49 protein-coding genes and 1 riboswitch (1 of these 50 cut by a window edge) are annotated in these 57,112 nt (G+C 72.8%); of the genes, 15 read left to right on the top strand and 34 right to left on the bottom strand.

The annotated features are described in order from the left end of the window. Nucleotides 1-174: 174 nt before the first annotated feature. The 6 genes from ACF08F_RS21275 to ACF08F_RS21250 form a co-directional block, all read right to left on the bottom strand. Complete coding sequence (locus ACF08F_RS21275) at nucleotides 175-849, bottom strand: hypothetical protein (RefSeq protein ID WP_392300076.1); 675 nt, start codon at nucleotides 847-849, stop codon at nucleotides 175-177. Beyond that, nucleotides 846-2,036, bottom strand: coding sequence for a hypothetical protein (locus ACF08F_RS21270; RefSeq protein WP_392300075.1), 1,191 nt, complete (start codon nucleotides 2,034-2,036; stop codon nucleotides 846-848). The genes ACF08F_RS21275 and ACF08F_RS21270 overlap by 4 nt, the downstream gene beginning before the upstream one ends. A 62-nt stretch (nucleotides 2,037-2,098) precedes the next feature. Further along, the gene (locus ACF08F_RS21265) at nucleotides 2,099-2,821 is read right to left on the bottom strand and encodes an ATP-binding cassette domain-containing protein (RefSeq protein ID WP_392300074.1); all 723 of its coding nucleotides are present in this window, start codon (nucleotides 2,819-2,821) and stop codon (nucleotides 2,099-2,101) included. 86 nt (nucleotides 2,822-2,907) lie between these two features. Further along, nucleotides 2,908-3,330: a hypothetical protein gene (locus tag ACF08F_RS21260; RefSeq protein WP_392300073.1), complete on the bottom strand. Its 423-nt coding sequence runs from the start codon at nucleotides 3,328-3,330 to the stop codon at nucleotides 2,908-2,910. Nucleotides 3,331-3,985: 655 nt separating this feature from the next. After that, nucleotides 3,986-4,120, bottom strand: coding sequence for a hypothetical protein (locus tag ACF08F_RS21255; protein ID WP_392300072.1), 135 nt, complete (start codon nucleotides 4,118-4,120; stop codon nucleotides 3,986-3,988). Nucleotides 4,121-4,626: 506 nt separating this feature from the next. Next, nucleotides 4,627-6,030 (bottom strand): peptidase C39 family protein, encoded by a 1,404-nt coding sequence (locus ACF08F_RS21250; protein ID WP_392300071.1) that lies wholly within the window; start codon nucleotides 6,028-6,030, stop codon nucleotides 4,627-4,629. A 182-nt stretch (nucleotides 6,031-6,212) separates the two neighbouring features. On the opposite strand from ACF08F_RS21250, the gene ACF08F_RS21245 reads away from it, so the two are divergent. Beyond that, complete coding sequence (locus tag ACF08F_RS21245) at nucleotides 6,213-6,842, top strand: uridine kinase (RefSeq protein WP_392300070.1); 630 nt, start codon at nucleotides 6,213-6,215, stop codon at nucleotides 6,840-6,842. Between the two features lie 309 nt (nucleotides 6,843-7,151). Next, nucleotides 7,152-9,071, top strand: a complete 1,920-nt coding sequence (locus ACF08F_RS21240) for an AAA family ATPase (RefSeq protein ID WP_392300069.1) — start codon at nucleotides 7,152-7,154, stop codon at nucleotides 9,069-9,071. A gap of 75 nt (nucleotides 9,072-9,146) precedes the next feature. Here the strand turns inward: ACF08F_RS21240 and ACF08F_RS21235 are convergent, their stop codons facing one another. From ACF08F_RS21235 to ribD, 10 genes are all read right to left on the bottom strand, one after another. Beyond that, on the bottom strand, nucleotides 9,147-10,181 hold the full coding sequence (locus tag ACF08F_RS21235) for a hemolysin family protein (RefSeq protein WP_392300068.1): 1,035 nt from the start codon (nucleotides 10,179-10,181) through the stop codon (nucleotides 9,147-9,149). Continuing rightward, the gene (locus ACF08F_RS21230) at nucleotides 10,178-11,623 is read right to left on the bottom strand and encodes a hemolysin family protein (RefSeq protein WP_392300067.1); all 1,446 of its coding nucleotides are present in this window, start codon (nucleotides 11,621-11,623) and stop codon (nucleotides 10,178-10,180) included. Before ACF08F_RS21230 ends, ACF08F_RS21235 begins: the two co-directional genes overlap by 4 nt. Nucleotides 11,624-11,886: 263 nt before the next feature. Further along, nucleotides 11,887-12,339 (bottom strand): PH domain-containing protein, encoded by a 453-nt coding sequence (locus ACF08F_RS21225; protein ID WP_392300066.1) that lies wholly within the window; start codon nucleotides 12,337-12,339, stop codon nucleotides 11,887-11,889. Nucleotides 12,340-12,380: 41 nt separating this feature from the next. Further along, nucleotides 12,381-13,229 (bottom strand): ATP phosphoribosyltransferase, encoded by an 849-nt coding sequence (hisG, locus tag ACF08F_RS21220; RefSeq protein WP_189804354.1) that lies wholly within the window; start codon nucleotides 13,227-13,229, stop codon nucleotides 12,381-12,383. 51 nt (nucleotides 13,230-13,280) lie between these two features. After that, complete coding sequence (locus tag ACF08F_RS21215) at nucleotides 13,281-13,562, bottom strand: phosphoribosyl-ATP diphosphatase (RefSeq protein WP_392300065.1); 282 nt, start codon at nucleotides 13,560-13,562, stop codon at nucleotides 13,281-13,283. A gap of 35 nt (nucleotides 13,563-13,597) precedes the next feature. Beyond that, entirely contained in the window at nucleotides 13,598-14,083 is a 486-nt protein-coding gene (ribH, locus tag ACF08F_RS21210; RefSeq protein ID WP_053643767.1) for a 6,7-dimethyl-8-ribityllumazine synthase, read from the bottom strand. Nucleotides 14,084-14,117: 34 nt separating this feature from the next. Beyond that, on the bottom strand, nucleotides 14,118-15,395 hold the full coding sequence (locus tag ACF08F_RS21205) for a bifunctional 3,4-dihydroxy-2-butanone-4-phosphate synthase/GTP cyclohydrolase II (protein WP_392300064.1): 1,278 nt from the start codon (nucleotides 15,393-15,395) through the stop codon (nucleotides 14,118-14,120). Beyond that, a complete protein-coding gene (locus tag ACF08F_RS21200) occupies nucleotides 15,392-15,970 on the bottom strand; it encodes a nicotinamide riboside transporter PnuC (RefSeq protein ID WP_392300128.1) in 579 nt (192 codons plus the stop codon). The genes ACF08F_RS21205 and ACF08F_RS21200 overlap by 4 nt, the downstream gene beginning before the upstream one ends. A gap of 56 nt (nucleotides 15,971-16,026) precedes the next feature. Then, entirely contained in the window at nucleotides 16,027-16,635 is a 609-nt protein-coding gene (locus tag ACF08F_RS21195) for a riboflavin synthase (protein WP_392300063.1), read from the bottom strand. Between the two features lie 2 nt (nucleotides 16,636-16,637). Then, a complete protein-coding gene (gene ribD, locus ACF08F_RS21190; protein ID WP_392300062.1) occupies nucleotides 16,638-17,711 on the bottom strand; it encodes a bifunctional diaminohydroxyphosphoribosylaminopyrimidine deaminase/5-amino-6-(5-phosphoribosylamino)uracil reductase RibD in 1,074 nt (357 codons plus the stop codon). A gap of 173 nt (nucleotides 17,712-17,884) precedes the next feature. After that, nucleotides 17,885-18,014, bottom strand: a riboswitch (FMN riboswitch). A 274-nt stretch (nucleotides 18,015-18,288) separates the two neighbouring features. Here ribD and ACF08F_RS21185 point away from each other — a divergent pair. Both ACF08F_RS21185 and ACF08F_RS21180 read left to right on the top strand, forming a co-directional pair. After that, nucleotides 18,289-20,670 (top strand): chitinase C-terminal domain-containing protein, encoded by a 2,382-nt coding sequence (locus tag ACF08F_RS21185; RefSeq protein ID WP_392300061.1) that lies wholly within the window; start codon nucleotides 18,289-18,291, stop codon nucleotides 20,668-20,670. A 220-nt stretch (nucleotides 20,671-20,890) separates the two neighbouring features. Next, entirely contained in the window at nucleotides 20,891-21,643 is a 753-nt protein-coding gene (locus ACF08F_RS21180; RefSeq protein WP_392300060.1) for an SDR family oxidoreductase, read from the top strand. 83 nt (nucleotides 21,644-21,726) lie between these two features. Here the strand turns inward: ACF08F_RS21180 and ACF08F_RS21175 are convergent, their stop codons facing one another. Continuing rightward, nucleotides 21,727-22,869 carry an ROK family transcriptional regulator gene (locus ACF08F_RS21175; RefSeq protein ID WP_392300059.1) on the bottom strand — a complete coding sequence of 381 codons (1,143 nt, stop codon included), beginning with the start codon at nucleotides 22,867-22,869 and terminating at the stop codon, nucleotides 21,727-21,729. Nucleotides 22,870-22,975: 106 nt separating this feature from the next. Here ACF08F_RS21175 and ACF08F_RS21170 point away from each other — a divergent pair, with 106 nt between their 5' ends. Continuing rightward, nucleotides 22,976-24,199 carry an MFS transporter gene (locus ACF08F_RS21170; RefSeq protein WP_392300058.1) on the top strand — a complete coding sequence of 408 codons (1,224 nt, stop codon included), beginning with the start codon at nucleotides 22,976-22,978 and terminating at the stop codon, nucleotides 24,197-24,199. A 64-nt stretch (nucleotides 24,200-24,263) separates the two neighbouring features. On the opposite strand, the gene ACF08F_RS21165 is transcribed toward ACF08F_RS21170, so the two are convergent. From ACF08F_RS21165 to ACF08F_RS21135, 7 genes are all read right to left on the bottom strand, one after another. Beyond that, complete coding sequence (locus ACF08F_RS21165; RefSeq protein ID WP_392300057.1) at nucleotides 24,264-25,574, bottom strand: MFS transporter; 1,311 nt, start codon at nucleotides 25,572-25,574, stop codon at nucleotides 24,264-24,266. Then, nucleotides 25,571-26,848, bottom strand: coding sequence for an ATP-grasp domain-containing protein (locus ACF08F_RS21160; RefSeq protein WP_392300056.1), 1,278 nt, complete (start codon nucleotides 26,846-26,848; stop codon nucleotides 25,571-25,573). The genes ACF08F_RS21165 and ACF08F_RS21160 overlap by 4 nt, the downstream gene beginning before the upstream one ends. Continuing rightward, a complete protein-coding gene (locus tag ACF08F_RS21155; protein WP_392300055.1) occupies nucleotides 26,848-28,233 on the bottom strand; it encodes a hypothetical protein in 1,386 nt (461 codons plus the stop codon). Before ACF08F_RS21155 ends, ACF08F_RS21160 begins: the two co-directional genes overlap by 1 nt. A gap of 57 nt (nucleotides 28,234-28,290) precedes the next feature. Beyond that, entirely contained in the window at nucleotides 28,291-29,496 is a 1,206-nt protein-coding gene (locus ACF08F_RS21150) for an AMP-binding protein (RefSeq protein ID WP_392300054.1), read from the bottom strand. Further along, a complete protein-coding gene (locus ACF08F_RS21145) occupies nucleotides 29,493-30,896 on the bottom strand; it encodes an amidase family protein (protein WP_392300053.1) in 1,404 nt (467 codons plus the stop codon). The genes ACF08F_RS21150 and ACF08F_RS21145 overlap by 4 nt, the downstream gene beginning before the upstream one ends. A 189-nt stretch (nucleotides 30,897-31,085) precedes the next feature. Beyond that, complete coding sequence (locus tag ACF08F_RS21140) at nucleotides 31,086-32,039, bottom strand: RimK family alpha-L-glutamate ligase (protein ID WP_392300052.1); 954 nt, start codon at nucleotides 32,037-32,039, stop codon at nucleotides 31,086-31,088. Between the two features lie 8 nt (nucleotides 32,040-32,047). Beyond that, entirely contained in the window at nucleotides 32,048-32,773 is a 726-nt protein-coding gene (locus tag ACF08F_RS21135) for an SDR family NAD(P)-dependent oxidoreductase (protein WP_392300051.1), read from the bottom strand. 221 nt (nucleotides 32,774-32,994) lie between these two features. On the opposite strand from ACF08F_RS21135, the gene ACF08F_RS21130 reads away from it, so the two are divergent. From ACF08F_RS21130 to ACF08F_RS21105, 6 genes are read left to right on the top strand one after another with little or no spacing between them, the layout of a single operon-like run. Beyond that, nucleotides 32,995-34,293 carry a phenylacetate--CoA ligase family protein gene (locus ACF08F_RS21130; RefSeq protein ID WP_392300050.1) on the top strand — a complete coding sequence of 433 codons (1,299 nt, stop codon included), beginning with the start codon at nucleotides 32,995-32,997 and terminating at the stop codon, nucleotides 34,291-34,293. Further along, nucleotides 34,290-36,053 carry a prenyltransferase/squalene oxidase repeat-containing protein gene (locus tag ACF08F_RS21125; protein ID WP_392300049.1) on the top strand — a complete coding sequence of 588 codons (1,764 nt, stop codon included), beginning with the start codon at nucleotides 34,290-34,292 and terminating at the stop codon, nucleotides 36,051-36,053. The genes ACF08F_RS21130 and ACF08F_RS21125 overlap by 4 nt, the downstream gene beginning before the upstream one ends. Before the next feature lie 50 nt (nucleotides 36,054-36,103). Then, entirely contained in the window at nucleotides 36,104-36,535 is a 432-nt protein-coding gene (locus tag ACF08F_RS21120; RefSeq protein WP_392300048.1) for a hypothetical protein, read from the top strand. Continuing rightward, entirely contained in the window at nucleotides 36,532-36,825 is a 294-nt protein-coding gene (locus ACF08F_RS21115; protein WP_392300047.1) for an acyl carrier protein, read from the top strand. The genes ACF08F_RS21120 and ACF08F_RS21115 overlap by 4 nt, the downstream gene beginning before the upstream one ends. Before the next feature lie 29 nt (nucleotides 36,826-36,854). Next, nucleotides 36,855-37,856, top strand: a complete 1,002-nt coding sequence (locus ACF08F_RS21110; protein ID WP_392300046.1) for an AMP-binding protein — start codon at nucleotides 36,855-36,857, stop codon at nucleotides 37,854-37,856. After that, nucleotides 37,853-39,319, top strand: a complete 1,467-nt coding sequence (locus ACF08F_RS21105) for an aromatic amino acid ammonia-lyase (protein ID WP_392300045.1) — start codon at nucleotides 37,853-37,855, stop codon at nucleotides 39,317-39,319. The genes ACF08F_RS21110 and ACF08F_RS21105 overlap by 4 nt, the downstream gene beginning before the upstream one ends. Here the strand turns inward: ACF08F_RS21105 and ACF08F_RS21100 are convergent. From ACF08F_RS21100 to ACF08F_RS21090, 3 genes are all read right to left on the bottom strand, one after another. Then, complete coding sequence (locus ACF08F_RS21100; protein ID WP_392300044.1) at nucleotides 39,224-41,575, bottom strand: BTAD domain-containing putative transcriptional regulator; 2,352 nt, start codon at nucleotides 41,573-41,575, stop codon at nucleotides 39,224-39,226. The genes ACF08F_RS21105 and ACF08F_RS21100 overlap by 96 nt on opposite strands. 79 nt (nucleotides 41,576-41,654) lie before the next feature. After that, nucleotides 41,655-45,020 (bottom strand): S8 family serine peptidase, encoded by a 3,366-nt coding sequence (locus ACF08F_RS21095; protein ID WP_392300043.1) that lies wholly within the window; start codon nucleotides 45,018-45,020, stop codon nucleotides 41,655-41,657. A gap of 263 nt (nucleotides 45,021-45,283) precedes the next feature. Further along, complete coding sequence (locus ACF08F_RS21090; protein WP_392300042.1) at nucleotides 45,284-45,607, bottom strand: hypothetical protein; 324 nt, start codon at nucleotides 45,605-45,607, stop codon at nucleotides 45,284-45,286. 135 nt (nucleotides 45,608-45,742) lie between these two features. Here ACF08F_RS21090 and ACF08F_RS21085 point away from each other — a divergent pair, with 135 nt between their 5' ends. Together ACF08F_RS21085 and ACF08F_RS21080 are read left to right on the top strand one after the other, a co-directional pair. Further along, nucleotides 45,743-46,801 (top strand): LuxR C-terminal-related transcriptional regulator, encoded by a 1,059-nt coding sequence (locus ACF08F_RS21085; protein WP_392300041.1) that lies wholly within the window; start codon nucleotides 45,743-45,745, stop codon nucleotides 46,799-46,801. A gap of 196 nt (nucleotides 46,802-46,997) precedes the next feature. After that, complete coding sequence (locus tag ACF08F_RS21080) at nucleotides 46,998-47,798, top strand: DUF5995 family protein (protein WP_392300040.1); 801 nt, start codon at nucleotides 46,998-47,000, stop codon at nucleotides 47,796-47,798. 126 nt (nucleotides 47,799-47,924) lie between these two features. Here the strand turns inward: ACF08F_RS21080 and ACF08F_RS21075 are convergent, their stop codons facing one another. Further along, the gene (locus ACF08F_RS21075) at nucleotides 47,925-49,622 is read right to left on the bottom strand and encodes a flavin monoamine oxidase family protein (RefSeq protein WP_392300039.1); all 1,698 of its coding nucleotides are present in this window, start codon (nucleotides 49,620-49,622) and stop codon (nucleotides 47,925-47,927) included. 59 nt (nucleotides 49,623-49,681) lie between these two features. Then, a complete protein-coding gene (locus ACF08F_RS21070) occupies nucleotides 49,682-50,488 on the bottom strand; it encodes a carbon-nitrogen hydrolase family protein (RefSeq protein ID WP_392300038.1) in 807 nt (268 codons plus the stop codon). Between the two features lie 332 nt (nucleotides 50,489-50,820). Here ACF08F_RS21070 and ACF08F_RS21065 point away from each other — a divergent pair, with 332 nt between their 5' ends. Then, a complete protein-coding gene (locus tag ACF08F_RS21065) occupies nucleotides 50,821-51,387 on the top strand; it encodes a Repetin (protein ID WP_392300037.1) in 567 nt (188 codons plus the stop codon). Between the two features lie 82 nt (nucleotides 51,388-51,469). Here the strand turns inward: ACF08F_RS21065 and ACF08F_RS21060 are convergent, their stop codons facing one another. Together ACF08F_RS21060 and ACF08F_RS21055 are read right to left on the bottom strand one after the other, a co-directional pair. Then, nucleotides 51,470-51,925 carry an Lrp/AsnC family transcriptional regulator gene (locus tag ACF08F_RS21060; RefSeq protein WP_015032260.1) on the bottom strand — a complete coding sequence of 152 codons (456 nt, stop codon included), beginning with the start codon at nucleotides 51,923-51,925 and terminating at the stop codon, nucleotides 51,470-51,472. A 10-nt stretch (nucleotides 51,926-51,935) separates the two neighbouring features. After that, complete coding sequence (locus tag ACF08F_RS21055; protein WP_392300036.1) at nucleotides 51,936-53,423, bottom strand: amino acid permease; 1,488 nt, start codon at nucleotides 53,421-53,423, stop codon at nucleotides 51,936-51,938. Nucleotides 53,424-53,799: 376 nt separating this feature from the next. Here ACF08F_RS21055 and ACF08F_RS21050 point away from each other — a divergent pair, with 376 nt between their 5' ends. Then, nucleotides 53,800-54,813: a GDSL-type esterase/lipase family protein gene (locus tag ACF08F_RS21050; protein WP_392300035.1), complete on the top strand. Its 1,014-nt coding sequence runs from the start codon at nucleotides 53,800-53,802 to the stop codon at nucleotides 54,811-54,813. Here the strand turns inward: ACF08F_RS21050 and ACF08F_RS21045 are convergent. From ACF08F_RS21045 to ACF08F_RS21035, 3 genes are all read right to left on the bottom strand, one after another. Next, a complete protein-coding gene (locus ACF08F_RS21045) occupies nucleotides 54,785-55,294 on the bottom strand; it encodes a GNAT family N-acetyltransferase (protein WP_392300034.1) in 510 nt (169 codons plus the stop codon). The two genes, ACF08F_RS21050 and ACF08F_RS21045, sit on opposite strands and share 29 nt — an antisense overlap. Before the next feature lie 92 nt (nucleotides 55,295-55,386). Beyond that, a complete protein-coding gene (locus ACF08F_RS21040) occupies nucleotides 55,387-56,829 on the bottom strand; it encodes a GuaB1 family IMP dehydrogenase-related protein (RefSeq protein ID WP_392300033.1) in 1,443 nt (480 codons plus the stop codon). 105 nt (nucleotides 56,830-56,934) lie between these two features. Next, on the bottom strand, nucleotides 56,935-57,112 hold the 3' portion of the coding sequence (locus tag ACF08F_RS21035) for a barstar family protein (RefSeq protein WP_392300032.1). The gene runs 155 nt beyond the window's last position; 178 of the gene's 333 nt are visible here — the last part of the coding sequence; the start codon falls outside the window, past its right edge; the stop codon is at nucleotides 56,935-56,937.

Below are 57,112 nucleotides of genomic sequence, written 5' to 3'. Positions count from 1 at the left end.
CGCGATTCAGGTCGCCTCGCTCTCCAGGTCAACCGTTGCGCCGTGCTCGGTTCCTTTTGAACGCTACGAACCCTTGGCTGAGGATGAAGCCGACCAGACTCACCAGGATGAATCCTGCGACGAGCCACATGACAAGTTCCATGGTGCCTCCTGTTGGGGCTGTGATCCGTTAGGTCACGGCTTCGAGCGGACGAGCAGGTCCGCCTGTCGTTCGGGGGCGGCGGTGAACGGGTGCTTCCCAAGGTGGAGTCTTCGCGCAGGAGCAAGGGCGTAGATACAGGCCGCTGCTGTGAATGCTCCGATCACTGAGGCCCACTGGCCGGATGTGACCTCCTTTTCCATGATGACCGCCCACCAGTAGTACCGGGGCTCGGACGGCGGGTAGCCGAACAACATGCTTGCCAGGGTGAGGCCGACCGGCGGAAGCCAGGCAACGGAGATATACCCCAGGGCGGAGGTCGCCACCGCCAACGAGGCATGTACCAGGGTGTTGCGGAGCCCTGCCTGCCAGGGGACGGCAGGGCCGATCAGCTGGCCCAGGTTCGCTGCCGCGGCCGCGGCCATGGTGAGAACCGTCATCCAGCCAAGCCGGGTGCCGATGAGCCGGAGAGGCTCGGGAAGAGGGATCCGGGCGGTGTTGTCGGTGCCTACCGCGACGGCCACGCCGGCGATCGTGGGAACCAGCAGGAGCAGTGAGACGGGTGTCTCGAAGACCATGAAGCCCAGGCTGTCGAGCATGGCCTTGGCGCCCATGAGTGACAGGGCGGCGCTGACCGCCAGGAGCACGAGGGCCGGTTTGACGGAGTGGACGCCGATCCATGCCCGGGCGGTGTGAAGGGCAGGTCTCACGCGCCCTCCAGGTTGCAGCGGTCGTAGTCGGCGAAGATGGTGCGTACCTGCTCGGGGCTGAGGATCTTGATCTGCTGGGGGTAGTCCTCCTCGTTGACCTTGAGACCGGCGAGGCTGAGCAGTGTCGCGTGCAGGGACATTTCGCGCTGCCAGTACGCCTCGCCGGGCGGTGCTCCGGTGTAGAGCTGTTCGCAGTGCAGGGGGCGCACGAGTTCGACGGCGATGTCGGCGATGTCGATCGTCCCGGTGGCGTAGGCGTCGGCTTGGATGTCCAGGCCGAGGGTGCCCTTGCCGTTCACGCGGTACGTGCGGCTGATCTCCTCGACGCGGTCGGGCACGAAGGAGGGGTATCCCTTGGCCTTGGCCGCGCCCGAGAGGGTTTGGATGTGGCCCACCAGTTGTGCCTCGAAGCGTTCGTGTTCCGGGTAGAGGCAGATGGTCGGCTGTGCACCGGTGCAGCGGGTCGGAGCCTTCGGGCTCGCGGTGAGGCGGTCGGAGGGAAAGGCGTACGGGCCTGCGGCGACGACGGCAGCGGCCGCCAGCGTGAGAGACAGGCCGGCCGCGGTGGGGATACGGACGCCGGAGCGCATGCGGATGGGCAGGATGAGCAGCAGAATGCCGGTTCCTGCGAAGACGGCCACCTGGGCAAGCAGGTAGCCGGGGTCGTATTCGTAGCCGAGCCGGGAGACTGTGGCGCCCCCGAGAGCGAGGGGTTCGAAGACGTCCTTTCCGCCTTCACCGAGCAGGTAGATCAAAGTAAAGGATCCGAGGGCGGCGCCGGCTCCGGCGATGAGCGGGCTGGCGAAACGGCCGATTGCCGATCCAATGGCCACGTACCAGCCAATGGCCAGGATCTGCACGAGGATCGCGGTGAGGATGAGGAGCCACGAGGTGCTGCTGGAGAATCCTCCGAGGGCGAGGCCAGCCAGGATGGCGAGCAGATGGACGGCGGCGACGGGGCCGGCGCACCACGCCGCTGCGCGGAGGTAGGGGCGGTGCGGTCGGCTGACGCCCACGACAAGGTGGATGTTGCCGGGCCTGGTCAGCCGTGAGGCGTCCACGGCCGCTGCTCCGGCGATCAGCGGGCCGATGATGAACAGCGAGATGGCGAACCAGTCCACCGTCCAGAGAGTCTCGCCGCGCCACGGCATGCCACGCTGCAAGAAGTTGAGCACCTCCAGCACCATCGCCGGCAGCACGACCCAGGGACCGATGAGGGTGCGGACCGCGTACCTGAGGGAGTGGACGTTCACTCTGCTTCTCCCATCAGGGTGGCGAGGGCGCGCTCGAGGTCGGTGTCACCGGGCGCGTCGGGCTGGGCGCGTTCCTCCAGGGCGGGGACGTCTCCGTCGAAGACGACACTGCCTGCGCTGAGAACGATGACCCGGTCGGCCAGACCGCGGATGTCCTCCACCAGGTGGGTTGAGACGATGACGATGCGCCCGAGCGCGGCCTTGGCAACCGTTTCACGCAAGGCAATACGCTGACGGGGGTCGAGTCCTACCGTCGGTTCGTCCAGCAGAATCAGCGCGGGATCGTGAATCAAGGCCTGCGCGATGCCCAGCCGACGGGCCATGCCGCCGGAGAGTGTCCTGGCCTTGACGGTGCGGCGGTCCGTCAGGTTGGTGAGGGCGAGGGCCTCGCACACGGCTGCGGCCCGCTTCGCGGCGGGCACCTTGTGGACCCAGGCCACGTAGTGCAGGAACTCCTCACAGGTGGCGCCGCGTGGCAGTTCCGGATCCTGCGGCAGGTACCCGATCGACGCCCTGCCGGGTCCGCCGCCTTCGAGGGCGAGGGTTCCGGAGGTGGGCTTCTCCAGGCCGGCGGCGAGCCTGAAAAACGTTGACTTGCCTGCCCCGTTGGGGCCCACGAGGCAGGTGACACCGCTGCTGATCTCCAAGGACACCGGCCCGAGCCGGAAGCTTCCCCCGTGGTCCTTGGTGACGTCGTGGCAGCGCAGAAGATGGTCCACTGATGTAGCTCTCTTGGTCAGGGAGGCCGCGTTCCGGGTTGCCGACGCTGCAGCGTCGGCAACCCGGAACACTGACTCAGGCTCGATCAGTAGTTGTCCGCACCTGCGGCGTAGGACCAGCCGGTCTCCGGGTCGTCACGCCACGGGATGTCGAGAAACGCCTTCACCCGGCCCCGGGCGTAGTCCGCGTCGCCCGAAACGCCAGTCGATGCCGGGTTGTACTTGTAGGAGCTGCTGCTGTGGTGGTCCGACTCGTCGCTGGCGTGCGACCAGTACTGCTGGGTGCACGACAGGAACTTGCTGTACGTCGTGCAGTACCCGGCGTTCACCTGGGTGTTCAGCTCGACGTACACCTTGTGGTTGTCCGCGTTCGACAGCTTCGTGTACGCGGCGGCAAGCGAGCGGGTTCCGTTGGAGCTGTTGTACAGCTTCCAGGTGCCGTACGCCTTGCCAGTGCTGCCGTAGCCGTTCACGACGAGCGGATTGGCCGCGGCATTCCAGGTCCGCACGTTGTTCAACCCGTAGGCGGCACTGGGCACCGCCCCGACCGCCGCGATGGCGACCGCGGCAGCAGCGATTGCGCGCCTTGCCCCCAGGGACCGAAGCCCCGACTTCACGTTCACTACTTCCCCCAACGCTTGATGGTGGGCACCGCAAGATTCGAACATACTTGCGGCTGGTAAGTGACGCACTGAACGCTAGCGCTGACGAGGTGTAGCCGACAGAAGAAACTGCGCGTTCTGAGCAAGGCTTGAGCTTGCAGTGAATTCGGCATCCCGAATGGCCCCAACTGCCCTGATTCCATTTATGGTTGAACCCGACAACATCCAGATTGTGGACACCCTGAAGCGCTGTTCACTGCACGCAGTCGCGCTCCTCCATCAGACGGCATGAGGGCTTGCCCACGCCGCAGACAGGAGGCTTCCCCGAGCAGGTATGAGGGCGCGAGAGCCAGCTGCGAGCATTCTGTCCCCCGCGCCTCACGTGATCAGCGAAGGGCGCAAGGCCGCCGCCGCGCACGGCACCGGCAACATCACTGGGCGTGCGGCGACGCCGCCAACCTCACCGGCATGGGCCTGCCCCCGCTCCACTTGTGCACGATGGGCAAGTACCGCTCTCGGGTGATCCGGGGAACCCTGTGGGCCCCATTCGATTTTCCGGGTTCTACCGGTGGATGGCCGCGGCGGCCGTCCGGGCCGCACGGAAGGCCGTCGACGAGGACCTGGGGGCGAGGATCGAGGAGATGGTGAACCACCAGCGGGTCGCCCGGCTGATGCGCGCGCGAGGGCCGGCCGACATCTGCGGCGACTCAACGGGCCCTCACCGCCCGCACCGGACCCGGCCGCTTCCGCCCGTGAGCGCGCGACCCACTAGGGCGTGTTGCGAAAGTCCCGCCTGCCCGACGGCGCCTCCCCTCGACCCACTCCTGGATGTGCTTCCCACCGCCCGGGACACCGGTTTCCGTTTCATTGTCGCAAGCCGCTCCGGTGGCGCGGGCCACATCCAGTTCGAGGCTGTGACGCGACGGATGACCGAACTCGGCGCCCAAGGCGTGATCCTCTCCGGAGACGCGGTTGAGGGGTCGCTGATAGGCGTGAAGCCGCGCCCCCTCCCACCAGGCCGAGGGACCCTCGTCAGCCGGAAGGGCGGCGCCTGGCTCGCCCAGCTTGGCTGGCTAACCGAGACGCAATCGGAAGCCGCGCCACAACCCCAGGCCCACACCTGCGGTGTGGGCCTGGGGTTGTGGGCATACCAGTTGGGCATGAGTGGACCACGGTGGCCCACGGCCGTGGGGCCGCACATGCTCACAGGAGGCCGAGCGACCGCAGTGCGCGGTGCTGACTTGGTGCTGACTTGACCGGCCAGTAGAGGTAGCAGACCCCTCCCGTACCGCTTCTGACCTTGCCGTTTGCGTCATAACGCTTGGTCCGCAGCCAGATGTTCTCCCACTCCCGGCGGCGGTAGATCCGGCGGACGGCCTCGTTGGTCGGGGAGGCGGGGTCGTTGGCGATGATGTCGCCGTCGGGGGTGAAGCCGATGACCGTCATGAGGTGGCCCGAGGTGCCGTACCCGGCTCCGGTCAGTTCCTCCGCGCGGAAGGACTGGGACGTTATGGCCGGGATGCCCGCCCGGACCAGGGATTCGAGTTCCGTGAGCGAGCGCAGCCGGGTGACCACCGCGTTCATGGCGGGGTACGTGGCCGCGTAGGCGGCGTTGAAGGGCCAGTTGCCGCAGCCCTCGTACTGGTGGTCGTAGGTGAAGCGGGCCGCGTGGCAGACCTGGGGGTCGGCGAAGGCCGGGTCGACCCAGGCCAGCTGCTCGGCGGAGGGGCGGCGCCCCCAGTACTCGACGATCATCTGGGAGGAGGTCGGGCTGCACCAGGCCTCGCCGCCGTTGTCGTACTCGGGGTACTGCCCGACATGGGTGTTCTGCGAGTAGCGCGGCACGGGCAGCTCGTGGGCGGGGCCGGGCTCGGAGGCCGGGACGGTGAAGCGGTCCGGGAGGTCCGAGGCCATCGCGCCCAGCCGCCACACCGTGGGGGTGAGGCCGCTGCCCGGGGTGCGGTACAGCGTCAGGCGGAGGCGGTAGGAGCACAGCCGGAGGCCGCTCGTCGTGTCGTCGATCGCGAGGGTGTCGGTCCAGACGGAGCTCTTGCCGTCGGTCTGGTCGTCGACCGAGGTGCGCCGGATGTCGCCGTCGCCGGACGCCCAGCGCCCCAGCACGTACCAGGGCGTGGTGCCGCCGTCGGAGTACGTGCCGGAGAGCTCGACCTGGAGCCAGGTGCCGGGCGGCGTGTGGGCGTTCCAGGAGGCGATGACCTCGGTGGCCGGCACGGTCGGGGTGTGGGTCGGCGAGGTCCAGCTCGCGTACTCCCAGGCCGAGGTCCGGCCCGTGTGCGGGTCGGCGTACTCGGTGCGGCCCGCGGGGGTGGCGAGGACCAGGCCGGGGCGGAGGCCGGCGACCGCCCTCGTCCCGGCCGCACTGCCGCACCTCCAGTCCGTGTAGGAGGACCAGAAGCGGTTGTCGACCAGGCCGCGCGCCGGTGGGTGTCCCCGGCCGGCGCGGTCGGCGGGCTCGCCCGGGGCGAGGTCGGGGGCGGCGCCGTCCGGGGCGGTCGCGGAGGCGGGGGCGGCGGTGGCCGCGGCCGTTCCCGCGGCGGCCGCGAGCGCCGCGGCGAGGACGGTTCTGCGCGGGGTGGAGCTGGGCATGGGCGGTGACCCCCAGTCGAGGACGGTGGGCGTACGGACCTGCTGCGCGGGCCCACTATCCCGGCTCGCCCACGGCCTCCGCCAGCACTTCGCCCCGCGTCGCCGCACCAATATTGGTCTCGACCACTGATGGTGGCACCTCCCTGACCTGCGAGGGTCCCGCACTCCCCTACCCTGGCCCCATGAACGACGTCGACCGCGCGGCGCGCGCCCTGCTCCGGCTCCCGCCCTCCTGCGGACCGGTCCGGCTGGTCGCGGTCGACGGCCACGCGGGCTCCGGGAAGTCCACCCTCGCGAGCCGTCTCGCCGCTTCCCTCGGCGACGCCCCCGTCCTCCACCTCGACGACCTCGCCACCCACGAGGAGCTCTTCGAGTGGACCGGCCGGCTGCGGGAGCAGGTCCTGGAGCCGCTCTCGCGGGGCGAGACGGCTCTCTACCGGCCGTACGACTGGACGCGCCGGGCCTTCGCCGGGCCCCGCGCGCTCCCGCCGGCCCCGGTCGTCCTCGTCGAGGGTGTCGGCGCGGGCCGGTCGGCGGTGCGGCCGTTCCTGGCGTGGCTGCTGTGGATGGAGCGGGGGCCCGAGGAGTCCTGGATCCGGGGGCGGCACCGGGACGGTCCGGACCAGGCCGCGTTCTGGGACGGCTGGACTGTGGCGGAGACTCGCCACCTCGCCGTGGACCCCTCCCGGCCCTTCGCCGACACCCTGGTACGCGAGCGACGAGAGGGGTACGACTGGCTTCCCGGGCCCTCTGCGACAGCGGGCCAGGACCAGATCATCACGTACCGTGACGGCTTTCTGTCCGTGAATTGAGGGTCCGGAAGTCCGCTTCCGCAACTGCTTCGAGACCGCTTGACCCCGGGGGCTTAGAGGTCTTACGTTCTCAATGTGCGGCTTTTCGGAGCCGCCGCAGACGCGAAGCCCCCGGTTGTTCCCCCGTGATCGGGGGCTTCGTTCTGCCCGGATCACCCCCTCGGAAACCCCCGCGCGCCCCTCGGCGCTCACCCAGGGTCACTGCTTCCGGATCATGCGCTTCTCCTTAATCACGTACCCCCTACGCAGGTACGATGCCCCCAGGTGCGGTCAAATCCCGTCCATGCGAAGACGGTTGTGGGGGACCCGATGGACATCGGCACGCAGGGCTCGCTTGCCCCCGCCGAGCTCGCCTGGCTGCGCGGAGTCGACGCCTACACGATGGGCGCCTATCCGCAGGCGGAGGACGAGTTCCGGACGGCGGTACGGATCGATCCCGGGATGGCGGACGCCTGGCTCGGGCTGCACGCGCTCCGGGTCGACACCACGACCGCGCTGCTGCGCATGTACCGCAACCGAGAACGGTTCGGCGAGCAGCGCACCCGCCACCGCCGCACGCTCAACTCCTGGTACTGGCTGGGCTGGTGGGTCCAGCCCGTCCTGGAGAGCCCGCGCGATCTGCTGCTCGCCCACGCCTCCCACTGGCTCGACGGCCGCCACGTGCCGGAGCTCGACCGGGCGCTCGCCGGGCTCCCCCCGGTCGACACCGACCCGCAGGTCCGCTTCCTGCACGCCTGCCGGGCCTATCTCGTCAAGGACTGGGACCAGCTCGTCCGCCACACGGAGACGCTCGTCGACGACCCGCTGCTCGGCATCGAGGCGGGCCTCTTCGGCGGCATGGCCCGGGTCCGGCTGGAGATGTACGGGCAGGCCGAGCCCCTGCTCTCGGCCTCGCTGATGCGCTGCCGCAGCGAGCAGCCGCAGCGCAAGGAGCTCCGCTACTGGCTCGCCCGGGCCCACGAGGGCACCGGGCGGAGTGCCGCCGCCCTGCCCCTCTACCGGGCCGTGCACCGGATCGACCCGACGTTCATGGACACGGCCGCCCGACTCGCGGCCATCGCCGAGTACGACGGCTTCGAGGGGTACGACGGCATGGACGACCCGTCCGGGCTCGCGACGGTCGCCCTCGGGACCGTCGGCGGCGGTCTCGGCCAGGAGACGGTGGACACCGCGCCCGGCCCGGATCCCGAGGCCGGGGCGCTGGGCGACGGACTGCGGCTCGCGCCCGAACCCGTACCGCCGGTGGCTCCCGTCACCCCGCCCGAGACCGTACGGCAGAAGGCATCGCTGCCCGGGCAGTCCGGGCCGCCGCGCTTCCCCGCCGGGCCCACCGACCCGGTCCTGCTCGCGGAGGCGCTCGCCGAGCTGGAGTGCATGGTCGGGCTCGACCCGGTGAAGCGGCAGGTGAAGGCGCTCTCCGCGCAGCTGGAGATGGCGCGGCTGCGCGCCGACCAGGGGCTCCCGGTCCAGCCGCCCAAGCGCCACTTCGTCTTCTCGGGCCCGTCCGGCACCGGGAAGACCACGGTCGCCCGGATCCTGGGCCGGGTCTTCTACGCCCTCGGTCTGCTCGGCGGCGACCACCTGGTGGAGGCCCAGCGGGCCGACCTCGTCGGCGAGTTCCTCGGCCAGACGGCGGTGAAGGCCAACGAGCTCATCGACTCGGCGCTCGGCGGGGTGCTCTTCGTCGACGAGGCGTACGCGCTGTCCAACACGGGCTACAGCAAGGGCGACGCGTACGGCGACGAGGCCCTCCAGGTCCTGCTCAAGCGGGCCGAGGACAACCGCGACCATCTGGTGGTCATCCTGGCCGGCTATCCCGAGGGCATGGACCGGCTGCTCAGCACCAACCCCGGCCTGTCCTCCCGCTTCACCACGCGGGTCGACTTCCCCTCGTACCGGCCGCTCGAACTCACCGCGATCGGCGAGGTCCTGGCGGCGGCCAACGGCGACGGCTGGGACGACGAGGCCCGGGAGGAGCTCCGCTCGATCAGCGGGCACGTCGTCGAGCAGGGCTGGATCGACGAGCTGGGCAACGGCCGCTTCCTGCGGACCCTGTACGAGAAGTCCTGCGCCTACCGGGACCTGCGGCTCTCCGGCTACCCGGGCACGCCGACCCGGGACGACCTCGCGACCCTCCGGCTCGCCGACCTGATGCAGGCCTACGGCGAGGTCCTGTCGGGCCGCGGTCCGATCGACCGCGGCCCGCAGCAGGAGCCCCCGGGGTACTAGGGCGTGTTGCGAAAGTCCCGCCTGCCGCCGCAGGGCCCGCCCTCCGGGCGGACGACGGGAGTTCGACGACAGGACCTACCCCACCGGCAGCCGGTGGGCCGGGTCGCGGACCTCGCCCACCAGCATCTCCAGGACGTCCTCCAGGGCGACCAGGCCGAGGACCCGGCCCGAGCCGTCCGCGACCTGCGCCAGATGGGTGGCGGCGCGGCGCATCACGGTGAGGGCGTCGTCGAGCGGCAGCTCGGCACGGAGCGTCGCCATCGGCCGCCACAGCTGGTGCGGTACGGCCCGCTCCCGGTCCTCCAGGTCGAGGACGTCCTTCACGTGCACGAAGCCCATGAAGGTGCCGCGCGCCTCGGCGCGGACCGGGAAGCGCGAGTAGCCGGTCCGTACGGTCAGCTCCTCGATCTCGCGCGGGGTGACGGACGGCGGCACCGTCACCAGCGAGCCGGGGGCGATGAGGACGTCCGTCACCGGGCGGTTGCCCAGTTCGAGCGCGTCCTCCAGGCGCTCCTGCTCGGCCGGGTCGAGCAGCCCGGCCTGTCCGGCGTCCTCCACGAGCCGGCCGAGCTGCGTCCGGGTGAAGACCGCCTCCACCTCGTCCTTCGGCTCGACCTTGAACGCCCGCAGGACGAGCCGGGCGCAGGCGCCCAGCGCGACCGTCACCGGCCGGCAGAGCCGGGCGAAGCCGACCAGGGCCGGGGCGAGCCAGAGCGCGGTCCGCTCGGGCGCGGCCATCGCCAGGTTCTTCGGGACCATCTCGCCGATGACGAGGTGGAGGAAGACGACCGCGGCGAGGGCGATGACGTAGCCGAGCGGGTGGATCAGCCCCTCGGGGACCCCGACCGTGTGGAAGACCGGTTCGAGGAGCCGGGCCACGGTCGGCTCGGCGACGGCGCCGAGGGTCAGCGAGCAGACGGTGATGCCGAACTGCGCGGCCGCCATCATCTGCGGCAGGTTCTCCAGACCGTGCAGGACCTTTTGGGCGCGGGCGCCGGGGAGGGGCTCGATCTGGCTGCGGCGGACGGAGACGAGCGCGAACTCGGCTCCGACGAAGAAGCCGTTCGCCAGCACCAGGACGAGGGCGAACAGCAGTTGGAGGGTGCTCATCGGGCCCCCTCCGCGACGAGCGGGGCGACGGCCTCCGCCGGGACCGGTGCGGCGTACGGCTCCGGGGCGGGGGCCGGGGCCGCCGGGCGGCCGGCCGGCTCCCGGTCCGTACCGGCGGCGTGGTCCGGGTCCTGGGCGGTCCGCACGAGCCGGACGCGTCCGGCCCGGTAGCGGTCGACCTGGCGCACCGAGAGCCGCCAGCCGGGGAGCTCGGCGCGGTCGCCGGGGGCGGGGATGCGGCCGAGGAGGTCGGCGACGAGCCCGGCCACGGTCTCGTACGGCCCGTCGGGCACGTCGAGGCCTATCCGGCGCAGTGTGTGGACCCGGCAGGAGCCGTCGGCCTCCCAGACGGGGCGGCCGTCCTCGGCGGGCGCGGCGGCCAGTTCGGGGCTGCCGTCGGCGAAGGTGTCGTGCTCGTCGCGCACCTCGCCGACGAGCTCCTCGACGATGTCCTCCAGGGTGACGACGCCGGCCGTACCGCCGTATTCGTCGACGACCACGGCGATCGGCTGCTCCCGGCGCAGCCGCTCCAGGAGGGCCTGGGCGGGCAGCGTCTCGGGGACGAGGAGCGGCGGGACCGCGATCCGGCCGACGGGGGTGCGCAGCCGGGCGTGCGGGGCGACGGCGAGCGCGTCCTTGAGGTGGACCATGCCGACGACCTCGTCGATCCGGTCGCGGTAGACGGGGAAGCGCGAGAGGCCGGTGGCCCGGGTGAGGTTGAGGACGTCGGCGGCGGTGGCGTCCCACTGGAGGGCGCTCACCTTCACGCGCGGGGTCATGACCTGGCCGGTCGTGAGGCCGCCGAGGGAGAGGGTGCGGACGAAGAGGTCGGCGGTGTCCTGTTCGAGGGCGCCGGCCTGGGCGGAGTGCCGGGCGAGGGAGACGAGCTCGCCGGGGGTCCGGACGGAGTCCAGCTCCTCGGTGGGCTCGACGCCCATGAGCCGGACGAGCCGGTTGGCGACGTGGTTGAGCAGGGCGATCACCGGCCGGAAGAGGGCGGAGAAGCGGCGCTGCGGGGTGGCGACGAAGCGGGCCACCTGGAGCGGCCGGGAGACCGCCCAGTTCTTCGGGACGAGTTCGCCGACCACCATCTGGACGGCGGAGGCGAGCAGCATCCCGATCACCACCGCGACCCCGGGGACGGCCCCTTCGGGCAGTCCGGTCGCGGTGAGCGGCCCGCTCAGCAGCCCGGCGAGCGCGGGCTGCGCGAGCATGCCGACGACGAGCGAGGTGAGCGTGATGCCGAGCTGGGTGCCGGAGAGCTGGAAGGACAGCTCGCGCAGGGCGGTGACGACGGTGCGGGCGCGCCGGTCGCCGGCTGCCGCGGCGCGCTCGGCCTCGGCGCGCTCGACGGTCACGAGTCCGAACTCGGCGGCCACGAAGAAGCCGTTGGCGAGGATCAGGAGAAAGGCCGCGGCGAGCAGCAGAAGGGAGATGATCATGCCGCCGCCTCCTGGGAGGGGGCGGCGCAGGTACTACCGGACGATCCGTCCATTGCTGGAGGGAGTCACTCCTCGGGTCGAAGGGTGGCCCCGCGGGCCGCGAAGACGGCCCTGCACACGCGAGGCGGTGGTGCCGCTCGGCACCACCGCCTCCAGAGTAGTCACGCGAACGCCCCGTGGGGCAGGGGGCCCGACCCGGATGGGGGACGGATCCGGGTTCTCCCGACCGGGGTCCGTGCGCCGGGAAGCCCCCGGATCAGGTCTCAGACCCGCTCCGCGACCGTCCCCTTGCTGTCCGCCAGGGCCCGCAGCGCGCGGGCGTCCCGGATCGCCGCTTCCTGGGCGATGCCGGGCTGGATGCCCAGCGCGGGCAGGCTGGTGCCGTCGCTCAGGTCGAGGAAGACCCAGGCGTCGCCGGGGCGGAGGTTGACCTTGACGATCTCCGCCCAGGCGAGCCGCCGGGTCCGGGTGATGTTGACGACCGTGACGCCCTCCTCGTCCGCGACCACCTTGGGGCGGCTCAGCAGGGCGAGCACCCCGGAGAGCAGCGCCGCGGTGAAGACGAAGCTGGCGCGCTCCCCCGGGCCCAGCCGCTCCAGCATCAGCGCCACGACGGTGACGACGACGAACATCGCGACGCTGAGGGTCAGCAGGACCGCCCGGGTGCGCCCCGGACGGAAGGTGACCGGAAGGGCGGGCAGCGGTGCTTCGGACATCGGGGTTCCCTCCGTGCCTCGGGGGTCGTACCGGCCGGCCGTCAGAGGCGGCAGGCGTGGATGGCGGTGGTGAGGATGGCGCGCGCGCCGATCTCGTACAGGTCGTCCATGATCCGCTGCGCCTCCTTGGCGGGGACCATCGCGCGGACGGCGACCCAGCCCTCGTTGTGCAGCGGGGAGACGGTCGGCGACTCGAGGCCCGGGGTGAGGGCGACGGCCTGCTCCAGGTGCTCGGCGCGGCAGTCGTAGTCCATCATCACGTACGAGCGGGCGACCAGGACGCCCTGGAGGCGCCGCAGGAACTGCTGCACCTGCGGGTGGTCGTCCGTGGCGCCGTGGCGGCGGACGACGACGGCCTCGGAGGTGAGGATCGGCTCGCCGATGACCTCCAGGCCCGCGTTGCGCAGGCTGGTGCCGGTCTCCACGACGTCCGCGATGACCTGGGCGACGCCGAGCTGGATCGCGGTCTCGACCGCGCCGTCCAGGTGGACGACGGAGGCGTCGATGCCCTGGTCGGCGAGGTGCTTGGCGACGATGCCCTCGTAGGAGGTCGCGATGGTCATGCCACCGAAGTCCTCCGGGCCGTTCGCCGTGCCCGGCCGGGTGGCGTAGCGGAAGGTGGAGCGGCCGAAGTTCAGCGCGAGGATCTCCTCGGCGCTGGCCCCGGAGTCCAGGAGCAGGTCACGGCCGGTGATGCCGATGTCCAGCTTCCCGGAGGCGACGTAGATCGCGATGTCCTTCGGCCGCAGGTAGAAGAACTCGACCTCGTTGTCGGGGTCGATGACGACGAGTTCCTTGGACTCTTTGCGCTGCCGGTAGCCCGCCTCATGGAGCATTGCCGACGCAGGTCCGGAGAGGGAACCCTTGTTGGGAACGGCGATGCGCAGCATGAGGTGAGCTTCCTTTGCCTGGGAGTGTTCGGAACGGTGGGACGGTTGTGCTCAGAGGTGGGCGTAGACGTCGTCGAGCGAGATCCCGCGGGCGACCATCATCACCTGGACGTGGTACAGCAGCTGCGAGATCTCCTCGGCGGCCGCTTCCTTGCCCTCGTACTCGGCGGCCATCCAGACCTCGGCGGCCTCCTCGACGACCTTCTTGCCGATGGCATGGACGCCCTTGCCCACCAGCTCCGCGGTGCGGGAGGTGGCCGGGTCGCCGGTCTCGGCCTTGAGCTTGAGCTCGGCGAAGAGCTCTTCGAAGGTTTTGGAGGTTTCGTTCGCCATGATGGTCCTAAGAGTACGGGGTGGGGGCGTGCTACCTAGCGCCAGGGTTCGCTGACCGTGCGCAGCGTGGTGGCGGTGGCGACGGCGGCGGTGACCGCTTCGTGGCCCTTGTCCTCGGAGGAGCCTTCGAGGCCGGCCCGGTCGAGGGCCTGCTCTTCGTTGTCGACGGTGAGGACGCCGAATCCGACGGGTACGCCGGTGTCGATCGAGACCTGGGTGAGGCCGTGGGTCACGCCCTGGCACACGTACTCGAAGTGCGGGGTTCCGCCGCGGATGACGACTCCGAGCGCGACGATGGCATCGTAGCCGCGACCGGCGAGGACCTTCGCCACGACCGGGAGCTCGAAGCTGCCGGGGACGCGCAGGAGGGTCGGCTCGTCGATGCCGAGCTCGCCGAGGGCGCGCAGGGCTCCGTCGACCAGGCCGTCCATGATCTTCTCGTGCCACTGGGCCGCGATGACCGCGACCCGCAGGTCGCCGCAGTTCTTCACGCTGAGGACGGGTGCGCCCTTGCCGCTCATGTTTCTCCTTGCAGGTCGTTACGTACGTACGTGACTACTGGTTGCCGCAGGTGGAGGCCGTGGAGCCGTCCAGCCAGGGCAGGTCGTGGCCCATCCGGTCCCGCTTGGTGCGCAGGTAGCGGAGGTTGTGCTCGCCGGCCGTGACGGGCATCGGCTCGCGGCCCTCGACGGTGAGACCGTGCCGGGTGAGGGCGTCGATCTTGTCGGGGTTGTTGGTCATCAGGCGCAGGCTCCGGACGCCGAGGTCGGCGAGGATCTGCGCGCCGGCCGCGTAGTCGCGGGCGTCGGCGGGCAGGCCGAGCTCCAGGTTGGCGTCGAGGGTGTCGCGGCCCTGCTCCTGGAGCTCGTACGCGCGGAGCTTGGAGAGCAGGCCGATGCCGCGGCCCTCGTGGCCGCGGAGGTAGACGACGACGCCGCGGCCCGCCTCGGTGATGCGGTCCATGGAGGCCTGGAGCTGGGGGCCGCAGTCGCAGCGCAGCGAGTGGAAGATGTCGCCGGTCAGGCACTCGGAGTGGACCCGGACGAGGAGGTCCTCGCCGTCGCCGATCTCCCCGTGCACGAGGGCGACGTGCTCGACGCCGTCGACGGTGGAGCGGTAGCCGTACGCGGTGAAGTCGCCGTGCGCGGTGGGGAGCTGGACCTCGGCCTCGCGGCGGACGGTCGGCTCGGCGGAGCGCCGGTAGGCGATCAGGTCCTCGATGGAGATGATCGTGAGGCCGTGCTTGCGGGCGAAGGGCACCAGCTCGGGCAGGCGCAGCATGACGCCGTCCTCGCCGGCGATCTCGACGATCGCGCCGGCCGGGCGGAGGCCAGCGAGGCGGGCGAGGTCGACGGCGGCCTCGGTGTGGCCGTTGCGGACGAGGACGCCGCCGGCCTTGGCGCGCAGCGGGAAGATGTGGCCGGGGCGGACGAAGTCGGACGGCTCGTGGCTGCCGCTCGCCAGCATCCGCAGGGTGGTGGCGCGGTCGGCGGCGGAGATGCCGGTGGTGACTCCGTACGCGGGGGAGGCGTCGACGGAGACGGTGAAGGCGGTCCGCATGGACTCGGTGTTGTGCTCGACCATCTGCGGGAGCTGGAGGCGCTCCAGCTCCTCGTCCTCCATGGGCGCGCAGATCAGGCCGCGGCACTCGCTCATCATGAAGGCGACGATCTCGGGGGTCGCCTTCTCGGCGGCGATGACGAGGTCGCCCTCGTTCTCGCGGTCCTCGTCGTCGACGACGACGACGGGGCGTCCGGCGGCGATGTCGCGGATGGCCTGCTCGACGGGGTCGAGGGCGAGGTCGGTGGCGTCCCAGAGGGGATTCGTGCTCATGCGTGGGCTCCTTCCAGGACGGTGGTGCCGCGGGAGCGCAGCCACCAGTCGCGCATGCCCCAGATGACGAGGACGAAGTAGATGACGTAGACCAGGCCGGAGAAGGCGAGGCCGCTGTTGAACGCGAGGGGGACGCCGACGAGGTCGACGAGGAGCCAGGCGAACCAGAACTCGACCAGGCCGCGGGCCTGGGCGATCATCGCGACGAGCGTGCCGACGAAGATGTACGCGTCGGCCCACGGGCTCCAGGAGAGCGACGGGTAGAGGGTGAAGAGGCCGCCGACGGCGAGGGTGCCGAGGACCGCGCCGGCGAGGAGCAGGCCGCGCTCCTTCCAGGTGGCGAAGCGGACGGCGATGGAGCCGTCCTGGGCCTGCTGCCGGCCCCGGTTCCACTGCCACCAGCCCCAGGCTGCGACGCCGATGACCAGGAGCTGCTTGCCGACGCCGCCGGAGAGGTGGGCGGAGGCGTAGGCGCCGACGAGGATCACGCCGGAGAGCAGCTGGGCGGGCCAGGTGAGTATGGAGCGCCGCCAGCCGAGGGCGAGGGCGATCAGACCGATCGTGTTGCCGATCATGTCGGACCACACGATGCGCTGGTCGAGGACGGTGAACGCCTCGGAGTTGAGCCAGTTCACTTGCCGTTCTCCTGGGCGTCGGTGCCGAGCAGCCGCTCGACGTACTTGGCGATGACGTCGACCTCGAGGTTGACCGGGTCGCCGCTCTGCTTGATGCCGAGCGTGGTCAGGGCGAGGGTGGTGGGGATGAGGCTGATGGTGAACCAGTCGTCGGCGACCTCGACGACGGTGAGGCTGACGCCGTCGACCGTGATCGAGCCCTTCTCGACGACGTAGCGGGAGAGGTGGGCGGGCAGGCCGACCTTGACGATCTCCCAGTGCTCGGACGGGGTCCGGTCGAGGACGGTGCCGGTGCCGTCGACGTGGCCCTGGACGATGTGGCCGCCGAGGCGGCCGCCGACGGCCATGGGCCGCTCCAGGTTCACGCGGGAACCCGCTTCGAGGGCGCCGAGGCTGGACCGCTTGAGGGTCTCGGCCATGACGTCGGCGGTGAACTCGCCGTCGCCGTGCTCGACGACCGTGAGACAGACACCGTTGACGGCGATGGAGTCGCCGTGCTGGGCGCCTTCCGTGACCAGGGGGCCGCGCAGTCGGAAGCGGGAGGCGTCCTCCAGCTGCTCGACGGCGACGACCTCGCCCAGTTCTTCGACGATTCCGGTGAACACGGTCAGCGCTCCTTGGGGGTGGCGGTGATGCGGATGTCGGGGCCGATGCGCACGGTCTCGGTGACGTCGAGCCGCAACGCTTCGGTGATGGTGGTGATTCCGGCGTCGGCGAGGGCCTGCGGGCCCGCGCCGAGGAGGACCGGGGCGAGGTAGCCGACGACCTGGTCGACGGCACCCTCGGCGACGAAGGCGCCCGCGAGGGTGGGGCCGCCTTCGAGGAGGACGGAGCGGACGCCGCGCTCGTGCAGGGCGTCGAGGAGGGCGGGTACGGACAGGCCGCGCCCGGCCCTGGGGAGGCGTACGACGTCGGGGAGGCCGGTCGCAGCGTCCTCGGCGATCGCGATCAGGGTGGGGGCCGCGTCGTCGAGGACCCGGGCGCCGGGCTTCACGGCGGTCCCCTCGGTGTCGACGACGACCCGCAGGGGCTGGACGGCCTCGTCGATCCCGCGTACGGCCAGATGGGGGTCGTCGGCGCGGGCGGTGCCGGAGCCGACGACGACGGCGTCGGCCTCGGCGCGCAGCCGGTGGACGTCGGCGCGGGACTCCGCGGAGGAGATCCAGCGGGAGGTGCCGTCGGCGGCGGCGATCCGGCCGTCGAGGGTGGCGGCGTACTTCCACCGGACGAAGGGGCGGCCGTGGCGCACGGAGGTGAGCCAGGCGATGTTGACCGCCCTGGCCTCGTCCTCCAGGAGGCCCTGCGCGACCTCGACGCCGGCGGCGCGCAGGGTGTCGGCACCGCCCGTGGCCTGCGGGTTCGGGTCGCCGACCGCGTACACGACCCGGCTGACCCCGGCCTCGATCAGGGCCTGGGCGCAGGGGCCGGTGCGGCCGGTGTGGTTGCAGGGTTCGAGGGTGACGTACGCGGTGCCGCCGCGGGCGAGGACGCCGGCCTCGCGCAGGGCGTGGACCTCGGCGTGGGGGCCGCCGGCGCGCTGGTGCCAGCCCTCGCCGACCGGGTGTCCGGCTGCGTCGCTGACGACGCAGCCGACGACGGGGTTGGGGCTGGTGGCGCCGAGTCCGCGTGCGGCGAGCTCGACGGCGCGTCGCATGGCGGTGATGTCGGCCTGCTGGGCCACCGGGTCCTCCTGCCTCTTCGGGCACGGACTCCGGGGCCTGTCGATGACGACAGAGAGCGGGAAGGACGCCTCGCGCAGGGTGCGCCGAGGCCGCGTCCTCCGGGTACGCCGGTCGGTGACGACACGGCGACCAGCGGACGTACGGCCGGCACACCCCTGTGAGGGGTCACCCGCCGCGCACTGCCTCCCATCCGGACTTTCACCGTCGGTCCAGGAATCTCACCTGGTCAACCGGCCGCTGGCTGCGGACGGGTCGCGGACTATACCGCCGGTTCGGAATTACACCGACCCCGGAGTGCGCTGCTGCTGATACAGGGCCAGTGTGCCACGAGCCGCGTGAAGCGATGTGGCCGAGATCCTGTGGTCTGGCTCACAGAGTCCCACAGAATTCTTCTTTGGTCCAGACCTATTGACGCACTGGTCTAGTCCTCTTAATCTCCGTGTCACCTCCTAGGAACGGCCCGGCGGGGTGCGCACCCCACGGGCCCAACACGACCCACCCCCTTGTTCGTTGTGTTTATCCACTCCCCCTACGCCCCGCGGCGTGGGGGGACCCCCACCCCAGGAGGAAGCCATCGTGTTGTCCCCCACCGCGAAAAGAGCCTCGCTGCTCTCCTCCGGCGCAGCCGTCGCCGGGCTGCTGCTCAGCTCGCTCTCCGGCGGCGTCTCGTACGCGGCCGACAACGAGTCCTGTCGCCCCGACGGGCTCTACAAGACCCCGGGCGTCGACGTCCCCTACTGCTCGGTCTACGACACCGAGGGCCGCGAGAAGATGGGCGCGGACCACCAGCGCCGGGTCATCGGCTACTTCACCGGCTGGCGCGACGGCAAGAACGGCCAGCCCGCGTACCTGGCCAAGGACATCCCGTGGGAGAAGATCACCCACATCAACTACGCCTTCGGCCACATCGGGAGCGACAACAAGCTCTCCGTGGGCACGGACGGTCCGAACAACGCCGCCACCGGGATGACCTGGCCCGGTGTCGCGGGCGCGGAGATGGACCCCGCCTACTCCTACAAGGGCCACTTCAACCTGCTCAACAAGTTCAAGAAGCAGCACCCGAACGTGAAGACGCTGATCTCGGTCGGCGGCTGGGCCGAGACCGGCGGCTACTTCGCGGACAACGGCGACCGGGTCAACTCCGGCGGCTTCTACTCGATGGCCACCAACGCCGACGGTTCGGTCAACCAGGCCGGGATCGACACCTTCGCGACCTCGTCCGTCGACTTCATCCGCAAGTACGGGTTCAACGGCGTCGACATCGACTACGAGTACCCGACCACGATGAAGGACGCGGGCAACCCGCTCGACTGGCAGCTCGCCAACGCGCGCCGCGCCGGCCTCGTGCAGGGCTACGCGGCCCTCATGAAGACCCTGCGCGAGAAGCTCGACGCCGCGGGCGCCGCCGACGGCAAGCACTACCTGCTGACCGTCGCCGCCCCCTCCTCCGGCTACCTGCTGCGGGGCATGGAGACCTTCCAGATGCAGAAGTATCTGGACTACGTCAACATCATGTCCTACGACCTGCACGGCGCCTGGAACGAGTACGTCGGCCCCAACGCCTCGCTCTTCGACGACGGCAAGGACGGCGAGCTCGCCGCCGCCAACGTCTACGGCTCGGCGCAGTACGGGAACATCGGCTACCTCAACACCGACTGGGCCTACCACTACTTCCGCGGCTCGATGCCGGCCGGCCGCATCAACATCGGCCTGCCCTACTACACCCGCGGCCACAAGAACGTGCAGGGCGGCACCGACGGTCTGTGGGGCAAGGCCTCCGCGACCACCTGCCCCGCCGGCGCCGGTCTGACCAAGTGCGGTGACGGCGCCACCGGCATCGACAACCTGTGGCACGACAAGGACACCAACGGTGTCGAGTCGCCCGCCGGCTCCAACCCGATGTGGCACGCCAAGAACCTCGAGAAGGGGATCGTCGGCGACTACGTCACCCAGTACGGCTTCCCGGCGAACACCACCCTGACCGGCACCTACGCCCGCAAGTACGACTCGACCCTGGTCGCGCCGTGGCTGTGGAACGCGCAGAAGAAGGTCTTCCTCTCCACCGAGGACGAGCAGTCGGTGGCCGCCAAGGCCGACTACGTCGTGAACAAGGGCATCGGCGGCACCATGGTCTGGGAGATGGCCGGCGACTACGACTGGAACGCCGCCAAGGGCCAGTACGAGATGGGTGACACGCTCACCTCGCTGATGTACGACAAGTTCAAGGCGGCCACCCCGTACGGCGCGAAGAAGTCCAACGCGACCCTGCCGACCCAGGCCGTGAAGATCGACGCGCAGTTCACCGAGTTCAAGCTGGGCGACTCGAATTACCCGATCACCCCGAAGATCAAGATCACCAACAACACCGCGACGGCGCTGCCGGGCGGCACCGAGTTCCAGTTCGACTACGGCACCTCGGCCCCGTCCAACGCCTCGGACCAGTCGGGCTTCGGCACCAAGGTCATCAGCAGCGACCACACGGGCTCCAACGTGGGCGGCCTGAAGGGCGACTTCCACCGCGTCTCCCTGAAGCTCCCGGCCTGGCAGTCGCTGGCCCCCGGCGCCTCGGTCGACCTGGCGTTCAACTACTACCTGCCGGTGTCCACCCCCTCCAACTGGACGGTGAGCATCAACGGCACGACGTACGCCCTCGCCGGTGACCTGGCGCGCGGCACGACGGTGGTGGAGCCGGGCACGACGACCCCGCCGACCACCCCGCCGACGACGCCGCCCACCACGCCGCCGACGACCCCGCCGACCACTCCCCCGACCACGCCTCCGACGACGCCGCCCACGGGCTGCGGAACCGTCCCGGCGTACGTGGCCGGCACGGTCTACAACGCGGGCAACGAGGTCTCCCACAACGGCCGCAAGTACAAGGCCCAGTGGTGGACCCAGAACGAGACGCCGGGCACGACCGGCGACTGGGGTGTCTGGAAGGACCTCGGCGCCTGCTGACCCACGGCTGACGCACCCACCTCGGAAGACCCCCGGCGGCGGACAACGGCCCTTGCCGCCGCCGGGCTCCCACCGCGCCGCGCCCCCCCTGTCCGGGGCGCGGCGCTCCGCGTGTGCGGACCTGGCGCCTGCCCCGGGTGCGGACCGGACGCCTGCCCTGAGTGCGGACCTCGCGCCTTCCCCTTGTGCGGACCGGGGCCGGGACCGTCAGTCTTGAGACATGAGCACGATCCTGGTGACCGGTGGTACGGGAACCCTCGGCCGGCCCGTCTGCGAGCGGCTGCGCGCGGACGGCCACGACGTACGGGTCCTCAGCAGGCACTCCCCGCCGTACGCGGTCGACCTGCGGCAGGGCGGGCCGCTGCTCGAACGGGCGGTCGACGGGGTGGACACGGTCGTCCACTGCAGCAACATCCTGCGCGGCGACAAGGACGCCGCCCGCGTCCTGCTCGAAGCGGTGCGGCGCGCCGGGGTGCCGCACCTCGTCTACATCTCGATCATCGGCGTCGACCGGGTGCCGCTCGGCTACTACCGCACCAAGTACGCGGTGGAGCGCATGATCCAGGGCTCGGGCACCGGCTGGACGCTGCTGCGCACCACCCAGTTCCACGACCTGGTCCTCCAGCTGCTCCAAGGGCTCGCGAAGCCGCCCGTGATGCTGCTGCCCAAGGGGGTACGGGACCAGCCCCTGGAGGTGACGGAGGCGGCCGCGCGCCTCGCCGAGCTGGCCGCGGGGCGGCCGGCGGGCCGGGTCGAGGACATGGCCGGCCCGGAGATCCCTACCTTCGTCGAGCTGGCCCACTCCTACCTGCGGGCGAGCGGACGCCGGCGCCGCGTCGTCGAGGTGCCGCTGCCGGGCAGGGTGTACCGGGGGCTGCGGCGCGGCGAGCACCTGGCACCGGACCGCGCGGTGGGCCGGGTGACGTTCGACGAGTTCCTGGCGCGGCGCTTCGGCGGACCGGCGGGCGCGTAGCGGCTCACCGGGCCGGTTCCGCTCCGGCACCTCGGCGCGACCCGGGAGACCTCCGCGCGACCGGGGAGCCTCGGCAACACGCCCTAGAGTCCGGTGGCCGGCGGGCCGAAGAGCGCGTCCTGAGCCGTGTCGCGGGCGAGGAGGAGCGCGCCGCGCCGGACGGCCGCGTCGCCGAGCTCCGTCGGGCGGACGTCCGTGCGGAGCGGGGAGAGGGCCGCCAGCTCCGCCTCGACGCGGGCCGCGAGCGCGGGGCCGCCCTGGTGACCCGTCTCGCCGGCGAGGACCACGCAGCCGGGGTCCAGTACGGAGACGACGGCCGCCGCGCCGACGGCCAGACGGCGGGCCAGCGCGTCCAGGAAGGGACCGTGGCCCGAGGCGAGTGCCTCCGAGGGGGCGAGGCCGTGCGCGGCGGCGAGGGTCTCGACCGCGGCCGCGCAGGCCAGTTCGTGGAAGCCGCCGTCGCAGCCGGTGGCCGAGGGGAGCCCCGAGGTGCCGGGGACCGGCAGGAAGCCGATCTCGCCCGCGCCTCCGGAGGCCCCGCGGCGCAGCCGCCCGCCGAGGACGACGGCGGCGCCGACGCCCTGGCCGAGCCAGAGCAGGACGAAGTCCTCACGGTCGCGCGCCGCGCCCTCGCGCAGTTCGGCGACGGCGGCGAGGTTGGTCTCGTTCTCGACGAGGACGTGGGCGGGGAGCCGTTCCTGGAGGACGGCGACGAGCCTCCGGTGCCAGGCGGGCAGCCCCGAGGAGTCGCGCAGCTCGCCGGTGGCCGGGTCGATGAGGCCAGGGGCGCCGACGGCGACGGTGTGCAGCCGGTCGGCGCCGGCCTCCTTCACGGTGCGCTCCAGGAGGGTGACCGCCTTCTCGACGGCGGGTCCGGTGCCGCTGCCGTCGCCGACGGGGACGGAGGCCTCGGCGAGGGTGGTCCCGAGCAGGTCGGCGACGGTGACGGAGACGGAGCGGGTGCGTACGTCGAGCGCGGCGAGATGGGCGCGGTCGGCGACGATGCCGTACAGCCTGGCGTTCGGGCCGCGGCGCTCCGCGCCGGACTCCCCGACGACATGGACGAGCCCGGACTCGCGGAGCCTCTCGACGAGATCGGCGACGGTCGGTCGGGAGAGTCCGGTGAGCGTCTTGAGCTGAGTGGCCGTCAACGGTCCCTCGTCCTGGAGCAGTCGCAGGGCGAGCCGGTCGTTGATGGCCCGTGCGGTGCTCGGGGATGCGGCCATACGGCGATCCTCTCAGACTCGATTCCACGCGGACTCCCCCTGCGGGCTATTTATCAGGCAGGGTCCCTGATAGTTTACGGCCCACACCACGACTCAGGGAGGGCACATGGCGGCGGAGACCGTCCTCAGCACCGAGCGCCTTCGGCGGGCGCGCTTCGCCGTCGCCGCGGTCTTCTGCGTCCACGGCGCGGTGACCGGCAGCTTCGCGACCCGCATCCCGTGGATCCAGGAGCACGCGGGCGTCAGCGCCGGACAGCTCGGGCTCGCTCTCGCCTTCCCCGCGCTGGGCGCCTCCGTCGCGATGCCGCTGGCCGGTGCCATCAGCCACCGCTTCGGCGCCCGTACGGCCCTGCGCGGCCTGCTCGCCCTGTGGACGCTCTCCCTGACCCTGCCCGCGCTGGCCCCGAACGTCTGGGGGCTGTGCGGCGTGCTCTTCGTGTACGGCGCGACCGCGGGCATGTCCGACGTGGCGATGAACGCCCTCGGCGTCGAGACCGAGAACCGGCTCGGCAGGTCCATCATGTCGAGCCTGCACGGCATGTGGAGCGTGGGCGCGCTGCTCGGCTCGGCCGGCGGCACGGTCGCGGCCCACCTCGGCACCGACGCCCGCGTCCACCACCTGATCGCCGCCCTCATCCTCACCGTGCTCGGCCTGGCCTTCTGCCAGGGCGTCCTGGACGTGCAGGCCACCCCGGACGAGGAGGCGCCGCCGCGGTTCTCGCTGCCGCCCAGGTCCGCGCTGGTCATCGGCGCCATAGGCTTCTGCGCGGTCTTCGCGGAGGGCGCCAGCCTCGACTGGTCGGCCGTCTACCTCAAGGACGAGCTGGGCAGCTCCGCCGGGCTCGCCGCCGCCTCGACGACCGCCTTCGCACTGACGATGGCCGCGGCCCGACTGGCAGGCGACCGCGTCGTGGACCGCTTCGGCGCGGTCCGTACGGTACGGGTCGGGGGCGCCGTCGCCACCCTCGGCGGGCTGATGGTCGTCCTCGCCCCGCACGCCGCCGTCGCGATGGCCGGCTTCGGGCTCATCGGGCTCGGCGTCGCGGTCGTCGTCCCGCTCGCCTTCGCCGCGGCGGCCCGCAGCGGCCCGAACCCCAGCCAGGCCATCGCGGGCGTCGCCACCATCACGTACACCTCGGGTCTCATCGCCCCCTCGGCGATCGGCGGCATCGCCGACGCGACCTCGCTCCTCTTCTCCTTCGGCCTGGTCACCCTGCTGTCCCTGGGCCTGGTGCTCGGCGCCGGCGTGCTCAGGCCCGGCGCCCGCGCGGCGGCGGCGTCGGCCCGCACGGACGACGCCCCGGCGAAGAGCTCCGGCCCGGTCGCGTGACGGCGACGGGGTGACGCGCGACAGCGCCCCCCGCGGCTGCCCGGCGCTCCCGTGCCTCCGCGCCTCACTCGTCGTCCCACCGGGCCTCTTCCGGGAGCTCCGTGAGCCGACCCACCGGGGAGAAGGCGACGAGGAGGAGGGAGACGGTGAAGCCCGCGGCGGTGACGAGCAGGGCGGCCCGCAGCCCGATCAGGTCGCCCGTCCAGCCGCCCAAAAGGGCGCCGACGGGCATGGTGCCCCAGGTCAGGAAGCGCAGGGCGGCGTTGGTGCGGCCGAGCACGCGGGCCGGGGTGACGGTCTGAGTGAGGGTGGAGAGGTGGATGTTGCCGACGGTGGTGCCGATGCCTCCGAGCAGGAACGAGCCGAGCAGGACGGCGAGGACCAGGAAGGTGGGACCCCCGGCCAGTGGGACGAGGGCCTGGGAGAAGGAGCCGAGGCCGAAACCGAGCACGATGGCGCGGCCCGGACCGTACCGGCGGGCGACGCCCACGGCGAGGAAGGCGCCGATCAGCGATCCGACCGCGCCGACGGCGAGGACCAGCCCCAGGGTGCCGCTGGATTCGCCCAGCTCTCGGAGGACGAAGAGCGGCAACAGGGTCTGCATGGCCATGAAGAACAGGTTGTTGAACCCGGCTCGAAAGGCGGCCACCCGCAGATAGGGGTTGCGGACGACGAAGCGGAGCGAACCGGCGATCTCGCGCAGCATCGGCTTCGGCGGGCCGTCGGCCACGGGGCGTTCCTCCCGGGTGCGCACGGCGAACAGGGCGATCGCCGAGAACAGGTGGACGACGGCACCGACGACCAGGGTGGCGGGCACGGACATCAGCTGGACCAGGAAGCCGCCCACTCCCGGTCCGGCGATCCGGGCCACCGAACCACTGCCCTGAATGCGGCTGTTGCCCTCCGCCAGGCGGTCCTTCCCGATCAGCGAGGGCAGGTAGGTCGACGAGGACAGGTCGTACAGGACGGCCAGTGAGCCGATGACCAGGCCCGCCGCGTACAGCCCGGCCAGGGTGAGGGCATCCAGCCAGAACAGGGCGGGCAGCAGGGCGAGCAGCAGGGCGCGGGCCAGGTTGGTGAAGATCAGGAAGGGGCGGGGCCGCAGGCGGTCCACCCACACCCCGGCGAACAGGGTCAGCAGCAGATAGGGCACGAACTGGGCGCTGTTGAGCAGGCCCGCCTCGGTGGGGCCGGCGTCGAGTTCCACGACGGCGAGCAGCGGCAGGGCCAGGGAGGTGACCTGGACCCCGATCCGGGCGGCGCTCTCCCCCAGCCAGTACGTGGTGAAGTCGCGGTGGCGCCACAGGCTGGGCGGGGCCGGGGTCGCGGGGTCCTCGGCGCCCGGCTGAGGGCGGGTCCGCCCCGGCCGGGTCACGGCGCGAGTCCGGACGGGGTCGGCGCCGTGGTCTCGTACACGGCCTCGGCCAGTGTGTGGACGGCCCGCACATCGGCCTCCAGGACGTCGGGGTCCGGATGGGTCATGAAGACCCGCAGCGGACTGGACAGCAGGTCGGTGGTGGGGCGCAGGCGGTCACCGACGCCCAGCTTCACGGCCACGGCGTGGACGGCGGGTAGGGCCTCGATCCGGCGGACCGCTCCGGTGTCGATCCGGGTGACCCGGCCGGACCGGTCGGTGGAGGTGTGACAGACGAGGGCCGGGCGCAGCCGGGTGTAGACCCGCCCCGCCCGGCGGGCGACGAACTCCGCGGGGCGGAGGTAGGCGAGGGCGGTGAGGGTCGCCTGGTCGTGGCCCAGGCACAGCCGGTGCAGGCCGGGGTTCATGTTGCCGTTCATCCGGGCGCCGATCTCGACCAGCGCCGGGCCCTCGGGGGTGACGATGATCTCGGCGTGGGCCGAGCCGTGGCGGATGCCGAGGGCGTCGAGGACGAGGGTGATGTAGTCGAGGAGGGCGGGGACCGGTTCCTCGTCCGGGGCGAGCAGGACGTCCCGTTCGTAGACGGGCCGGCCGGCGACGAGTCGTTTGTGGTAGCGCCAGACCCCGCAGACGAAGTGCGCTCCGTCCCGGCTGACGGTGTCCACGATGTACTCGGTGCCCTCCAGGAAGGACTGGACGAGCACCTCGGTGTTGGGCTTCCCGTACACGTCGGGTCCGGCGAGCACGGCGGCGGCGGCCGTCTCGATCTCGGCGTCGGTACGGCAGATGCGGACCCCGTCGGTACCGGCGGAGCTCACCGGCTTGACCACCACGGGGAGTCGGGCGCCGTCGGACCACTCCTTGCACCGGCGGACGAGGTCGGCCGGGTCGGCGGACTTGTACTGGCGGGCGCAGTGCAGGCCTCGTTCGCGAAGCCGATCCCCGGTGGCGTACTTGTCCCAGCGGGCGGCGGAGAGCGCGGTGCCGTTCGTGGGCAGTCCCAGTTCCTCGCTCAGCCGGTCGGCCAAGGCCACTCCGGAGTCCTGGCCGGCGATGACGAAGGCGGGGGCGAGGGCGCGGAGGCGGGCCAGGGCGGGCGGGCCGTCGTAGACGACGTTCTCCGCGAAACGGGACAGGTCCGGTCCGGGCAGGGCGGTGGAGACCCGGCGGCGGGCCTGGACGTGGACCAGCCGGACCCCGTGGGCGGCGAACGCGGCGGGCAGCAGGTTTCCGGTGGTGTAGGCGTCGACGACGACGCCGATGGGGGCGGCCATCAGTGCTCCTGGGTTCCGGGGCCGGGCAGCCGGTGGAAGACGCAGCCCACGTGGGAGCCGTCGCCGAGGAAGCGGAAGTCCTGTTCGGCGTGCGGGATGCCCTTGACGAAGGCGCCGCTGTAGCCGTGGGCCGTATGGAAGACGCCCCAGTTGAGCAGGCAGGGTGCGAGGGTGTCCGGGTCGTCGGCGTCGACGAACCGCTCGGCGTCGGCGATCACCCGCTGCTGGACCACGTACGGGGCGCCGAGGCGCAGTGCCTCGGCGATCCTGCGGTCCCACTCCTCGGGGCCGACCATCCAGCCCGCCGTGATCCCCTGTCCGGCGAATCCGGCGCTGGGCTTGATCAGCAGGCGCTCGCGCTCGGAGCGCAGATGGGCGGCGAGGTCGACGGCCCGGCCCTCGCGGGTGGTGCTGCCCAGGCGCAGCGGGCGGGTCCAGGGCACCAGCCGGTCGACCACCTCGGCCTCGACGGGGTCGAGGAGGTCCTGGTGGGTCCCGTCGCTGATCAGGCCCAGGCAGTCCTTGATGCCGTAGAGGTCCGTGGTGAGCGGGGCGAAGACGGCGGCGGCGCCGTCGGCCACCGCGTCCAGGAGGGGGGCGGCCAGCTCCCGCGTCTCGGTGGCGCCGGTGAGGCGGCTGAGCTGGAAGGTACGGAAGAGGCGGTCCACTCGGCGGCCGCGGGCGGTGAGCACACCACCCCGGTAGTCGAGCTGGCCGATGTGGCAGGGGAACGCCTCGTGGCCGAGTTCGGCGAGCTGACGGAGGAAGAGGTCCAGGTGGCCGAAGTCCTCCGCGGTCTCGGGGCTGTTGGGCCACTTCACCACGGCGACGGGGAGGCCGGAGCCGGTGGGACAGGAGGCCGCCATGGAGGCCATGATCCCGGCCACCGGGTCCCCGTACCCGAGGTCCTGCTTCTCGGCGAACTCGGCGAGCGGGCGGTCGGCGAGCATGCCGCGGCTCATCTCGGCGATCTCGCAACCGCCCAGCGAGCTGGTCGTGTTGAACTCCACGAGGCGAAACCGGCCCTGCTCGCGGAGCAGGTCGGCACGGCCCAGCGGGACCGCCGGGCCGGCGACGGCGCACCGGGTGACGGCCTCGGCCTGGTCCTCGTTCAGGCCCAGGGCGCGGGCCATGCGGCCGGGGTCGCCTTCGTGGAGGCGTTCGGGGAGCGAGGAGAGCACGCGGAGCAGGATGCCGAGGTCCCGGTCGAGGGAGCGGACCTCGTCGGCCTGGAGGAAGGCGGGCCGGTTGAAGATCGGCCGGCCCAGCCAGGCGTGGGTGCGGCCGAAGGCGGGGTCCGTGGTGTCGACCGCGCGGCTCCTGCCGCGCCCTTCGTCGAGGAAGTCCCTGGTGATCCGGTTCTCGACCGGGGTGCCGCGCTCCATGGCTCGGGTCCTGTTCTGTCGGCTGGGCTGCTGTGTCGTCGGGGCGATGGGGCCCGGTCAAGGGGTGCCGGAGACGGCGCCGAGCCACTGGTGCGGGAGCACCTTGCCGGTCCGGGTGCTGCGGTCGAGCCGGTCGACGTGCTCGGCGCGGATGCTGTCGGGGTGCTGGGCGGCGATGGCGCCCAGGGCGTACACCCTGCGCAGCAGTTCGGCGCGGACGGGGTCATCGTCCGGGGTCCGGGCCGGGTGCTGTGCCGAGGCCGGGTCCCGGGCCGGGTCGGGGCGGTGGCCGGTCCAGCGGACGGTGAGGCCGGCGAGCGCGGTGAGGTCGGCGGGGTCCGGGGTCAGGAGCAGCTGGGCGTCGGTGACGCCGGGGACGGCGCGGGCCACTTCCAGCAGGTCACCGAGCCGGAGCATGGTGTTGTGGAACTTCAACCGGTCGTCGGCCCGGCCCAGGATCCGCAGGGCGTTCGGGGTCCCGCAGCGGCAGTGGTCCGGGGCGATCCGGTCGCCGAGCCGGTAGCGCAGGACGGGGGCGGGCCAGCCCTCGCCGACCCGGGTGAGCAGCGTCCGCTCCTCGTCGTGGTCGATCCGCTGATCCGGGAGGAGGTGCAGCACGCCGGGCGCGCAGGCGGGGCCGCTGGCGGCGATCACGTAGGTCTCGATGGAACCGTAGTTGCCCCACAACGCCGCCTCGGGGAAGGCGCGGGCGATCCGCTCGCGGCGGGCCGCGGTGAGCGGCTCGCCGGCCCAGATGACGATGGTGACGGGCAGGGTGGTGCCGGTGGCGAGGGCGGCGTCGGCGAAGTCGGCGAGAGCGCTGGGCGCGCCGGCCAGGGCGTTGACCCCGGTCTCCCGGAACACCGCGGCCCATTCGGGGAGTTCCGCGGCGGACACCGGCCCCATGGGCAGCACGGACGCACGGGAGTAGGTGGCGAGGGCGTTGTAGAAGTAGTGCGCGCCCCAGAGCCGGCCGGGGCGGAACAGGTTGAGCAGGACGTCTCCCGGTCCCAGCGGCCGCCAGCTCCGCAGCAGGCGGGGGATGCCCTGGTCGGGGGCGATGGTGGTGAGTTTGATCCGGCCCGTGGTCCCGCCGCTGGCGACGACCTGCCCTCCGGAGCGGACCGCCAGGGCGCGGGTGGAGGCGGTGACCTGGGCGGGGCCGCTCTCGGTCGCGCCCGCGGGGGGCGCGCCGCCGAGCGCGGAGAGCCGGGTTGTTTCGGCCGCGAGTCGTTCCGGGGCGATCCGGCCGATGCCATTCATCGTCCGGCTCGCAGGGTACGGGCCACCCGCTCGGTGAGCTCCGGACGGGTGTCCAGGACCTTCTCCAGGGCGGCGCCGAGGTCGAGCAGCTCGGCCTCGGTGTGGGGTCGGCCCACCAACTGGACCGCCAGTGGGCCCTGTTCGGGGTGGACAGCGGCGGGGAGGACCAGGGCGGGCAGTCCGGCGAAGCTGGCGATCGGGGTGTAGCCGAGCCGGTCGGCGTAGTCGGTGTCCTTGGGTTTGGGCAGCGTCGGCTTCCCGGCCCGCTCGACCACCCGCTTGGGCGGGGTGGAGCTGACCGGCATCAGCAGGATGTCGACGCCCTCGCGGTCGAGCAGGGCGAGCAGGGCGCGACGGAACCCCTTTTGCCGGGAGACGAGTTCGTCGCGGCGGCCGGGCGCGGGTTCGGGGCCGAGGGATGCCCGGGCGACGGGTGAGACGCACAGCCCCAACCGGCTCTCGACCTCCCGTACCACGTCGGCGACGTCGACCGCGCACAGCTCCCAGGCGTCGGCGCGGGCCCGCCACAGCTCGGCGGGAAGCTCCGTCTCGGTGCGGGTGACGCCGAGTTCGCCGAGGGCGGCCTCGGCGCGTTCCCTGGCCCTCTCCAGGACCGGCGCGCAGCCTCGGGTGTTGGTCACGGTGGCCACCCGGAGCGAGGCGACGCGGCGCCCCACCCGGCCGGTTCCGCCGCCGGTCGCTCCGCCGGGGGCGGACACCGGACCGCGGCGCCAGAGCCGGCGCAAGTCGCCCGCGGTACGGGCCATCAGGCCGAGGGCGTCCTGGGTGGGCGAGACGGGGAGTGCGCCGACCAGCCGGCCAGGGTCCCAGGTGGTACGCAGGCCGGCCACCCCGCAGTTGGCCGCGGGCCAGCGGGCGGAACCCAGGACGTCGGTGGCGAGGGCGTAGTCGCAGATGCCGGCGGCCACCGAGACGGCCGAGCCAGTGCTGGAGCCGCCCGGGGAGAGCTCCGGGAACGCGGGGTTGAGGACGTCCCCCGGGGCACCGATGTTGAGCTCGGTGGCGTACGCCTTGCCGGTGAGGGCCAGCCCCAGCCGGCGGAGCCGGGCGACGGCCGGGGCGTCGGCGCCGGGGTGATGCCGGTGGGTGGCGTGCCCAAGGCTGGTCGGCATGCCGGCGACATCCAGGGTGTCCTTCACCCCCAGGGTGACGGCGGCCGGATCGACCGCCGCGTCCAGCCAGGTCATGGCGCGGGTGATCCGGTCGGCTTCGGCGACCCAGCGCCGTCGGGCGGCCCGCCACGCCGCCCGGTCGAGGCCTGCCGCGTCCAGCGCCCGCGCGCGGCCCTCCACGGGCCCGAGCAGCAGGTCGACGGGGACCGGGCCTTCCTCGGGCGGCAGGGCGTGCTTGAGGTAGCCGAGTGCTGCGGCTGTGGTCACGGGTGCGCCTCTCTGGGCTCGTCGGGTGGTGACGGCGCCGAAGCATCGCGGCCGGGCCTTCGGGCCGGACGCTCGGTGCCGGGCCTTCGGGCGGCCCGGCGGGGCTGATGCCGTGGGGCTCCGGTCGGACGGGGATCGGCGGGTCGGGCCGTCCGGTACGGACGGGTTCGAGCCGGGATGCGGTGCGGTTCAGCGGCCGGCCAGGAAGGCGTCGAGGCGGCGCTCGTACGCGGCGAACCGGGTGGCGACCACGTGGTGGACCACATCCGCCGGGGCCAGCAGCCGGGAGACGGCTCCGTCGGCCTCGAACTCCGAGAGCCACAGCTGTCCGTCCGCGAGCAGCAGGTCCACGCACAGGTAGGAGACGCCGAGCCGCTCGGAGGCCAGCTTGGCCAGTTCGTGCACCCGGGGGTCGATCTCGGTGCGCAGCGCGTAGCTGCCGCCGCGGCTGACGTTGGCCACGTGCGAGCCCTGCCGCGGGATCCGGTCGAACATCGCGATGATGGTGCCCTCCACCACGACCACGCGGATGTCGGCGGTGACCCCGGCGAGTCGCGGCTGTACGGCCACGCCGGTCCCGCTGCCGGCGGCGAGCCCGAGGACCGCTTCGAGGCTGTCCCGGTCCGGGCAGGAGACGCAGCCCTGGCCGCCGCTCCAGGAGAGGGGTTTGACGAAGACCGGGAACCAGTCGCCCGGCACCAGGTTGAGGTGGCGCAGCCGGTGGACGTCCCGGTCGGCGGTGATCCGGATGGTCGGGATGCCCGGGACGGGCGAGTCCTGGAAGGCGTTCAGGGTGGCGTACTTGTCGTTGAGCAGGATGCCGGTGTCGAGCGGGATCGGCAGCCAGAAGCCGAGCGTGGCCAGGGACCGCATCAGCGAGAGCCCGGTCCACAGGTCGACCTCGTGCGTGGGGCTGGTCCGCACCCCGTAGACGAGGATGTCCCGCTCCGGGGAGAGGGGTTCGTCGCGCCAATAGGCGGTGCCGCGGGCGATGGCGATGTGATCGGGGGCGGCGACCGCGAAGTCGAGGCCGGCACGGTCGGCGGCGGCCCGGTAGTCGACCCAGAACTCGCCTTCCTCGTAGCCGCGCAGCAGTTCGGAGCTACGGTCGGGGAAGACGTGGATGATGCGTCTGCGCGTCATGTCGCGGGTCACCTTCCCAGCACGCTTCCGCCGTTGACGTCGAACACCTGGCCGGTGATCCACCCGGCCTCGGGTGAGGCCAGAAAGCGGATCACGGCGCCGATGTCGTCGGGCACTCCGGCGCGGCCGAGCAGGGTGTCGGTCACGAGGGCGTCGTGGCGCGCGGAGCGGCCGGAGGGGGTGAAGAACTCGGTGTCCTGGACGTAGCCGGGGGCGACCGTGTTGACCAGGATGCCCTCCGGCCCGCCCTTGCGGGCCAGACCCTGGGACCAGCCGATCATGCCGGCCTTGGCGGCGGTGTAGCCGTCCGCGCCGCCCCGGCGGGCCGCCACCGAGCCGACGTTGATCACGCGGGCGCCGGGGCGGGTCAGGCGGGGCCACAAGGCCTCGGTGAGCACGGCGGCGGAGACGAGGTTGGCGTCCAGCGTGCGGCGGAACGACGCGGCGTATCCGGCCAGGCCGGGCTGCTTGTCCCGGTCGACACCGCCCGCGTTGTTGACGAGCACGTCGACCGGCCCGTCGGGGAGCGCGTCGAGGACCCGCAGCGCGCCGGCGGTGTCGGCGAGGTCGGCGGCCACGATCAGGACGCTCGCCGGTTCGAGCGCGGCGGCCGTCTCCTTCAGTACGTCGGCCCGCCGGCCGACGAGGACGATCTCGGCACCGTCGCGGGCGAAGAGACGGGCGGTGGCCCGGCCGATGCCCGTACCGCCGCCGGTGACAACGACTCTGGTCACGCGTGCTCCTTCCGTGTCTGCCGGGAATCCGCGGCACCCGCCGGATCCCCCGCCGGGAACACTGCCGGGCCGCGCTTAACGCCCGCTTAAGAAGGCGCCGTTGTCGGTGCGCGGGCACGGTGACCGTTCAGGAGCGCTTAAGAGCGGCGGTGTTGGCTGCCGACCGACTCTCATCCAGCGGCGTGCCGGGGGATCCAGCGATGTGGCATCAGGAACGACACGTGAACATCTGGCGCGAGGCCAGGCGGGAGACCACGGCGATGTCCGGGGTTCCAGGTCCGGAGTTCTACGAACGCAAGCTCGCCGCGCTCTGGGAACGGGCGTCGGAGGCGCCGGCGTACCAGGGGCTCGGCCCGTTCTCCCGGGCGGCGTTCGCCGCGCTGCGGCCCACGGCGCGTGAGGAGCTCAAGGCGCGGCCGATGTCCTTCGCGACCGTGCCCCCCGGCGGGGCGCTGCGCTACTACGAGACCACCGGGAGCACTGGCACGCCCACGCCGACGCCCCGGCTCGCGGAGGACGTCATCTGGAACACGGTCGCGGTGGGCGAGGCCTGGCGGGAGGTGCTGGACGGGGACGAGCGGATCCTCAGTCTGATGCCCTCGGACGTGGTGCCGGTCGGCGATCTGATCGCCCAGGTCGGTGACTACCTCGACCTGTCGCACCTGCGCGCCTACCCGTTCGCGACCGGCATCACCGGCTGGGACCGGCTGGTGGAGCTGTGGCGCGGCTACCGTCCGACCACGGTGTTCCTCGCCCCGGGCGTCGCGCTGGAGTGGACCCGGCTGGCGGCCGGACGCGGGCTGCTCCCCGAGCTCGCCACCGGTCTGCGGCGGATGATGCTGCTCGGCGAGGTGAACACCGCCCCGTTCCGGGCCCGGCTGGGCGGGTGGTGGGGTGCGGACGTCCTGGACGCCAGTTACGGCAGCACCGAGACCGGCACCCTGGCGACCACCTGCGCGGCGGGCCGGCAGCACCTGCTGACCACGGGCACCTACTTCGAGCTGGACACCGGCGGACCGGAGGGACCGGTCGGGATCGACGCCGACGGTCCGCGCACAGGTCAGTTGGTGGTCACCCCGCTCAACTCGTACGCGCGGCCGCTGCTGCGCCTGCGGACGGGGGACATGGTGACCCTGGGCGACGCGTGCCCGTGCGGCCGCCCCTCCCCCACCGTGACCGTGCGCGGCCGTGCCTCGGACACCCTGCGCGTGCACGGGGTGGATCTCACCCCGCGCGAGGTGGAGGACGTGGTGTTCGCCGTCTCCGAGGCCACCGGCTACCTGATCGAGGTGGATGCGGCCGGCTCCTTCGCGGGGCTGCTGCTGGAGCGACTGCCGGCGGCGGACCGGTCCGCCGAGCCCACGACGGCCGAGGAGGTGCGACGCGTGTCCAAGGAGCTGCTGGGCCTGTCCTGGGACCGGGTGGCCTTCGTCAACACGCTTCCGCAGCTCACGAAGAGCGGGGCATCGCAGAAGAGCTGGAAACGGTCGAACATCCGCGTCCTGGAGGAGACCCCGTGACCGCCGCACTTCACGGGGCGCGGTGGGCCGGCCTGGCGGAGGTCCGAGGCTCGGGCACCGGCGAGCCCGACCTGTGGTGCACCTACGCGGCCGTACGGACCCTTGCCTGGCTGGGCCGCACCGAGGAGGCGACCGCGCCCGAGGCCACCGCGCGCTACCTGCTCTCCCGCCGCAACTCCGACGGCGGATACGCCTGGAGCGCGGGCATGACCTCCGACGCCTGGGCCACGTTCTACTGCACCCAGGCCTTGCGCGACCTCGGCCACCCGCTCACCGCACGGGAGCGGACCACGGCCTGGCTGGAGTCGACCTGGACCGGCGAGGCGTACGGCATGGTGCCCGGGCAGGGCGCCGAGGTGTGGGCCACCCACTTCAGCACCCGCACTGCAGCCTCGCTCGGCCGGGACTGGCCCGACCCGGACCGCTCCCGGCTCCTGAGCTGGCTGGGCGCCCTGCAGGCAGAGGACGGCGGTCTGGGCTGGACCCCGGCGGACGCCCGGCGCGGCCGGACAGACGTCCGGGCCTGCTACTACGGGGTACTGGCCTGGACCGCGGCGGTCGGCACGGAGCCACCGCCCTGGGACGTGGCCCGGCTGGTGGGCTGGCTGCGGGCCAGGCAGGACGCGTCGGGCGGCTTCCGGTTCGCGCCGTCAACGGAGGTGCCGTGCTTGTGGGCCACGTACCGGGCGGTGGGGGCACTGGCGGCTCTCGGAGCAGGGCCGGCCGGGGCCGACGAGTGCGTGCGGTGGGTGCGGGGGCTGCGCGGAGCGGGCGGTGCGTTCGTCCGCTGGCAGGGCTACCCGGTGGAGGACGTGTGGGCCTCCTTCTGTGCGGTCGGTGTGCTGCGGGCGCTGGGCGCGGACGCGGACGTGGCGGCGGTGGCCGAGCCGGTCGCCCGCCGGATCGGTGAGCTCGCCTGCCCGGACGGGGGATACACCTACCGGGAGCCGGAACGGGCCGACGACGCGCTGAGCACCGCCGCGGCGGCCCTGCTGCCGGACACCGTCGGCCCCCGCCGGGCGGAGCTCGTCCGCTGGCTGGAGGGCTGCCGACTGCCCAACGAGGGCGGGGTGATGTACATGCCCGGCCGGGGGGCGGAGATCCGGTGCACGCTGTGGGCCGTGGCGGCCGGAGCGTTCGCGGACGACGCCGAGGGGAGGGCGGGCATAGCCCGCTGGCTCGCCGAGCTCCAGAACGACGACGGAGGCTTCGGCTACTGGAGCGGGCGCGGCTCGGACCTGGTCTCCACCGCGTCGGCGGTGGAGACCCTGCGACTGCTCGGCGTCCCGGTCCCCGGGCTGCTGGACGTCTCGGGCCTCCTCGCCTTCACCGCCTCCTGCGCCTCCCCCGACGGCGGCCACGGGCCCGTGCCGGGTGCCCCGCCGGGGCTGCGCGCCGGGCTGCAGGCCCGCCGGGTGCTGGCCGCGGCCGGCGCGCCGGTTCCGGACCTCGCGCCGCTGCTGGACCGGCATCGGGTGCGAGGCGGCGGTTACGCCGACCAGGGGCGGCGGCTGCCGGACCTGCTGTCCACGTACGAGGCGGCAGTGGCCGTCGAGCGCGGAGGGCGGGAGCCGGAAGGCGACGCGCTGGAGCCCTTCCTCGCGTCGGTCGGGCGGTCCGAGGAGGGGATCGCCTGGACGCCGCTCTCCCCGACCGGCGGCGGACCGCTGGCGGGACTGCTCGGCACCTTGCTACGCGACCGTACCGGCCCCGGCCCCCGACGCGTCGCCGGCCTCCTGCCCGCCCTGGCCCTGTCCTGAACCACCCCGCCCGATCGCCTTCCCCTGCCCGACCGACCCGGGGACACCCCTTGCCGACCATCACCATCGCGAGCGCGGACCTCTCCGCCGCCCGCCGCCGCACGGCGGCGCTCAGCATCACCCGCTGGCTCAAGGACCGGGGCATCAGCGGCGCCCACGTCGTGGTCCGCTTCGAACCGGTCGACGAGGAGAGCGTGTTCACCGGCGGCTGGCCGGTGTCCGCGCTCCCTCGGCCGGCCCAGGACGAGGGCCTGCACCACGCCTCCGTTACCTGCCGCGTCTCCCCCGACCGGGACGAGTCGTTCCGGTCGGCGCTGGCCGCGCACATCGCCGAGGCCCTCGGCGTCACGGACCGCACGGCTTTCTTCTACCTGGAGTTCCGCCCCACCTCACCCGCCGACGTGCACATCGCCGCGACGGGTCCTCTTCACCGCTCCGACCGACCGGCCGGAGCGGACGGCAGCGAAGGACCGACACGATGACCACTCCTCCCCCCGCCTCCGTGTCCGAGCGGCTGCGCGCGCTGCTGGCCGCCCGGCTCGGACCCCGGTACGACGCGGTCGCGGACGACACGGACCTGCGGGTGTCCCTGGGAGACGGATACGACAGCCTCACCGTGATGGAGTGCATCAGCGCGGTGGAGGCCGAGTTCGGCATCGAGGTCGACCTCGTCGGGGACGACGTACGCCACTGGTTCGCGACCACCGCGCGGATGACGCGGTTCGTGACGGACCGGCTGGAGGACGCGGCGGTCCTGGGCGGCGACCGGTGACGGCCACCGCCGCGCCACCCCCCGGCCCGGTGGCCTTCAGCACCTCGGGCACCACCGGGCCGCCGACCGACTGGCTGCGCACCCCCGCCCAGCTGACCGCCGAGGCGGCGCTGCTGTCCGAGGTGCTGGGCCCGGTGGACCACGTGGTGTGTCACGCCCCGCCCCGCCACCTCTACGGATGGATCTTCGGGGTGGAGATCCCCTCTCTGACCGGAGTGCCGGTGACGGCCGGCTGGGACCGGCCGTTGGAACCACCGGAGTGGGACCCCGCCGCGCGCACGCTGCTGGTGTGCCTGCCCTCCACCTGGCAGGTGCTGGTACGCGACCTGCCCCGGCTCGCCCGCTGCCGGGAGGTGATCGCCGTGCACAGCACCGCCCGGGTGCCGACCGCCGCCTACGAGGTGATCGAGCGCCTCGCCGGGACCGGGTTCCGCGCTCTGGAGGTGCTCGGCTCCACCGAGACCGGTGCAGTGGCAACCCGGCCGATGAACCCGGTCACGCGCGAGGACGGGATCTGGCGGCTGCTGCCGGACGTCGACTGGGCCGACGGGCCCCCGGGGCCCGGGCCGGACGGGGTCCGGCTCGCCGTGACCGGCCCCCGGCTGGCGCACCGGCCCGGCGAGGCCGTCCCGGGCTCCGTCGTGATGCCGGACCTGGTGGTCGCCGCCGGAGCGCCGCCGGGCGCCGCGGCGCCGGTGCGCGAGTTCCGCCGGCTCGGGCGCTCCCCGGGCCTGGCCAAGGTCAACGGGGTGCGCTGCGACCTGGGCCGGGTGGAACAGCTGGCCCGCCGCCTCGTCCCGGGTGCGGACGTCGCCTGCGTACCCCTGGCCGACGAGGTCCGCGGCGAGCACTACGCCCTCTACTACGCGGCGGACGGTGCGCCGGGACCCACCGCCCTGCGGGACCTGCTCGCCACCGTCCTGGACGGCGTTCCCGGCCCCCGCTCGGTGGCCCGGGTCCGGTACATCCCCCGCGCCGGAGAGACGGTGCTGACCGCGCGGCTGCCGGGACTCGTGGCGGAGGAGCGGTGAGCGGCGGCATCTCGCGGCTGCTCGCGCGGAGCGCCTTCGGCGACGAGATCACGCTCACCGCGGCCGAGCGGGAGCGGATGGCGGCGAGCCTGGACGTCTTCGACCGGGCCCGGCTGACCACGGACGTGTACGGGGCCACCCGCGGCTTCGGCCCGCTGGTCGGGTACGCCGCCGACGCCGACCCGGGTGCCCAGGGCCTCGGGCTGATCCGGCACCTGGCGGCCGGTCAGGGTGAGCCACTGTCCCCGTCGGTGACCCGGACGATGGTGTGGCTGCGGTTGCGCGGGATGGCCGCCGGGCACTCCGCGGTGGACCCGGGGCTGTGGCAGCGGCTCGCCGACCAGTGGAACGCCGGCTTCACCCCGGTGGTGCCGCGCGAGGGCAGTCTGAGTGCCAGCGGGGACCTCGTGCCGCTCGCGCACGCCGCGCTGGCGGCCACCGGGGGCGCGGAGTCCCAGGCGGCTTGGACCCGGCCCTGGGAGCCCGGCGGCGGCGGGCCGACGGAGCCGGCCGCGGTGCTGCGCGGGCTCGGTGTGCCGGGCGTGGTCTGGGACGCGCGCGGGGCGCTGGCCTTCGTCAACGGCTCCAGCGCCTGTCTGGCGGTGGCGCTGCACAACCACCGGGAACTGGCGGCCTCGGTCCGTCTCGCCGCCGCCGCGACGGGCCGGCTGGCCGCGCTGCTCGGCGCGGACCCGGATCCGTACCACGAGGGGCTGAGCCGGGTCCGCAACCAGCCCGGTCAGCTCGTGGCCGCCGCCCTGATCCGCGACGAGCTGGCGCCCGGCCACGTGCGCGGCCCGGATCGCCCGCTGCAGGAGCGCTACTCGCTGCGCTGCGCCCCGCAGGTGCTCGGCGCGGTGCTGGACCAGCTCCGGTTCCAGGAGGAGGTGCTGCTGGCCGAGGCGGGCGGCTGCACGGACAACCCGGTGACCGTGGACGGTGCGGTCCGGCACGGCGGCAACTTCCACGCCGCGCCGGTCGCCCTGGCCTCGGAATCGCACGCGGGCTGTCTGCACCAGGTGGCCCTGCTGATGGAGCGGCAGCTCGCCCTGGTGCTGGACCCCCGGGCCAACGGCGGTCTCGCGCCGCTGCTGGCCGCCGCACCGGGCCGGGACAGCGGCCTGGCCGGGGTGCAGATCGCCGCCTCCGCGCAGCTGTCCCGGATCCGCCAGCTCGGCTACCCCGCGTCGATGACGACGATCCCGACCAACCTGGAGAACCAGGACCACGTCCCGCTGGCGCTGAACGGCGCCACGGCCGTCTCCGACATGCTCGCCCGGTTGCGCGCGATCACCGGCGGGCTGCTCCTGGCCCTGACCGAGGCGGGCCGACGGCTCGGGGCGCACCCGTCGGGGCTGTGGGCGAAGCTAGCCGACGCCTCCCCCGCGTTCCGGCACGACCGCCCGACGGCGGCGGAGGTCCTGGCGCTGGCCGAGCTCGGTCTGGCGGCCGCCGAGCGGTAGCACGGCGGGGCGGGGGACGGGTGCCGCGGCCCCCGTTCCCGCGCCTCCGACGGCCGCCGCACCCGCCCTCGTACCCAAGACGGTTGCCCCGGAACCGGACCCGCACCCGAGACCGGTGCCCACGCCGGTACGGAGCAGCCGGTCGTAGCGGAGCAGCGCCCGGGCCAGGGCCCGGGCCTGGTCCGAGGGCGCCCCGGTGTGGGTGGCGTGGACGGCGGCCACCAGGTTGGGCCGCTCGACGGTCAACCATCCGGCGGCGGCCCAGGGGTCCGGTAAGCCTCGTTCCGTGCCGTCGGCGGCCGGCGGTGTGCGGGGCGGGCAGAGGGCCCGCAGGGCGGAGCGGGCGTTCCCGAGGTAGTGGTCGACAAGCCGTGCCACGGCCGCCCGGCGGTCCGGTTCGGGGTCCTCTCGACGGGCGGCGAGGACGGCGTACCGGCGTAACAGCGGGTGCAGCCGGAACCGGTCGCGGGCGTGCTGCTCCAGCAGGTTGCGGTCGAGCAGCCTCTCCAGCAGACGGCGCGTCCCGTCGGACGTCGCACCGGCGAGGGCGGCGGCCGCGGCGGAGTCGGTGTCCGGGCCCGGCAGCAGGCCGAGGGTGCGGAAGACTCGCCGCTCCGGCTCGGGCAGCGTCCGGTACGAGGCGTCGAAGGCCTGGCCGACGCTGCGGCTGCCGAGCCGGAGCTCGTCGAGGGCGGAGGCACCGCGCAGGGCGCGGACCAGCTCGGGGGCCGGCCGGGTGGGGCGTTGGCGCAGGCTCACGGCGGCGAGCCGGACGGCGAGCGGCAGGTTTCCGCACAGCCGGGCCACCTCGGGGGCCGATGCCGTGCCGGCGGAGCCGCCGACGATGCCCGTGAACAGGGCGCCGGCCTCGGCGGTCGTGAGGATCCCCAGCGGCATCGGGTGGGCGCCGTCCAGCTCGGCCAGCGGGCCGCGGCTGGTGACGATGACGAGGCTGGCGGAGTCCCCGGGCAGCAGGAGGCGGACGTGCGCGGCTTCGACGGCGTCGTCCAGGACGACGATCAGGCGGCGGCGGGTGAGCGCGGCCCGCCAGCGCGCGGCGGCCAGCGCGATCTCGCCCTCGTCCTGCCTGCAGCCGGGCTCGCCCGCCATCCGCAGCAGCAGGTCCAGCGCCTCGTGGACGGGCAGCGGTCCGCGTTCGGCGCTGTGTCCGTGCAGGTCCAGGAAGAGCCGTCCGTCGGGGTAGCGGGTGCCCGCCCGGTGGGCGACGTGGGTGGCGAGGGCGGTCTTGCCCACGCCGGGCATGCCGGTGACGGCGAGGATGGCGGTGCTGGTGCCGGCCGCGGCGATCAGCTCCCGCGCGCGGGCCAGTTCGGCGGTCCGGCCGGTGAAGTCGGGGAGGTCGCGCGGCAGCATGTTGGGGCCGGGAGGGGCCGGGCGGCCGCCGGCCGGTCCGTCCGCGTGTCCGGGCCTCGGTGTTCCCCGGGTCCGGGTCCGGGGGGACTCCTCGGACCTCGGCGCCGGTGCTTCGCCACCACCCGCCGCCGCCTCGACGCGGGTCGCCCGAACGCCGGGCAGCCGGGCGGCCTCGCGCAGCCCCGGGCCGGGCTCCACGCCGAGTTCCTCGCGCAGCAGTGTGCGGGCCCTCTCGAAGGTCTCGGCAGCGTCCCTCCCGCGGCCGGCTCCGGCCTGGCAGCGCATCAGGAGTTCCCAGAGCCGTTCCCGCAGCGGGTGTTCCCCGGTCAGCCGGAGCAGGTCCGGGACCAGGCGGGCGCCGCGTCCGAGGGCGAGTTCCAGTTCGGCGAGGTGTTCCAGGGCGTGGAGCCGCTCCTCCTCGATGACCGGCTCGATCTCCCGGCGGAGGGTGTCGGATCCGATGTCGGCGAGCGGCCGGCCGCGGAACAGGCCGAGGGCGCTGCGCAGCGCCGCGGCGCGCTCCTCGGTCGGCAGGGTCTCGGCGTGGGCGACGAGGTGCCGGAAGCGGTGCAGGTCCACGCTGGCCGGGTCGATGTCGAGCAGGTAGCCCTCGCCCGAGTAGACGAGGCCACAGCCGGGCAGGGCGCGACGCAGCTGCGATGCGTACACCTGGATGGCGCCGACGGCTGAGCGCGGTGGCGTTCCGTCCCAGACGGCTTCCACCAGCCGGTCCTTGGTGACCTGGCGGCGGGGTTCGAGGAGGAGGGCGGCCAGCAGCCTGCGGGGTTTGCGGGAGGGCGCCTGCCAGCGGACTCCGCCGAGGCGGACGTCGAGGTCGCCCAGGAGCCGGAAGTCCGTCTCGTCCTGCCGGGTCGGTTCCATGCGTACTCCTTGGATGCCTGTCGGCCGGTGCCCGCCCCCGGGGGTGTGGGGGCGGGCACCGGCCGATCGCCGGCTTCGGTCAGCGGCGAGGCGCCTTGACGGTGACCACGTCGGCGCGGTCTCCGCTGCCGTTGTGGTGGAACACGGTCAGCAGTTCACCGGTCGCGCGGGTCCCGGGGGTGCCGTGGACGGCCAGCGCCCTGCCGGGCTGGGCCAGGTAGGTGACGGCGGGGCCGCCCTTGCCCTCGATCCGGTAGGCCGGTGCGAGCGGGTCGAAGCGGACGGGCGCGTCGAGCTGGTCGACGACGGCGCTGCCGGGGGCGCGGTAGAAGCCGCCGACGGACACGGTGTACGTGAGGGGGTGCGAGGCGGCCACCGGGTCGATGCCCAGCGCGCTCAGCTTCACCGGCAGGACCACGACGTTGGTGTCGAAGGTGTCGGTGTCCACGTCGCCGTAGTGGCCGTTGACGGGCTGGGTGTCGACGGTGGTGAACCCTCCGCCCGGCCGCGGCTTGCGCAGGTCGACGGTGTTGACCAGCAGGACGTCGCTGCGGGGCGCCTTGACCACGTAGGACTCGAAGTCGGGCGTGCCGTCCCCGTCGGTGTCGATGCGTACGTACGGGACGGTGTTGCTGCCGATGTTGGCCCAGTTGCCCCAGGTGACCACCGAGAAGGCGGCGAGGGCGTCCTGCGGCCGACCGGCCTCGCGGGCCTGGGGCGCGGTGGTGGTGGCGCCCACGTAGCGCAGGTCGCCGCCGCGGGCGGTGGCGTTCAGGACGCACCGGCCGCCGGTGGCGTCGGCGCAGTCGGGCAGCCGCGGGGAACGGGCGCCGAGTTCGAAGACGCTGACCAGCGAGCGGTAGGCGGCGGGGCCGTGGCCCTGGTCCAGGCCCCGGCCGGAGAGCCGGAGCAGGCCCTGGGCGTCGTGGCCGCGGAGGGTCACGGTCCGGGGGGCGCTGATGCGGGAGACCGGCTTGGGCGAGGCGGCGACGGGGACGCGCAGGCTCTGGCCTGCCCCGGCCCGGGGCGTGAGGACGAGCCGGCCGGAGGCGTCGCCGACGAACTGCCGTGCGAGTCCGCCCTGGACGGCCTCCATGGCCGGTTCCATGGCCTTGCGCAGGGCGCGCATGTCGTCGACGCGCAGGGTGACCCGGACCTTGGCCGAGCCGTGGGGCGGGATCCGCACGGAGGAGGGCGAGACGGTGAAGCGGACGCCGGGCATGGCGGAGACGCTGGTGTAGGAGGCGTCGAACCGCTGGTGCCGGCCGCTCTTGTTGACCACCCGGACGGTCTTGGTGCGGGAGAGACTGCGGTCGACCTCGACGACGCCGAAGGAGGCGCTGACGGCCCCGGGGTCGTCCGTGACGTAGGCGAGCGTCTCGGTCTTGAGCGCGGCGAGGGCGTCGATCCGGCCGGCGCCGACCCTCTGCGGGGTGAGCGGGGTGCCGTCGTCGGCGGTGACGTCGTGCCCGGCGGTGTTCATCGCCGCGGCCTTGGCCTCCTCGTAGGTCCACTCCGGGTGGGCCTGGCGGATCAGGGCCATGATGCCGGTGGCGTGCGGAGCCGACATGGAGGTGCCGGAGTAGACGGCGCGGTCGGTGCCGCTTCCGCTGAAGGCGGCGGCGATGGTGTCGCCGGGGGCCGAGAGGTCGGGTTTGACCACCGGGCCGCGGATGCCGCGTGAGGTGAAGACCGACGCGGTGTCGGTCAGCTTGTGGTCGTAGGTGGGCACGCTCGCCCGGTCGGAGCCGACCAGCCGCACCTTGAGGGTTCCCGCCTCCAGGGCGGGCCGCAGGGCCTCGGTGGAGGTGGCGGTGAACTGGAACATCGGCATGCTCGGGGTACCGGTGAGCCGGGAGGTGAAGTGGTCCTGCTCGGCGCTGAGCACCACGGCGACGGCACCCGCCTGCTGCGCGTGGTTGGCGCGGGCGCCCGAGCCGCACTCCAGGCCCTCGATGGCGCGCTGGATGTGCATCTCCAGCCAGACCGTCTTCCCGGCGACGGCGGCCGCTTCCTCGGGCGTGTACGCCTTGCAGCCCTGGGCGTTGTCGGCGGAGAGGGGCACCACGGGGCGGCTCAGGTCGAGGGTGGCCTCACCGGTGTAGGCGAGGCTGAACTGGCCGGTGCGCACGCCGCCGAGCGTGGCGGGCTCCTCGATGCGGGCCCCGTCGCGCAGGAAGTACGAGTCGCGGGTGCTGCCGACGGTCAGCGCCTCGGGAGCGAGGCTGCCCGGGGAGCCGGCGACGTCGTAGAGGTCGCCGCCGTTGCCCGCCGAGAACACGGCGAGCACGTCGTGCTGGGCGAGCTTGCGGACGAACAGCGACAGCGGGTCGTCGACGCTGTTGTAGTTGCTGCTCAGCGCGAGGCTGACGATGTCGAGCTTGTCCGCGAAGTCCCCGTCGCCGTTCGGGTCGAGGGCGTAGTCGAGAGCCTTCGCGGTGAGGTTGGAGGTCAGCCCGTTGCAGCCGAAGACCTTCAGCGAGTACAGCGAGGCCTCGGGGGCCATGCCCGGGCCGACACGCATGGCACCGACGGTCTTCGCGGTGAGCTTGCCGTAGTCGCCGGTGAAGGTGGAGCCGTCGGCGTTGACTCCCCGGGAGGCGATGATGCTGGCGCCGTGGGTGCCGTGGTGACCGCAGGAGAGCGGGTTGGGGTCGGGCACCGGGATGGTGGAGCCGAGCCGGCCCGAGGCGTCGTAGTCGTCTCCGACGAAGTCGGTGCCGCCGACCACCTTGCGCGTCGGGAAGCCGGAGTCGGTGAGCGTCCTGGGATCGACCGCCCGGTAGGCGGCCTTGGTGCCGGGGCCGCCGAACGCCGCGTGGGTGTAGTCGATTCCGTCGTCGACGATGCCGATGCGGACGCCCGCTCCGGTGCGTCCGGTCTGCTGCCAGGCGTTGAGGGCGCCGGTGAGCTGCACCGAGTTGGTGCTGCTCTTCTCGTGCGCGGTCACCGGGCGGATGGCGGTCACCTCGGGGCGTTCCGCGAGGGCGCGGACGCCGTCGAGGTCCGCCTCGACGATGACGCCGGGTACGGCGTTGGAGGTGACGGCGAGCACCTTCGTGGCGCCGTCCTCGGCGCGAAGCGCCCGGACGACCCGGTCGGCGGTGCCGTGGGCGGTGGCGCGGGCCTCCTGAGCGGCCTTCCGGGCGGTGGCCCGGTCGGCGCCGCGCCGGGTGCCGGCCGTGAAGGCGTCGACCACGGAGGTGCCGGTGAGTTCCACGAAGACGGTGGCGCGGCCCTCCTCGGCTATGAGCCGCGGGGAGAGCTTCCCGGCGAGGTCCCCGGACGGGGTGATCCGTCCGGCGAGCGCCGCGGCCAGTTCGTCCGCGGTGGAGTCCTCCGCTCCGGCGGAGGTGGTGGTCGCCACGACCGCGGCCATGGCGAGCGCGGCGGCGAGCGCCGGCAACTGTCTGAAGCGCCTGGTGCGCTGAGGGTGGTGCGGCAAGCCAATCAACCTCATCTGTCGTCGTCCTTGTCGGCCGAAGGGTGGCGGGGTCTGCCCGGTCGGGGCGGGGTCCGCTCCCGGCCGGTCAGCCGCCCCAGGTGAGGTCGTGGGGCTCGGCGCTGACGTCGGGTCTCCCGTACCGGGTGGTGTTCCGGCGCATGGCGAGACTCCTCTCACGAGGGTTGGTCGGGGTCGCCTCATCGTGCCTGGCCCGTCCGGAGTGAGAGAACCGATTCGGATTGCCGTATCCGGCCTTGGCCCAATCAGGCCATGGTCGGTCCGTCATCGGTCCGCGGGCGGCCGCCGGGCAGGGCGAGGACCACCTCGCACCGGCCGAGGGTCCATCCCCGCAGGCCGGCGCCGCTGCCCAGAGCGGATCGGCAGAGTGTGGCGATCCGTTCCTCGGCCTCCTCGACGGAGTCCGCGAGGGCGAAGATCCCGAGCACGGGTCCGCCGGGGCCGTCGGGGTGGCTGGCGACGTACTGAACGTCCCGGTGTCCCAGGACACTTGCCCTGATCTGGCGCATCACCTCGCCCGGGGCCTCCCCGTAGGCGGGCGGCGCCAGGTGGGCGTGAACGAGGTACATATCGAATCCTGGCGGTAGAAGCGGATGTGGGATCCCGAGGGCCGATCTGTTCTCTTTGGCCGAAGGCGTCATTACGCCAGGCCGCCCCATGCGGCACAATCGCACCCCTGTCCACCCTCAGGAACAGGGAAGCCGATGCTGAAGGCACTCGGACTGGATACCTCCACCGAGCGGGTATACCGGGCCATGTTGAGCAATCCCGAAGAGAACGTGACCCAGCTCGCGGCCCGGCTCTGTCTGACACCTGAGGAGATGGGTCAGGCCCTCGACATGCTCAGTGAGCTGTCATTGATCTCTCCCACCGCCCGCGAGTCGGAGGTTCCCCGGGCCCTCGGTCCCGAGACGGCCATGGGGATGCTGGTGGCCCGTCAGGAGGCGGCACTCGCCGCCCAGCAGGAGCGCACGGAATCCGCGCGCGCCGCCGCCGCCCGGCTGGTCGCCGAGTTCGCCTCCACTCATCCTGTCCATGCGCGGAGCAGCATGGAGCGTCTCCACGGGATCGACACCGTTCGTCACCGGCTGTCCCAACTCGGTGCAAGCGCACAGCGGTCGGTGATGACCTTCGCCCCCGGCGGCGGACACGGTGAGGAGGATCTACGAGCCAGCCGGAATCCCAACGAGGCCATGCTCGCACGTGGCGTGCAGCTGCAGACGGTCTACCTGGACAGCGTCCGAAATCATGCGCCGACCCGGGCGCACGTGGAATGGCTCAACAGCGCCGGGGCACGGGTGCGCACCGCGCCTTCCCTTCCGCTCCGGATGATCATCGTCGACCATGAGACGGCCGTCCTCCCGCTGGACCTCAAGGACGCCCGCGAGGGCGCGCTGGTGGTGCGGGAGGAGAGCCTGCTGGTGGCGCTCTGCGCGCTGTTCGAGCAGATCTGGGCCTGCTGCCGGCCCTTCGGCGGTCCCGAGCACCGGGTCCCGCCGCGGGAGGGGGACGAGCTGAGCCGCCGGGAGCGGGAGGTGCTGCGGCTGCTCGCCGAGGGCCACACCGACGAGACGGTCGCGAAGCGGCTGGGGATCTCCTCGCGCAGCGCACGGCGCATCGTCGCCGGGCTCTTACGTCGACTGGACGCGCGCAGCCGGTTCGAGGCCGGCATCCTCGCGGTGACGGCGGGCTGGCTGCCGACCGGCTCGAACCAGCCCCTGCCGGTCGCCGAGGGGATTGGCGCGAATGGCGCGGACGCGTGACGTCCGCCGACGGTCACGCCGCGAGGAGCGCCACGGAGCGCGGTCGTGAAGCCGCTCGCGCGGCCCTCCGGCACGAGCTCGTACGAGAGCACCTCGGGCGGGGATCCGCTGTCGAAGAGCTGAGTGATTCGCCCGTTCTGGGGAAGCCGGGCCCGGGATGTTCCCCTCCCGGCCCGGCGCCTGGAAACCTGCCCCCATGGCGCAGACCCAGCAGCTCGGGCAGGACAGCGGTCATGACATCGGCGGGGACACGGTCCTGGACGTCGGCGGAGACGTCGGCGGGGACGTCGGCCGGGACGGCCGGGGCCCCGGCCGCGGCATCGGGCCGTTCGTGGCCGTCGACCCCGTGGTGGACCGGATGCGGACGCTCCGCGCCACCTGGCACCCGGCCGACGGGGTCGCCGTCTTCAACCGGGTCTACCTGACGGTCACCGAGGAGATCGGCCGCGCCATCCAGGCGGGCACCTTCGCCGACCGCACGGCGGCCGCCACCCTCGACGTCCGCTTCGCCGAGCGCTACCTCACGGCGGTCGACACCGTCGCCACCGGCGGCCCCGCACCCGCCTGCTGGCGGCCGCTCTTCCACTACCGGCGCCACCCCGGCGTACGCCCGCTGCAGTTCGCGCTCGCCGGGATCAACGCCCACGTCGGCCACGACCTGGCCCTCGCGGTGGTCGACACGTGCCGCGTCCTGGAGTGCGCGCCCGCCGACCTGGAGGACGAGTTCGACCGGGTCGGCGACATCCTGGTCCTCCTGGAGGAGCGCATCAGGGAGGAACTGATGCCGGGCCCGGACCTCCTGGAGATCGCGGACCCGCTGACGCATCTGCTCGGCTGCTGGAGCCTGGACCGGGCCCGCGACGGGGCCTGGCTGGCGGCGCGCTCGCTCTGGCAGCTGCGCGGGCTGCCGGAGCTGGCCGGTGAGTTCACCGAGCGGCTCGACCGGTCGGTGGGCCTGGTGGGGCGGATGCTGCTCACGCCGCTCACCAGGCCCTGAGCCGTACGGGAATCGCTCCCCCGCTCACCAGGCCCTGAGCCGTACGGGAATCGCTCCCCCGCTCACCAGGCCCTGAGCCGTACGGGGATCACTCCCCGCTCACCGGGCCCTGACCCGTACGGGGACTCAGTCCTCCGGCAGCTCGACCGGGGCGATCTCGTCGTAGACGTCGCCCGGGCCCGGGTTGGTGCCGTCGGTGGCGCCACCGAAGTGGTGCATGACGCCCCACACCGCGTTGAGCGCCGTCTGCACCGCGCCCTCGGCCCAGCCGGCCGTCCAGGAGATGTCGTCGCCCGCGAGGAAGATGCCCCGCTTGTCCTCGGGCAGCCGCTCCTGCATGAAGTGCGTGAAGAGGCGGCGCTGGTAGCGGTAGTGGCCCGGCAGGTTCGCCTTGAAGGCGCCCATGAAGTAGGGCTCGTTCTCCCAGGAGACCGTCACCGGGTTGCCGATGATGTGCTTCCGGATGTCGACCTTCGGGTAGATCTCGCCGAGCGACTTCAGCATGACCTCCATGCGCTCGTTCGCGGAGAGCGGCAGCCACTTCAGGCTGTCGTCGCACCACGTGTACGAGAGGCAGATGGTGGCCGGCTTGTCCGGGCCGTCGTCCAGGAGGTACGTGCCGCGGGTCATCCGGTCGGTCAGCGTCATCGACATGACGTCCCGGCCGGTCTCCTCGTCCTTGTCCAGCCAGAACGGCCGGTCGACGGGCACGAAGAGCTTCGAGGACTCCATGTAGTGGGTGCGCTCGATCGCCGTCCAGTGGTCGATCGGGAAGAGCGAGTCGTCGCAGGCGATCTTGGAGAGCAGCATCCAGGACTGGGCGGTGAAGATCGCCGCCGGGTACGTGCGGATGTCGCCGGAGGCGTCGGTGACCGTGATCCGGTTGCCGGCGGTCCGGTTGAGGCGGGTCACGGCCGGCTTCGGGGTGCCCTCGTGCAGGGAGCTGAGCGAGGTGCCCTGGGCCCAGTGGACGATCTTCTCCGGCTCGCGCTCCCACAGGCGCAGCGGCAGCTGCTGCGAGCCGCCCACGATGCCGCGGTGGTGGTCGTCGGCCTCGGTGTAGACGACGCGGAGGATCTCCAGGATGGAGTTGGGGAAGTCGGTGTCCCAGCCGCCGGTGCCGAAGCCGACCTGGCCGAAGATCTCGCGGTGGCGGAAGGACTTGAAGGACTCCGACTCGCAGAGGAAGCCGTAGAAGGTCTGGTTGTCGAGCTTCTCGACGAGCTTCGACCAGATCTCACGGATGCGCGGGACGTCGCGCTCGCGCATGGCCTGGTTCATGTCGGAGAAGTCGGCACCCTCGTCCAGACAGGCGTTCCACGCGTTCATCACGTCGCGGTAGACCTGCGGGAGGTCGTCGACGGTGGTGGCGTAGTGGGACTCGCCCTTGAGGTCGACGACGGTCGAGGGGGTCGACTCGGCCAGCGGGTTCGGGAAGGGCGTGGTCTCCAGGCCGACGAGGTCGATGTAGTGCTGGAGCGCGGTCGAGGAGGGCGGGAAGCGCATCGCGCCCATCTCGGCGGTGAGGCCCTCGGTGGCGGTGCCCTCGAAGCCCACGGTCCGCAGCCGGCCGCCGATCTGGTCGGCCTCGTAGACGACGGGCTTGAGGCCCATCTTCATGAGCTCGTACGCGGCGATGATGCCGGACAGACCGCCGCCGATGACGGCGACCTCGGTGCCGTGCTCGGTGGCCGGTATCTGGCCGAGCCCGGCCGGGTGGGCCAGGAAGTCGTCGTAGGCGTACGGGAAGTCCGGACCGAACATGGTGATCGGCGGCTGGCCGTCGCTGTGGGGGACGGCGGTCGTGGGCACCGTGGACGTCATGGGGTACGGACTCCTTGCACGGAAAAAGGTGAGGCGGGTCGGGAAGGCGGTGGGGCGGCTCAGACGAGGGGGCCGTAGAGGCCCGGGCGCCGGTCGCGGAGGTAGGGGTTCTCCGCGCGGGAGGCCGCCAGGAAGTCGGGGTCGGCGTCGCCGATGACGAGCTCCTCGCCCCGCCCGGCGCGGGCGCGGGCGGTGCCGTCGGGCCCGGCGAGGGCGGAGAGGCCGACGAACTCGAAGTCGCCCTCGGGGCCGGTCCGGTTGGCGTACGCGATGTACAGCTGGTTCTCGAAGGCGCGGACCGGCACGACGGACAGGGGCACGATCTCGGCGGGGTGCATGAGCGCGGTCGGTACGAGGAGGAGGTCCGTGCCGGCCAGCGCGTGCGCCCGGACGTTCTCCGGGAACTCGACGTCGTAGCAGATCATCATGCCGACGGTGAGCCCGCCGAGCTCGGCCTGGACGACGGCCTGGTCACCGGGCGTGAACCAGGTCGTCTCGAAGCCGCCGAAGAGGTGGGTCTTGCGGTAGTCGGCGAGCGGTTCCCCGTCGGCGCCGACGAGCCGGGCCGCGTTGTACAGGACGCCGTGCCGCTCGGTGTCCCGCTCCGGGTAGCCGTAGCCGACGGCGAGGCCGTGGCGCACGGCGATCGCCGCGACGGCGCGGGCGGAGGGGCCGTCGGCCGGTTCGGCCAGGCGCGCCATGTCGGCGCCGATGGCGTAGCCGGTGAGGAACAGCTCGGGGGCGAGCAGCACCCCGGCTCCGGCTGCGGCGGCGCGGGCCGCGGCCTCGTCGAGGATCTTGAGGTTGGCGGCCACGTCACCGAGCTCGCCGGAGCTCTGGAGCAGGGCGGTGCGCAGCGCGGGCATGAGTGATCCTCGGGGGGGGTCGAAGTACAAGGGGAAGACGTCAAAAACGGTACGGTTTCGCGCTCTCTTCGGACAAGGCGGGAGCGTTGCGGACCGACCGTCGAACCGTTGCGCGATCTCCGCCCATGGCGGTGATTCGTTGCGTGGGGCTCCACCGGGGGGTGTGGGGCTCCGCCGAGGGGCACCGGGCTCCGCCGGACGGCGTAGGGATCCCCGCCGCGCGGCGGAGACGAGGACCGTCCTGCGGCTCGACGCCCGGGAGGCGTCCGAGCGGAAGAGTGGTGGTCGTCCGGAAGACCTGCCGGACGACCTGCCGAGAGGATCGGGAAGCCATGAACCGCCGTACGAAGATCGTCGCCGTCGCCGCCGCCGTCCTGCTGACGCTGGGAGCCGGGGGCATCGCCGCCGCCTCGGCGGACGAGGCTCCCGCTCAGGCCGCGGCCCGGGCCACCGTCAAGGAGGCCGCGGCGCTCACCGGCACCGCGAAGCTGTACCGGCCCGCCGGGGACGACATCACCTTCACGTTCGACGCGCATCTCGCCGAGAAGGACCGGCAGGATCCGATGAAGGCCACCGGCACGTTCCGCTTCAGCCACTACAAGGGCGACTGGGGCGGGTACGCGAAGGTCAAGGTCGACTGCCTCACCACGGGCGGCAAGGTCGCCGTTGTGTCCGGTGTCGTCGTCGAGACCGATGTGAAGGAGTTCAAGAAGGCGCGCGTCGGCGTCACGGTCCACGACGACGTGAACGGCGACCGGCTCGGCTACACCTGGATGACCGCCGACCCGAAGAAGGACAAGGTGCCGCCGTGCATCAGCGGCGCGCCCTTCGAGAAGGTCAAGGAGGGCTCGGGCGACTTCGAGGTCACCCCCTGGGAGTTCGTCTACCCGACCGAGTAGACCGCCCCACGGGGGTGGGTGGGCGGAGGGCGGTGCGGGAACCACGGCCCGCACCGCCCCGACCGCCCCGGCCCCCGCGGGGTTACGCGGGCGAGCCGGAGGAGAAGCGCCGCAGCAGCGGCGAGAGCACCAGGACGGACTTGGTGCGCTCCACGAAGGGCTCGCCCGCGATCCGTTCCAGGACGCGCTCGAAGTGGCGCATGTCCGAGGCGAAGACCTGGACGACGGCGTCCGCGTCACCGGTGACGGTCGACGCGGACACCACCTCGGGATACCGCTCCAGACCTCGCCGGATGTCGTCCGGCGAGGTGTTGTGGCGGCAGTAGATCTCGACGAAGCCCTCGGTCTCCCAGCCGAGCGCCGCCGGGTCCACCCGTACGGTGAAACCGGTGATGGCGCCCTCGGCCCTGAGCCGGTCCACGCGCCGTTTCACGGCTGGCGCGGAGAGTCCGACGAGCGAGCCGATGTCGGCGTAGCTGCGGCGGGCGTCTTCCGCGAGGGCGTGGACGATGCGTTCGTCGAGGTCGTTGAGTCGCACTACGGGTGGATCACTTCTCTGCTGGGGCCTCTGCCACGGCCGGGGCCGTGGCCAGTCGGGAGCGGCGCATGCCGTACAGGAAGTAGAACACGAGCCCGGCGGCCATCCAGCAACCGAAGACCACCCAGGTGACGGTGTCCAGGCTGAACATGTTGTAGACGCAGAAGACGAGGCCGAGCACCGGGAAGACCGGTCCGAGCGCCACCTTGAAGGTGCGCGGCATGTCGGGGCGGCTGTAGCGGAGCACGATGACGGCGATGTTGACCAGGGCGAAGGCGAAGAGGGTGCCGATGCTGGTGGCGTCGACGAGCTTGCCCAGCGGGATGACCGAGGCGAGGGCGGCACAGAAGAGCGACACGATCACGGTGTTGACGCGGGGGGTGCCGGTCTTGGCGCTGACCTTGCCGAAGGCCTTCGGGACCAGGCCGTCGCGGGACATGGCGAAGAGGACGCGGGTCTGGCCGTAGAGCACGGCGAGGACGACGCTGGCGATGGAGATCACGGCGCCGGCGGCGAGCAGGGTGCCCCAGAAGGTCTGGCCGCTGACGTCCTTCAGGATCGCCGCGAGGGTGGCGTCGGAACCGGCGAAGTCCTCCCAGTGCCAGGCGCCGACCGCGACGGCGGCGACGAGCACGTACAGGACGGTGACGATGAGCAGCGAGAGCATGATCGCCCGCGGCAGGTCGCGCTTGGGGTTCTTGGCCTCCTCGCCGGCCGTGGAGGCGGCGTCGAAGCCGATGTACGAGAAGAAGAGGGTGGCGCTCGCGGCTCCGACGCCGGCCATGCCGAGCGGCATGAAGTCCTTGTAGTTGCCGGACTTGAAGCCCATGAAGCCGATCGCGCAGAACAGCACGAGGGCGGCGATCTTCACGAACACCATGATCGTGTTGACCACGGCGGACTCGCGGGCGCCGCCGAGCAGGAACACCATGGCGAGCAGCACCACGATGAGGCCGGGCAGGTTGATCACGCCACCCTCACCGGGGGCGGAGGAGAGCACCGCCGGGATGGTGACGCCGATGGTCCCGTCGAGCAGCTCGTTGAGGTACTCGCCCCAGCCGACGGCCACGGCGGCGACGGAGACGCCGTACTCCAGGACCAGGCACCAGCCGCAGACCCAGGCGACGAGTTCGCCCATCGTTGCGTACGCGTACGAGTACGAGGAGCCGGCGACCGGGATGGTGCCGGCCAGCTCGGCGTACGAGAGGGCGGAGAAGAGGGCCGTGAGGCCGGCGATGACGAAGGCGATGGTGACCGCGGGGCCGGCCTTCGGAACGGCGTCGCCGAGGACGACGAAGATGCCGGTGCCGAGCGTGGCACCGATGCTGATCATGGTCAGCTGCCACATGGAGAGCGAGCGGCGGAGGCTGCCGCCCTCACCCTGCCCACCCTCCATGACCAGGAGTTCCACCGGCTTGCGCCGCATGAGCGCGCCGAGCGCGGAGGTCTTGGGGGTGGTCGTTTCGACGACCGGTGGGGCTGCGCCGTGGTCCAGCACTGCGGAGGCTCCTTATCGCTGCCTGTAGGCGGTGGGACGACCACGGCGGCACGCGGGCACGCCGAAGCAAGCCCACGGGGGAGGGGAACCGCCGAGCAGGCGGTCATCGCCACTCCTGGTACGGGGCACGAGCCTAAGGCTCCGAGGTTCGCACTCGTAATGCAGGGTTGTTGCGCAGTGCCGGATGATCATTGCGCGCTCGCGGCGCAGACGGGGAAACATTGCGCGCCCCTGCATGAATCGGCACATTGGGGTCTCCGCACTCTCCCGGGCGGCCCGGCGCGACGGCCCGCCCGGAGGGGTGCGCGTGCCTTGACTCCTCGCGCCCCGTGACCGACGCTGCGAGCCCCCGGCAACCCCACGATCGGAGGCCTCGGTGAGCTGGCTCGCCCCGGCGCCCTTCCTGCGCGGCACGGCCTGGCTCGACGGCGACCGGCCCGTGCGGGCGGACCCGGACGACCTGGAGCGGCTCCCGTGGGACATCGCCGAGCGGGCGGCGCTGCCCATCGGCGTACGCCTCGAATTCACGGCGGAGCCGGGGACGCGGGCGGTGGAGCTGCGCTACCGCGCGGCGGTCCCGGCGCCGGACGACCCGCTCGCCGCGCTACGGCACTGCTTCGCGCTCTGGCAGGGCCGGCGGCTCGTCGGCGAGACCTGCGCCGTCCCGGCCCCGGAGGGCACGGTCGGCATCCCGCTGCCCCCGGGCGGCGGTGTCTTCACCGTCCACCTCCCCGAAGGCCAGTCCCCCGTCCCGCTCGCCCTGAGGGCCGTCAGAGGCCGCCTCTCCCCCGCACCGGTCCGGCCCCGCTGGCTCGTGCACGGCGACTCGATCACCGAGGGCTGGTGGTCGACGCGCCCCGCGCACTCCTGGCCCGCGACGGCCGGTCGGCTGCTCGGGCTCGACCCGGTCAACCTGGGGTACGCGGGCGGGGCACGCGGCGAGCTCCCGCTGGCCGAGCACCTCGCACGGCTCCCCGGCGAGGTGGTCACGCTCGCCTTCGGCACCAACTGCTGGTCCCGGGTGCCCGCGACGGCCGACTGGCTGTACGCGACGGTCCGGGCGTTCGTCGGGCTGGTCCGCCGGGGCCATCCGGCCACCCCTCTGCTGATCGTCTCGCCCGTCCTGCGGCCGGAGGCCGAGCACACCCGCAACGCCCTGGGGGCCACGCTCACGGAGCTGCGCAGGGCCATGGAGCGGGCGGGCCGGGACCTGGCCGCCGAGGGGGACGGACGGCTCCTGGTCCTGCCCGGACGCCCCCTGCTCGGCCCCGAGCACCTGGCGGACGGCCTGCACCCGAACGACCGGGGGCACGCCCGGATCGCGGCGGCGGTGGCGGAGGCGCTCCTCCCCCACCTGCCGGTCAGCGGCCCCGTACCGCCAGGGACCTGACCAGGAAGACGCACGCGTCCGCGCACGCGTGCGTGCCGCCCGCCTCGTCCGTCCAGGACCAGCGGTCGGTGTAGGCGACGACGGGCTCGTAGCCGAGCCGTGCGTACAGCGCGGCGGCCCGGGGGTTGTCCCGGGCCACGCCGAGGCCGAGAGCGGTCCCGCCGCGCTCCCGCACCAGTTCCTCGGCCGCGTGGACCAGCGCCGTCCCGATGCCCTGACCGCGGAGGGCCTCGGGCCACACGTCCAGGCCGTTGAGCTCGGGGCAGTCGCCGAGGACGGCCCGCACCTCGGGGGCGGCGCAGCCGTCCCAGCGGACCTGTCCGTGGCCGACGGGCACGCCGTGGCGCCACGCGAGGAGGTAGGTCCCGGCGCCGGCCTCCTGGCGCGCGAAACGGTCGGCATGGCGGCTCGGCGCCCCGGGGGCGGGGATGTGGCGGTCGAGCAGGGGCACGTCCTCGGCGCGGCAGGGCCTGATCTCCATGCGCCGACCGTACGGGAACGCCGTGGGCCCCCGGGAGGATTTTCCCGGGGGCCCACGGCGTACGACGGTGAGGTGCCGTTTCCGGCCGGAGGCTAGCTCCAGCTGGCGTGCAGCGGCTTGCCCTCTGCGTAACCGGCGGCGGACTGGATGCCGATCACGGCCTTCTCCTCGAACTCGGCGAGCGAGCCGGCACCGGCGTAGGTGCAGGAGGAGCGGACGCCCGCGATGATCGAGTCGATCAGGTCCTCGACGCCCGGACGGGCCGGGTCGAGGAACATGCGGGAGGTGGAGATGCCCTCCTCGAACAGCGCCTTGCGGGCGCGGTCGTAGGCGGACTCCTCGCTCGTGCGGTTCTTGACGGCGCGGGCGGAGGCCATGCCGAAGGACTCCTTGTAGAGCCGGCCGTTGGCGTCCTGCTGGAGGTCGCCCGGGGACTCGTACGTGCCGGCGAACCAGGAGCCGATCATCACGTTCGACGCGCCGGCGGCGAGCGCCATGGCGACGTCGCGCGGGTGCCGGACGCCACCGTCGGCCCAGACGTGCTTGCCGTACTTCTTCGCCTCGGCCGCGCACTCCAGGACGGCCGAGAACTGCGGCCGGCCGACGCCGGTCATCATGCGGGTGGTGCACATGGCACCGGGGCCCACGCCGACCTTGATGATGTCGGCGCCCGCCTCGATGAGGTCCTTGACGCCCTCGGCCGCGACGATGTTGCCCGCGACGATCGGGACCTGCGGGTCGAGCGCCCGCACGGCCTTGATCGCGGAGATCATCGACTCCTGGTGGCCGTGCGCGGTGTCGATGACGAGCGTGTCCACACCCGCGTCGAGGAGCTGCTTGGCCTTGCCCACGAAGTCGCCGTTGATGCCGACGGCGGCGGCGATGCGCAGCTTGCCCTGGGCGTCGGTGGCCGGGCTGTACAGGGTCGCGCGGAGCGCGCCCTTGCGGGTCAGGATGCCGGCCAGGCGGCCGTCCTTGTCGACGGCCGGGGCGTAGCGGCGGTTGGCGTGGTCCAGCGTGTTGAACGCCTCGCGCGGCTCGATGTCGGCGTCGAGGAGGAGCAGGTCCTTCGACATGACCTCGGACAGCTGGGTGAAGCGGTCCACACCGGACAGGTCGGCGTCGGTGACGACACCGATCGGGCGGCGGTGCTCGTCGACGACGACGCCCGCGCCGTGGGCCCGCTTCGGCAGCAGGGAGAGCGCGTCGGCGACGGTCTGGTGGGGCTCCAGGACGATCGGGGTGTCGAGCACGTGGTGGCGGCTCTTGACCCACGAGATGACGTCGGTGACGACCTCGATCGGGATGTCCTGGGGGATGACGACCAGGCCGCCGCGGCGGGCGACGGTCTCGGCCATGCGACGGCCGGCGATGGCGGTCATGTTGGCGACGACCAGCGGGATGGTCGTCCCGGTGCCGTCGGGCGAGGCGAGGTCCACCGCCTGGCGGGAACCCACGGCCGAGCGGCTCGGCACCATGAACACATCGTCGTACGTCAGGTCGTAGGGCGGCTTGACGTCATTGAGGAAACGCACGTGCTGACATCCCAGTCGTTCGGATCGGCCCCTAGGCATTTCAGCCAGGGGAAAAAGCACGTAGTTCATTGTCCCACGCCGGTACCAATACCAGCCCCGGGCTAATCATCCGAGCCTTGCGGCAGGGGGTTCGTCTGATCCCACAATCCCCTCCCCCAGGGAGAGGAGGACGGAGAGGCGGGCGGGGCGCTCGTCGGCTGCCGTGGCGAAGACGTCCTGCGCCGTCCGCCACTCGCGGGGATGCGTCCTGGCGTACCCCTGCCAGCCGGTGACGACGACGGTG

Source organism: Streptomyces sp. NPDC015130, from assembly GCF_043080005.1.
Classification (GTDB): Bacteria; Actinomycetota; Actinomycetes; order Streptomycetales; family Streptomycetaceae; genus Streptomyces.
This window is presented reverse-complemented; position numbering and strand designations above follow the sequence as displayed.

Bases quoted from the DNA above. Each gene is read 5' to 3' on its own strand.
- ACF08F_RS21270 (WP_392300075.1), bottom strand. From the start codon at position 2,036: ATGGTGCTGGAGGTGCTCAACTTCTTGCAGCGTGGCATGCCGTGGCGC.
- ACF08F_RS21255 (WP_392300072.1), bottom strand. From the start codon at position 4,120: ATGTCGGCCGGCCCTCGCGCGCGCATCAGCCGGGCGACCCGCTGGTGG.
- ACF08F_RS21250 (WP_392300071.1), bottom strand. From the start codon at position 6,030: ATGCCCAGCTCCACCCCGCGCAGAACCGTCCTCGCCGCGGCGCTCGCG.
- ACF08F_RS21245 (WP_392300070.1), top strand. From the start codon at position 6,213: ATGAACGACGTCGACCGCGCGGCGCGCGCCCTGCTCCGGCTCCCGCCC.
- ACF08F_RS21240 (WP_392300069.1), top strand. From the start codon at position 7,152: ATGGACATCGGCACGCAGGGCTCGCTTGCCCCCGCCGAGCTCGCCTGG.
- ACF08F_RS21235 (WP_392300068.1), bottom strand. From the start codon at position 10,181: ATGAGCACCCTCCAACTGCTGTTCGCCCTCGTCCTGGTGCTGGCGAAC.
- ACF08F_RS21230 (WP_392300067.1), bottom strand. From the start codon at position 11,623: ATGATCATCTCCCTTCTGCTGCTCGCCGCGGCCTTTCTCCTGATCCTC.
- ACF08F_RS21225 (WP_392300066.1), bottom strand. From the start codon at position 12,339: ATGTCCGAAGCACCGCTGCCCGCCCTTCCGGTCACCTTCCGTCCGGGG.
- hisG (WP_189804354.1), bottom strand. From the start codon at position 13,229: ATGCTGCGCATCGCCGTTCCCAACAAGGGTTCCCTCTCCGGACCTGCG.
- ACF08F_RS21215 (WP_392300065.1), bottom strand. From the start codon at position 13,562: ATGGCGAACGAAACCTCCAAAACCTTCGAAGAGCTCTTCGCCGAGCTC.
- ribH (WP_053643767.1), bottom strand. From the start codon at position 14,083: ATGAGCGGCAAGGGCGCACCCGTCCTCAGCGTGAAGAACTGCGGCGAC.
- ACF08F_RS21205 (WP_392300064.1), bottom strand. From the start codon at position 15,395: ATGAGCACGAATCCCCTCTGGGACGCCACCGACCTCGCCCTCGACCCC.
- ACF08F_RS21200 (WP_392300128.1), bottom strand. From the start codon at position 15,970: ATGATCGGCAACACGATCGGTCTGATCGCCCTCGCCCTCGGCTGGCGG.
- ACF08F_RS21180 (WP_392300060.1), top strand. From the start codon at position 20,891: ATGAGCACGATCCTGGTGACCGGTGGTACGGGAACCCTCGGCCGGCCC.
- ACF08F_RS21175 (WP_392300059.1), bottom strand. From the start codon at position 22,869: ATGGCCGCATCCCCGAGCACCGCACGGGCCATCAACGACCGGCTCGCC.
- ACF08F_RS21170 (WP_392300058.1), top strand. From the start codon at position 22,976: ATGGCGGCGGAGACCGTCCTCAGCACCGAGCGCCTTCGGCGGGCGCGC.
- ACF08F_RS21160 (WP_392300056.1), bottom strand. From the start codon at position 26,848: ATGGCCGCCCCCATCGGCGTCGTCGTCGACGCCTACACCACCGGAAAC.
- ACF08F_RS21155 (WP_392300055.1), bottom strand. From the start codon at position 28,233: ATGGAGCGCGGCACCCCGGTCGAGAACCGGATCACCAGGGACTTCCTC.
- ACF08F_RS21150 (WP_392300054.1), bottom strand. From the start codon at position 29,496: ATGAATGGCATCGGCCGGATCGCCCCGGAACGACTCGCGGCCGAAACA.
- ACF08F_RS21140 (WP_392300052.1), bottom strand. From the start codon at position 32,039: ATGACGCGCAGACGCATCATCCACGTCTTCCCCGACCGTAGCTCCGAA.
- ACF08F_RS21115 (WP_392300047.1), top strand. From the start codon at position 36,532: ATGACCACTCCTCCCCCCGCCTCCGTGTCCGAGCGGCTGCGCGCGCTG.
- ACF08F_RS21100 (WP_392300044.1), bottom strand. From the start codon at position 41,575: ATGGAACCGACCCGGCAGGACGAGACGGACTTCCGGCTCCTGGGCGAC.
- ACF08F_RS21090 (WP_392300042.1), bottom strand. From the start codon at position 45,607: ATGTACCTCGTTCACGCCCACCTGGCGCCGCCCGCCTACGGGGAGGCC.
- ACF08F_RS21085 (WP_392300041.1), top strand. From the start codon at position 45,743: ATGCTGAAGGCACTCGGACTGGATACCTCCACCGAGCGGGTATACCGG.
- ACF08F_RS21080 (WP_392300040.1), top strand. From the start codon at position 46,998: ATGGCGCAGACCCAGCAGCTCGGGCAGGACAGCGGTCATGACATCGGC.
- ACF08F_RS21075 (WP_392300039.1), bottom strand. From the start codon at position 49,622: ATGACGTCCACGGTGCCCACGACCGCCGTCCCCCACAGCGACGGCCAG.
- ACF08F_RS21070 (WP_392300038.1), bottom strand. From the start codon at position 50,488: ATGCCCGCGCTGCGCACCGCCCTGCTCCAGAGCTCCGGCGAGCTCGGT.
- ACF08F_RS21065 (WP_392300037.1), top strand. From the start codon at position 50,821: ATGAACCGCCGTACGAAGATCGTCGCCGTCGCCGCCGCCGTCCTGCTG.
- ACF08F_RS21045 (WP_392300034.1), bottom strand. From the start codon at position 55,294: ATGGAGATCAGGCCCTGCCGCGCCGAGGACGTGCCCCTGCTCGACCGC.